Genomic DNA, 57362 nt, shown 5'->3' on the forward strand with positions numbered 1-57362 from the left:
GCTGGAGCCTCTGCTAAATGAGGCGCTCGCGTGCCAATCGTGCAGTGGCCGATGATTTTCGCCAGCGGCTCGTAACCGCCGCGAATCGCTTCTTCCTCAGACATGACGATTAGCGCGGCGGCGCCATCGTTAACGCCAGGAGCATTCCCCGCCGTAATGGTTCCGTTTGGACCTTGAATCGGCTTAAGCTGAGCCAGCTTCTTTAGGTTCGTGTCGCTGCGAGGGCATTCGTCAAGCGCAATCCGGGTGTTCGCACGTGTCGAAAACGGTTCGATTTCTTCAACGAAAATCCCTGATTCTGCAGCGGAACATGCTCGATAGTGGCTTCTTAGCGCCCATTCATCCTGTTCCGATCTGCTAAAGCCGTATTCCGCGGCAGCCTGATTGCCGTGCGCCGCCATCATGACGTTGTGGAACGGACATAGGAGACCGTCATGGATCAATAAATCAGTGAATTCCGCATTTCCCAGCTTGGCTCCCCATCTTGCCGCTTGGGTAGCAAAAGGCGCCTGGCTCATGCTTTCCATCCCGCCGGCTGCAATGATGTCCGCATCGCCAGCACGAATCATTTGCTCTGCCATCGTGATGGCACGCATGCCTGAAGCACACACTTTATTAATCGTTTCCGCGTTCGAGCTCCAATCAAGACCTGCACGAATGGCTGCCTGACGCGCCGGGTTTTGCCCGCTGCCGGCTTGCAGCACCATGCCCATGATGACATTATCTACTTGATCGACAGCAATGCCTGCATGCTTAAGTGCGCCTTGAATTACTGCCGCTCCCAATTCGGCGGCCTCCATTTCCTTGAAGCTGCCTCCAAATTTTCCGAACGACGTTCGCTTTCCTCCGACAATGACAGCTTGGCGCATAATGGACCGCCCCCTATTTGTCCAGCAAGTGAGATAAACAATCAAAATCCATTCCGCCAGTCCCCAGCTCCGATTCCAAGCATTTGGCGTCCCGTAAAAAACGCTCCATTCGGTATTCCTGCATATAGCCGTAACCGCCAAACACCTGAATGGCTTCTATGGCTGCAGCAACTGCGCACTCGGCCGAGAATTTACGGGCGATTGCCGCTTCCCTGCCGCATTCTAAGCCAGCGTCCTTGCGCCATGCAGCCTGGTAGGTGAGCAAGCGTGCGGCTTCAAGCCGTGTCCACAAATCTGCAAGCTTAAAAGATATTCCTTGCTGCTTACCGATTAGAAGTCCGAATTGTTTGCGTTCCTTGGCATAGGCCGCAGCCGCTTCATATGCGCCCTGTGCAATGCCGACAGCTTGCGCTGCAGCGCTAATGTGGGCGATATCCGCAAGAGACAACGCCATCGCATGTCCCTGACGATTTACACCCAGCTGGTTTTTCTTCGGAACGGGGCATTGCTCAAGCCTGATTTTCGCGGATGGGAAAGAACGCAGGCCCATTCTCTGAATTTTCTCCTCCATGTGAAGTCCGGGTGCTCCGCTCTCGATTAGATATGCATTCATATCGTTTCTTCGTCTATTCGGTTCGATTTGCGCAAAAACAAGATAACAATCCGCGATGCCAGCCTGCATCACACAAGAATGCGCACCGTTAAGCAGCCAATTTTCGTTGCCGGATTGGGCAGCTATACGGCTGGATATTTTACTCTCCATGTTATTTGGCATGGGCAGCGCGCTGGTCCCCAGCATGGTCCCCATTGCAAGCTCGCCTAAGTAGGCTGCTTTTATGGAGTCATCGCCATAAACGTAAAGCGGCCATGCCGTAAACACCGTATGCGCGGCCAAAGCCGCAGCGGTTGAAGCGCATACACGCGCGAGCTCTTCCACGACAATAGAAAAGGTCAGCCAGTCACTGCCTGCGCCGCCATACCGTTCACTAATCGGAATACCCGTTATACCAAGCTTCCCCATTTGGTCAAAGAGCTTACGATCAAACTGTTCTCTCTCATCCCGTTCCCCCGCAAGGGGAGCAACCTCGCTTTCCGCGAATTCCCTGACGAAAGACCGGGTCATTTCCAGCTCCTCGTTTAAAGAAAACTGCATCTCTCTCCCCCCCTTCATATGGCAAGCATAACAAGTGGACAAAGTTCGACGGTATCCGCGTATAGCGTATTATATGAAAGCAGTCTGTGGAAAAATGACCTCGAAAGCACCTTTATAAAAGCAAAAAAGCCAGCCCGTTTAGGCTGACTATTCCATGAATTAGTTTTTATGTGGTTCGATAAACATAAGGGTCCTTCGGTGTATCTATCGCATGCCAATCCGTAACCTTTAATACGGGTATTGTCTGTTTAAAGGGCTGGTAAAATTCCCATTTGAGCTTGCCGGAAACATGCACCCAGTCATCGTCTTTCATTTGAGTATTTTTCGGAAATTCAACCATCATGCCAAATACGCCGGAATCCGCCACGCAATGAATGAATCCAAAGCGGAAGATGAAATAATGATTGCCGTCTACCTGCTGCCCCTTATAAGCGAAACCGTCGAAACCAATCGTTTTGCCTATAAAAGCGTCTGGAGAATTGTAGATGACCTCCATTCCTTTCAAATAATCCGCATCCGTTAAGGTAACGGCTGGACGGTTTACGAATTCGGCCAGCTCTTTGTTTTTCACCTTGTCGTAATCATCCTTGCGATAGAAAACACTTGAGTCAGGCTTCAAGAACTGATGCGCGCCAGGGTTTTTCTCGATGTTTTCTTCAAAGCTCGGAAAGGAAAAACCTTTGGCTTTGACAAAGCTGGAATCGAGTGCGTAGGCCGGAAGAAAAAGGCCGGTAACGATAGGGACGAATAAAATGAAGTAACAGAAAAAACGTTTTAGCTTGGTATCGTTGCCGTGGGAATGGGCATGTTCATGCAAATGTTCATGCGAATGATGATCATGAACATCCTGATATGCTTGATGCCGATGCTGCCCCTGACATGCAAAGGCATACCCTTATTAATTAATCGTTTTGTAATCGGTACGATTCCACATTCGCAGGAAGGGAAGAAAATACCGATCCCGCAGCCGAATATCGTGGCGAGATAACGATTTCGAGGCATGATTCGCGCAATCCAATGATCTTTTACGAAGGTTTGGATCAAACCGGATATAAGCACACCGACAAGGACAAAGGGAATGGCTTCCATCACCATACTGATAAAGATTGTGTTTAATTGATAAAGGGTCGTCAAGCCTATTCATCTCCACTGCATATACTAAAAAATCATGTTTCCTCCATAAACCAATTAGCTGCTTGTTTACACGCTTTGCTGACTGATAAATCCGCCCGGTTCGTACGTAAGAAGCTTCGTTGCGATTTTATCAATAAAGAAACGATCATGACTCACCGTAACCACCGCACCAGGAAAATGGATTAGTGCCTGCTCCATGACTTGGATGCTTGTCAGATCGAGATGGTTCGTAGGCTCGTCCAATATGATAATCTCAGCGCCAGACAATAAGCATTTCGCCAATGCGACACGCGCTTGCTGGCCTCCGGATAAGCTGCCGATCACTTTCTGCAGATCAGCTTCAGAAAATTGCAGCATGGACAGAAATTTATTAACTTTTTTCCGCGGTGCGTCAAGGCCAAGACCGTATACATTCACGGCATGGCTTACGGTATCCTTCTGATCCAGCTCATCCCACATCCGATTGAAAAAGGCATAGTTTACGCCTTTACTAAAGCGCACCGTTCCCGTATCCGGCTGCTCCTGACCTGTCAGTACTTTAATCAACGTCGACTTTCCGCTGCCGTTAGGTCCAATAATCGCAATGCGGTCTTCATTCTGAATGTCGAAGCTGACGTCTTGAAAAATCATACGGTCTGCATAGCTCTTTCCGATGGCTTCCACCGTACATAAATTGTCTGGGAACCGCAAATTTTCATAGATATCCGTGATCAGCACGTTCACCGGATGCGGCTCTATTCGTTTCTTCATATCCGCAAGCTTACGCGACAGCCGGTCTTTGGATGCTTTTCTTTTGGATCGGTTATCGAGCTCTACCGCTTCCATGAGAAGCAGCTCTTCTTCCCACTCAAATTGCCGATCGAGCTCTTTTTTACGCAGCTTTTTTTTACGAATATAATCCGTATAATTTCCTTCGTATTCTTGAAAATGATAGTTCTCGATTTCTATGGTGCGCGTTACCACCCTGTCAATAAATTGCCGGTCATGCGATACCAGAACCATCGTGCCGGTAAAACGGTTCAGCCACTGTTCTAGCCAAGCGAGTCCGTCTAAATCCAAAAAGTTTGTGGGCTCATCGAGGAGAACCACATCCGGCAGCTCAATGAGCATTTTCGCAAGGGCAGCACGGTTGCGCCATCCGCCTGACAGCTGGTCCACGGGCTGCTCACGCGAATGCTCGTCAAATCCAAGCTTCGTCAAAACCGTATCAATCTCTACCGCTGCATTCCATCCGTCGTGATGCTCCATTTGCTCAAAAAGCTCAGCTTGCCGATCCAATAATTTCTCCATTTCACGTTCATCCGCTGCGATCCCAAGCTTCTCGCCAATCTCATTAATCTCACGTTCGATATTCCAAATATGCTCGTAGCACTGCTCAAGCTCCTGGCGGACAGAACGATTGCCACTCAGCTCAGAAAATTGGGAAAAATAACTCACCTTAACTTTAGGGTCAACCTCTACCTTTCCGGTCGTTGGCTCTTCTCTGCCAAGAATAAGCTTAAATACGGTAGATTTTCCGGCTCCGTTTCTTCCGATGAGACCAATCCGGTCCCCCTTGCTAATACGAAAATAGATATCACGAAAAATAAGAGTATCCTCATATTTTTTCGTTACATTTTCCAATCGAATCACGCTCATGTCTTTCACCTCTGTATATGGTTGTAAACCACTCACGCCCTCTATGTCAAGCTGGACGGAAAAGAGGACTGCTCAGCTCCGGCTTGGGAGCTTATGGCAGTCCTCTCTTTACTAAATATTTAATCGCAAAGGATGAACAGAAACGGTTGAGGTTTTAAAGCCTGGCATTTTACAGTTGGGATCGAGCTCAGGACTGGTCGCCTTGTTCACGTTTTGTATCCCGCCCCAGTGCATCGGTACAAATAAAGTATCTTCTCTTATTTTATCCGTAATTCGGCTTCGCACGCTGAAGCTGCCTCTGCGTGAGGTAACCTCAACCCATTCCCCATCCACAATTCGATGCTTTCTTGCCGTTTTTGGATGGATCTCTAAATAATTTTCAACGTTTCGCGCTGCCAATGAGGGACTTCTGCGCGTTTGGACGCCGGTTAGATAGTGTGAAAGCACCCTTCCGTTCGTCATGGTAAGCGGAAATTCATCATTTGGTGTCTCCTGCGGGAGACGGCTTGCAACCGGCATAAATATAGCTCTTCCATCCGAATGAGCAAAGGCGCGTTCGAACATCATGCCTTGATTCCCGTCTTCTTCCGTAGAGGTACAAGGCCAATATATCCCGCCGTCACGCCGTAAGCGATCGTAAGTAATGCCGTAATAATCAGCTAATCCGCCTCGGCTGGCTAGTCTAAGCTCTTCAAAGATTTGCTCGGCTGTTTCAAATGGGAAATAGGTCTTCTTGCCAAGCCCTTCAGCGATTTGGCATAAAATCTGCCAATCATGTCTGGTTTCACCGGGAGCCTTCAGCGTCGATTCACGTAATAATACGCGTCCTTCCAGGTTGGTTAAGGTTCCATCATTCTCTAGATAAGACGTCACAGGCAAAACGACATCTGCCATTTGAGCGGTCTCCGATATAAACATATCCGCGACGACCAGGAAGTCTAGACCCTTTAGCCCCTCCTCTACCAAATCAGCATTCGGATTCGATACGACAGGGTTAGAACCCATGACAAACAATGACCGGATGGCTTTCTTGTGAACAAGCTCCATCATCTCATAGGCAGAAACACCCTTGCGAGGAAGCTCATCCGGATCAATACCCCATACCTTTGCTACATAGGAACGGTCCTGTTCGTCTTCTATGTTGCGATAACCGGGCAGTTGATCGCTTTTCTGTCCGTGTTCTCTTCCGCCCTGCCCGTTACCTTGGCCGGTAACTGCACCGTAGCCGCAGCCTGGCTTGCCGATTTTTCCGGTAGCGAGTACCATATTTAAGAAGTTTCGAACCGCAACATGACCGTCCGTCTGCTGCTCAACGCCCCTAGCTGTGAAAATAATTCCGGTTTCCGCCTGTCCGTAGGCTTTGGCGGCATTTCGAATGGCTGCTTCATCTAAGCCTGTCAATGCTGCTACTTCATCCAAAGCAATCGTAGATAGATGTGTGACTAATTCGGCGAAACCATTCGTTCTTTGGGAGATGAAGGCTTCATCTATCAGCTTCTCGTCCAAGAGTACCTTAAGCATGCCATTCGCTAACGCAGCATCGGTGCCCGGCTTGATTTGCAAATGGATATCCGCAATTGCAGCCGTCGCTGTGACACGCGGATCAATCACAATGATAATCGCGCCGTTTTCCTTCGCTTTCGTGAAATAAGGCATTAGCGTTGGCTGGCATTCAGCGATATTCGTTCCAGCCAAAATAATGCAGCGTGCTAGCGGTATGTCAGCCAGCCGACAAGTCAGTCCGCGATCAATCCCAAATGTTTTGTTGCCCGCGGATGCAGCGGCGGACATGCAAAACCTGCCGTTATAATCAACATATTTGGTCTTCAGAGCTACTCTGGCAAACTTGCCAAGTAAGTAAGCGGACTCGTTCGTTAAGGAACCGCCGCCATAGACGCCAATCGAGTCGGGACCATACTCATTGCTGTTGGCCTGAAAATTATTAATAATGGCTGTTAAAGCTTCCTCCCAAGAGGATGGCACTAGCTGTCCGTTTTTCTTGACTAGCGGCTGCAGAAGCCGATCCTTGCTTGTCGCATGCTGATGTGCGTTCATCCCTTTTACGCATAGGCGACCCTCTGATGCGGCATTCGGCATACCTTCAATGGAATATGAATATCGACGGGAGCCCGGTATTGGCAGCTCCTTGGTTACTCGCATCTTGCATTGTACACTGCAAAATGGGCATTGCGTTTCCGTTACGAAGCCAGAAAGATTGTTCTCTTGCGCATCTAGCAATTGCCGCATATCCCTTCACCGAGCCTTTCCGCGTTTTTTAGCCTAGCTACTGAAGCCTCTGTCCGCTCTACAAGCTCAAGGCGATAATCAGCATCGAATACCATTTCTCTAATTTCCACGATTCCCTCTCGTTCTATCCATTTCCACAACGGTTCACCATAATCTGCTCTTTCCCTGTACAGCTGCAAGCATGAGACAGAGAGTGCCAAAGCGAGCATATCGGAATCGGCGATTCCGATGAGCTGACCTTGCTTAACCGGGTGCTCCGCATGGCCGCCGATGTAAATTTCCCAGCCCGCCGGAGCACCGGTAATCCCAAGGTCATGAACAAGCACACCTGCCGGATTATGCATGCCTGAAGTGATTGCTGCTTTCACTGATGAGGGATACTGAAGACCATTACAACGTTGCTCTAAATCAGCTCCAATTGAACGTGAGTCATACTCCGAAGTAATATCGTGAATGAGGCTGGAGCTAACACCAACCGATAGACTATTTTGCATGATAAGAGAAGTACTTTGAAAATCCTCCTGTTCATGGGATGGATGATAAAGTGCCGAATAATAGCGGATTGCAGATGAACAAACCGAGCAGCCCGAAACGCGATTCCAGCCTAAGTCTGTCTTTAAGTTGGCAAGATTCGATATGGAACGTTCGGAAATAGCTGTTTTTAAAGCTGCATGACTAACTTCAGTGCAGCTGCAGATCGGTTCAGCCGCTGCTGCCATACCTTCTTTTCCATGCTTCAGCGCATATTGTACAATAGCCGCTACCATCGGACGGCAGCCGCCGCAGGAGCTGGATGCCTTGGTGCAATCTCTTACCTGTTCTGTCGTTTGCATGCCATCCTCAATCACGGCACACATAATCGCAGCTTTGCTAACGGCGTTACATGCACAGACCGTCTCGCGATCCGGCATGTTAGCGGCAAGCTCCTCATTTAAATCACTGCCGTTTGCATTCGCAGGCGAAGTTAGTTCGCTTATTGACGCTCTCTTTTTCACTAAATTAAGCAGCGTTGTTCCTTCGGAAGAATCACCGAACAAAATGGCGCCTCGTATTGTTCCTTCTTTCATGGTGACCTTCTTGTAGGTGCCACGGATTCCGTCGAAAAGCTGGATGGCCGTTTCGGCGGAATCTGAATTGATATCACCTACGGAAAAAACGTCAACGCCCGAAACCTTAAGCTGAGCATAGGGGACTGAACCCTTATAGGGCTCTGATTCCACCCCGCATAGGAGGCTGGCCAGCACCTTGCCTTGTTCATAAAGCGGTGCAACAAGACCGTAAGCAACCCCGCGATGCTCCGCGCATTCGCCAACAGCGTATACATTAGGCACACTTGTTCTCATATAGTCATCTACCATGATAGCCCGGTTCGTATCAATGCCGCTCTTCTTGGCAAGATCAATGTTCGGTCTAATGCCTACGGAAATTACGATCAAATCAGCTTCTAATGAGCTGCCGTTCGTGAACCGAATGCCTTTGGCGCGATTCAAGCCCGTTATGCTTTCGGTTTCCTTGCTAAGCCAAAAACGCATGCCCTGCTCTTCCAGTTCCTTGCGGAGCATGTCAGCTGACATGCGGTCAAGCTGCCTATTCATGAGATAAGGCGCATTATGGATGACGTCGGTTTCCATACCTAGATTAAGCAGCCCTCTTGCTGCTTCGAGACCCAACAAACCACCGCCAATGACAGCAGCTTTTTTGTATTTTTTTGCATATTCCATCATCGTTTTGCAATCGTTAATATTACGGAAAGAAATAACGCCTTGCTTATGAACGCCGGCTATCGGCGGAATGAATGCTGAAGATCCTGTAGCTATAATAAGGCAATCATAATCGGTACGAATGCCGGATAATGTTTTTATATATTGAGAACCGGTATTTATTTGAGCGACTGTCTCCCCCGTGTACAGCCGTATCCCTCTTTCCTCATACCATGACCAATCGTTAATGACGATGCTTTCAATAGAAGAATCCCCTTGTAGGACCTTCGACAACAAAATGCGATTATAATTGGGGTGAGGCTCATTGCCGAAAACCGTAATTTGATATTTATTGGGCGCTAGCTTGATAATTTCTTCTACACATTTAATTCCTGCCATTCCATTTCCGATAACGACTAATTTTTCTCTACTCATCTATGCTCACATCCACTCGCGTGTTTTTACTAGATCGTTAGCGAAACAAAACGAACCTCTTGCCCGGATTCGGCGCCTGCGCCTCCAGCTTGGATAAGCACAAGAGCGTTGGCTCTTGCAAAGGCAGCAACATTGCCGGATTTATCGTTTCGCAAAGGTTCAACCATCCATTCCTTTTCAGCGCGGTATACAAATGCCCTTGCATATCTTGGATATGGTGATGGTTTTTGAATGGAATCGATTAGTTTTCCTTCCAACCATTCAGAACGGTATTCATTTCTCCCTGCCGCCTTCAAAACAACGGGGCGGAGCAATAGCTCGACTCCGGCAAAGCATGCCGACGGATTTCCTGAAAGGCAAACAAGCAGCTTATGACCAAATTGATAGGCTGAGGTTGGCGTACCAGGCCTCATTACTACTTTCGTAAATAAGGCATCACCACCAAGAGACTCCGCTGCAAGCTTTACATAATCATAATCGCCGACCGAAACGCCCCCTGTTGTTACAACGATGTCAGCTTTATCAAGGGCATCTTTTATTGCGGCTTCTAACGTCTTGGGACAATCTGGAATCGGTGAATGCCGAATGACCTCAGCCCCAAGCTCACGAAGTCTTGCGCTCACCATAAAGCTATTCGCATCATAAATCTGTCCGGACTGCAAAGCCTCGCCTGGCAAAGCTAATTCATCACCAATTGGCAAAATGGCAACGACTGGTTTTCGGTAAACCGATACTTCGGTTTGCCCAAATGAAGCCAGCACCGCAATCTCCTTTGCTTTAATTGAAGCCCCCCGGTACAGCACCTTCATGCCTTGCGGCAAATCCTCGCCCTTCTCGGCAATATGCTGTCCTTTCTGATAGGACCGATCAATCTGCACAGATGGAAAATCATGCAGATCTTTACGCGCAACCGCCGTTTCCTGCATCACGATACAATCATAATCGGATGGAACAGGAGCACCCGTAAATATACGAACGGCGTTCATAATACCCGAATCCATGGAAAAGTTTGTCTCTGCTTGCCCAGCACGTACTTCATCTCTTACATGAAGCAATACAGGTTTCTCTCTAGAGGCTCCTGTTGATGCAGAAGCACATATTGCATAACCATCCATTGCTGCGCGCCGGAATGGCGGCAATGAAAACGGACTTTCAAAATCGCATGCAAGCACTCTGGATAATGAATCTTCTAATGATACCGTTTCAGTGATAGGTTCTTTCCTATCACGTGTCATCTTCATGACGGCTATCGATACGGAAGCTGTCAGCGGGTTTAACGCGCTTATGACCGACATATTTATCAACCCCCAGCCAGATGTATGAATGAAAATGGACAGAAAAGACCCTTTCCCATAATTGAGGAAAAGGCATCGTTGCCGTTTGAGTTCGCACGACACTGTGCGTTACTCCTTCTATACTGTTAGATTAGTTGATGACAGCGTTAATGTCAATATATATAACACGGATAAGTGCTAAAATGGACTACGGAAAATTTTATATGTCATATATAGTTACATGTACATTACGTGAACTTATAATTCGAATTGTGATTACAACTTTGTGATCCGATTCATGACAAAGTCGCAGAATGACGTGTAACCGTCGGCAATGAGACCGCATTTCCTTCCTATATAAAGGACGAACTGCGGCTTTTTAGGTTGATTACAGAGAATAAGGGAGAGATTGGGATGGAGAGAAAAGGATTTTGGCAAAGCGGGCATAAACCTATGTTATTCAGTGCATTTTTGTATTTTGACATGAGTTTTATGATTTGGATGTTTTAAAATCAATAAATCGGCTGAGCGAATGCCCCTGGACTCTGAAGCTTCATTATTCTAGGGGTATTTTGTTGTCCTTTAAAAATTGTTTCATTTCTAGTCGTTTTGGATTTTGCAGCAGCTTCGTCATTGCCTCGGTCCAGCGTTCACTGCGTGCTCCTTGTGTTCTTTCCGAATAATAATTGGAAATTTCTTGATCATAGGTATGTAAATATTCCATCAATTGCTCTTTGTCTTGATTGTATCCATCATCATGATAAACGCTCAATAATGGCAATCTTGGCTTTTGATCAGAAAGATTCGCTGGGTATCCCACGCTTAATCCAAATAACGGAATCACTCTTTTGGGCAGTTGAAGAAGCTCGGTAACGGCCTTCAACTGGTTTCTTAATCCTCCAATGTAACAAATGCCTAGGCCCATGGATTCCGCGGCTATTGCCGCATTTTGGGCGGCGAGCGCGGTATCGATAAGCCCAATCATAAACATTTCTGTTGAATTTAACGTCAACTCAATCGTTTCAGGCTTCGCGCCTTCGATCTCGGCCGCTATCTCAAGCCGATGTAAATCTAAGCAGAACACGAAAAAATGTCCGTTTTTTGCAACATAAGCCTGATTTCCTGCAAGCTCGGCGAGCTTATCCTTTTGAAGCTGGTTTTTTATGCCAATGATTGAATAGGCTTGTACGTAACTGGAGGTGGCCGCCGCTTGCGCGCTTTGCACGATAATTTTTATCTGCTCCTCCGTAAGCGGCTTGTCCAAATACGATCGTATGGAACGATGGTTTAATACCATTTTTATAACATCATTCATCGTTTCACTTCCTTGTTCATTGGTTTAATGAAGCAACATATTTAGTATTAGCGAGACGAACCCAATAATAATATTAAACCATCCGAGGAATTTTGAAACTTTACGTTCTTTGTTCATTCCCGCAATTTGAAAGCCTCTAACATCAATGATTAGGATGAGTATTCCGCAAAACATCCAAAGAAGAACAGCATAATTTTGATAACTGATTGTATAGCCCTCGCCAATCATCCCAGCAATACCCCCCATCACTAATCGATTGGTTATTGGGCTTTCATCCCAATTCGCCGCACTTTCATTAACGCCTTTATTTCAAAATTACACTCCTTATATAAATTACGCCATCCTTCATCTGTTTTCACATGCGTATTCCAAAAGTGAGGCTTTTTGGCCCTTACATACTCACCAAAGCCGAATATATCGGAGCCTTTTGCTTGTGTTTTCTTGATGATATCGGAGTAAAACTTCACGGATATTTCCTCCTGTTTTTTTTCGATTGCTCTCAAAGTAGCAGGGTCATTTATTTTAACCTTCTCGCTAATCTTTCCCTCTATATTAAGCTCAACCGAAATTTTTATCGTAAAAAAAGGGACATTGTCCTTAATCCGGACATCAATTTCTGATTTTCGATGGGTAGCATTTGTCATCACCGTTTCGGATGAATCATCCAGCTTAATGAAAACCCGATAGCCCGCGGGATTTACTCCTTTTATGGCTAAATATCCTGCTATTTCAAGGGGCTTAGTTACGCCGACCATTCGATCGCCGACAAAATAAGCGAGACCTTTTATTTCTATATTTTGTTCTTTCTTCATCTCCACATAAGGCAAAAAACCCTCCTGGCCTTTCTTAGACAAATTACTCCAGAATATACCGATATAATCCTTGGGGAACTTGCCCATTCTCATCCCTTCATCTAACGTGGACATCAAATAAAGGGTGGGTACCCGTTCAAGTTTTGGAGCTGCTTTCATGAATTTAAGCGCATTCCCCTGCGAGATCATCAGCCAAGCCATTCTGCGCACCTCCGGATTACGCCGGAAGTAATCATTTACATTTTCCAATCCCCTTTTTGCCATTGCTTCAGAAACGACGATCACACGCAAATGGCCTAAAAAAAGTCTGCTGGAAACCTGCTGCTGCAAATTCATGAACGCATCATCGATGCTATGGCCGACGACATCAATGAACCAAACCGTTTGCTCTGCTGAGCCGCTCGAGCCGCCGCTCTCGCCTGGACCGAGCGGGATTCTGCCTGGAAGAGCGATCTGAACAGCGACTCGCACCATATTGTTTCTTGGGGCTTGAATCGTTCCCTGCAGATGAGAAATCTCATCTTCCTCTTTTTCACCCTCTTCAGGATCAACCATGTCGATGGACACGCCTAAAACAACAGCCCGTTCTTCGATTTCAAGTTGATCCCAGCATCCGGTTAATATCGGTATGAATAGGCATAAGCAGCATAATCCTTTAACTGTTTTGATCCACTTTCTTGTCCTCAACGCGAGCACCTCTCTTCTTGCGAAGGATAGAAACAAACAATAGCAGTCCGGGATAAACTATCGTAATATACAAACCGAAACGACCAACATTCTCAATAATTTCATACATTTGTACAATGTTTTGAGGAAGCATCGCCATAACGAATACAATAGGCAAAATGAAATATGAGAATAGCTTATGGTCACGCAAACGAAACAGTTTGTTGATGGAGTAGATCGTTAAGAAATAGCTTGAGAATAGTGTCGTAAACACTGCAGTTACCCACACCGCTAAAAACGCGGCATCCAAGCGTTCTAATATATTTGCCGGCAAGGAAGTCGCTTTCGCTAATTCCAACGTAGGCCAAAGAAGCTGTTTGATTTCTTCCGCGCCGAACACACCAACCGCTGCAACAACGATGACGAAATATAGCCCACCAGCGATAAGCAATCCCCATATACTAGCCTTCATTGCTTTTTCAGGCTTCTTCATAGCTGGTATGACAGCTGTTAATACGAATGAGCCTTGGAACAAAGCAGCGATAGTCACAATTCCTTTCAGCATTTTCTTTGGTTCGTTTCCCCAGACCGGCAGTAAATTGATCATCTCTGCGTTTTTTAGAGAAAGAGCTACAATGAGCAAAGCAGGTACAAGGAGTAATGGAAAATAAAAAGTATGGATATAAGCAAAGGTCGTGATGTTGTTTCGCGTAGAAATAGCCGCGAGCAGCAGCATGACGATTACCGTAACCTCAACCGGCGTTGATCGAAGGACAGATGTGACGACTACTTCCCCAAATTCTCGAGCCGTCAAGGAGGTCAGAATGGCAAAGAAAGCGATAATGAAGGCACTTCCTATCCACGCCAATCCTTTCCCAATGATGTTCTCGCTATATTGAATCACGGATTGATTAGGAAATCTCATGCCGAGCACAGTAATTAAGAAAAGGCCAACAAAAGCTAGCAATAACCCAAGCAAAGTTACTAAGGGCGCACCAGAATCAGCAGCTTGAACAGCAAAAAGCGGGAGCGCGAGTACACCTACCCCAATTATCGTGCTAACGAGAATGGCGGCTGCTTGGATTACGGTAATCTGACGAGTCTCCATTCGATGCTATCCCCCCTGCTGATTTTTATCATTTTCCGGATCAAGCACATTGGTGTTGAATGATCCAGCTCATTAAAAGATTGTTCATTCACTCTCTGTGAATCCACGGGCTGAAGAAAGGACGGTCTTTTGCTCATCCACCATAACGGGCCTCTAATTAAAAGATCCTTCATACCTTGGAACTCTGCCGGAACTAGCGGGCTGAGATACGGAACGCCAAATGACTTCAGTGACAGCAAATGATTCGCAATAAGGATGAGCCCGATCATTACGCCATAAAGCCCGAAAATGCCAGCCATAATGATCAGCGGAAACCGAAGCAAACGCAAAGCAAGAGCTGCATTATAAGCAGGCGTTGCAAACGACCCAATTGTCGTTAATGCAATGATAACGATCGTAATCGGGCTCGAGAATCCTGCTGCTACCGCTGCTTGGCCGATTACAAGAACACCAACGATAGAAAGCGCGCCGCCAACCTGCTGCGGCAGACGAATAGTCGCTTCTCGCAATATTTCCATGGATATCTCAATAATTAATACCTCTACAACGGCCGGAAAAGGCACACCTGCCCTGCCCCCTGCTACGGCTACCGCAAATTCGGTCGGGATCAGTTCGGGATTGAAGGAAATGATCGACACATAGATGGAGGGAAAGATTAATGAAAACATCAAGGCAATAAGTCTTGCAAAACGAATAGAGCTCATCAATAGAAATCGTTCGGTATAATCCTCTACCGTCTGATAAAACTGGCTGAAAACGGTAGGTACGAGCAAGGCGAGCGGCGAACCGTCTACCAAGATTGATACTCTTCCCTCCAATAAGTTGGCAACAACCTTATCCGGTCGCTCCGTGTACTGAACCTGAGGAAACGGGGAGTAATGATTATCTTCAATAAACTGCTCTAAATAACCAGAGTCCAGTACGCCATCGATTTCAATTTTGGAGAGCCTGTTATTTACTTCTTTAACAAGCTCAGGACTCGTAATCCCCTCCATATAGCAAACAGCAACCTTTGATTTTGTTCGCTGGCCAATTTCCATCGTCTTTACTCGAAAGTCAGGTGATTGCAGCCGATACCGGATTAATGAAATATTGGTACCGATGGGCTCAATAAAGCCTTCGCGGGGTCCTCTAATGACCTGCTCGGTCGCAGGCTGATCGATGGATCGCTTATCAATATTTCTTGTCCCAATCACAAAAGCCTCATCGAGCCCTTCAACGGCTACGACCGTTTCACCTCTTAGAATACTTTCGACTAAAGTGGCAATTTTGCTTTCAAACTTGCTCTCGCTGTGATAAAGGGCATCATTAAGCAATACATCCTTCAAATGTTCGATTTCGATGGTATGTCCTTGAAGATGCGTAGGAATATACATGAGCGGTTTAACGATATCCAGATTAATGGTATTTTGATTAAGCATGTTAGAATAATACATAATGACAGCGGAGTACTTGCCAAATACATGGAATCTTCGTATCGTCAAATCTTCGTTTACTCCCAAAATCTCTAGAATAAATGCGATGGTGTCTTCGATATTTACACTTATCAAGTCATGCTTGTGTTTATCAAGAGTGCCGCTCGGATCTGTAATAATCGGCTTTGCTTTTTTCTTGTTCATACCCCGTATTGGCATTTTCTCACCGACCATTCAAATATAATGACTTATCGTGAATGCATTTCGGAAAATTTACTCATGGGTTATCTTTTACACATCTTTGCAATAATAACCATTGCTGGCGAACTTGATCATCGTATAAATAAAGAAAAAAGCCTTGAAGGGCCATCACTCTGGTCCTTCAAGGCTATAAAATCAGTTTTATACTTCAAGCATTATTTTTCTAACTGACGAACGGTGCCGTTGGCATACCCAACAATGACAACTGAGGCCATTTCAATAAACAAACCGTTGTCTACGATACCTGGAATTTGATTAAGTGTCAGATGAAGTTCTTCAGGCTGAGCAATGCTGCCGAAATGACAATCCGCAATATAATTCCCGTTATCCGTTACAAAGGCTTGATCACCGGCTTTTCTCAATACAGGTTCTGCACCTAGCTTCTGCAGCTTTCTCATCGTCATTTCAAAACCAAACGGAATGATTTCGACCGGTAATGGGAATTGACCCAACTCCAAGGCCAGCTTGCTCTCATCAACAATAATGATAAGCTGCTTGCTTGCAGCCGCAACGATTTTCTCGCGAAGCAATGCCCCGCCCCCGCCTTTTATTAGATTCCAATGGGTATCAACTTCATCAGCGCCATCAATCGTAACATCAATCTCATCGATTTCCGCAAAAGGAAGCAGCGTGATCCCTAGCTCTTTGGCGAGATCCTCCGATTGCTTGGAAGTAGCGATCGCCTTGATCGAAAGTCCTTCCTTCACTCTCTGTCCGATTTTTTGAATAGCCCAATATGCGGTAGAGCCTGTCCCTAAACCAACAATCATGCCGTCTTTTACATATTCCACTGCTTTTTCAGCAGCTAATTTTTTGGATTCCATTAGAATAACTCCCTTTAGATACTAAATTGTTAAATAATAATGATAATACATTTCATCTCTTTCATAACCGTTCCGTTCATATAAACGTTGTGCTTGCTTATTGTCCATTGCCGTAGAAAGCTCTAAGCCTTTCGCGCCGTTAGCTTTCGCATAGCTCTTAGCATGGTCCAACAGCAGCTGAGCAGCGCCTTGACCTCTATGTTTCTCGAGCACAAACAGATCATTCAATATAAAAGACCTTTTCATCGATACGGAAGAAAATGAAGGATATAGCTGCGTAAAGCCAATTGCTTCGCCCGTTGCTTGATTGACGGCAATAAATAGAATAGACTGCTGATGTTCCAATCGAACGGATAAAAAAGCAGCTGCCCCTTTAAGATCAGACACTTGCTTATAAAATATTCGGTACTGATTAAATAGATCTGCTAATTCAACGATATGGTTATTCGTTGCCCGTATAACTTCGATTTTCAGGGGGAATTCCTCCAATCCTTCATTTCCTAACTTCATGCAGCGTATACATTTATGCTGAACTATTCCGAAATGGTCAAAGACAAATCTTTGCCGTTTGCAGCAATGATCGCTCTCCCGCCTATCGGAAAGGTGAACATGGGTGATGTGTGGCCGAAGTCGAGATCACCGATTACAGGAATATTTGCTAATTCTGCTTTGGAACTGATGATTTTCGCAAGCAGATTTCTGGTCATATTGGATGAGTGCTGGAACCTTCCGATGACTAAGCCTTTGACATCCTCAAATCCTGGCTGATGAATAAGGGATTGCAAATCCCTATCGAATGTAACGGGTTGAGATTCATAGTCATCCTCAATAAATACAATTGCATCCTTAAGGCTCGGCATATAAGAGGTTCCCTGCAGTAAATTCAACGTACACAGATTTCCGCCAATTAGGGTACCTTCTGCTTGTCCTTCATTAATAATATAAGGACCGTTATTGGTTTGGAATGATCTATTTTCTTGATCGAGAAACCATGCATCGTCACTCCAATACTCAGCCGGTTGAATCCTGATAGATTGATTCTCCATTAGCATACGTTTGAAATAATCCACTGTATAATCATTCCCGTATTTTATCGCAAATGTAGAGAAATGTGGTCCCGAATAACTTATTAAGCCTGTTTTCGCGAATACAGCGTTGCTTAAAGCTGTAATGTCGGAATAGCCGCATAGGCGTTTCGGGTTTGAGGCAATGATGGAATAATTAAGGCTTCTGAGCAGCTGGTTGCAGTTATATCCGCCGATTGTCGTGAGAATTCCTTTTACGCTGGAATCCAAAAAAGCTTCATGCAAATCATCGATTCTTGCCTGAATGGATGATGAAAAGAAATCATCTGTTTCCATGCAATTTTTGGCGTATGAAACGGTTAACCCCATAGCTTCCAGCCGTTCTTGCGCTAACCGGATCTGTTCTTCGGCAATTATTGACATGCTTCTTGATGGAGAGATAATACGAATATCATCGCCTGGCTTTAATAAATCGGCTTTCATTTCCTAGCACCTCTTCCTCTAGAATCGAAAATGATAGGGATTCCAAATAGTATAGCAGTCATCCAAAATATTGAATACAAAAAATGTAACCTTCATGTTTTTCCAAGGCCAAAATGAGCGCTATTTATGTCGTTAATTATTTTATTTTAGATGCAATAACCGACAAACATCACATCTATCATCTGCTAAAATTTCTAGTAGGTTGTCCCATCACAGAATAGGAGCGCTGATCATGAACACAATTGCCAATGAACATTTTAAAAACGAAACGATTGCTTTTGATGGTTTTAGTTTTATTAGCTGTACCTTTACGAATTGCGTAATTATCATTACGACACTCGACTTCAATTTTGAATATTGTTCCTTTTATGAGTCCTCCCTGCATGTTAATCCGAAGCTTTCTATTTTTGCAATCTCTCATAAGCTATCGCAATCGACATATGATTCAGAAACAAGTTGTTATCGCAATGATTATAAATATCCGCAAACCGTTGTAGAGCTTCCTGCCGTTATCACACCATAATTGACAGTTCTTCGTGGTACTTCGATTACTTTTGGTAAACAAGCGTAAACGGCTGTCGCCGTCCTCAGTGGCAAAAGCTATCGTTTCGCGGAGATATATAAGCACATTTATAAGTGAAAACTTATAAATTCTTATATATCGAAAAAGAAACACGCTCTGAATGAGCGTGTTTCTTTTTGGGCTACTCGTTTAATATTCTACTGGCCAAACGCTCGATACGGAGCACTAATTCCTGCATATGAAAGGGCTTGACGACATAATCATCGGCGCCGATTTGCAAAGCGCGCACGATATCATCCGTATTATTGCGTGCTGTCAACATGATGATTAGCAGCTGCTGCTCGGGAAAATGCTTGCGAAGCTGATGCAATACCTCTAAACCATCCATTTCAGGCATGGAGCCATCCAGCAAAATAATATACTTTTCATTCTCGGAGTACCAATCCGAAGTCAAAAAGGACCTGCCATCGGCAAACCCTTGAGCCTTAACCTTCGTATGATTCGTCGGCTTCCAATTGAAGAATCGGTTAATCAAGATGTCTCGGATTAAAGGATCATCATCCACGACGATTTGATTTAAAATGACTTCATTTTTTCTTTCGAGCATTTCCGTTGCATACATCTGGTTTCTACCGGCTCGTTTGGCACAATAAAGTGCTTGATCAGCCTCATCCACCAGTTTTTCCGAATGCCCCGTTCCCTCCGAAAATTGCGCGATGCCTGATGAGAAGGTAACTTGGAAATCAGTTTCCTTCACAGGGAATTTAATGGCATTAAACTCTTCTCGGAATTGTTCGATAAGACGGGCTGCTTGCACACTGTCTGTATGCGGAAGAATCAAAGCGAATTCCTCTCCCCCATACCGGCAAAGTATGCCCTTAGACTTCACCACATCTTGAGCGGTAGACACGAAGGCTTGAAGCACCTGATCTCCTTTCAGATGACCGTGTGTATCGTTCACATGCTTGAAGTAGTCCAAATCGAGCATAACAAGCGAGAAGATATGTTCTGAACGTTCAAAATCCTCCATCTGCTGCCGCATCATATGGTTAAAATGCTTTCGATTGTATGCACCGGTCAGCTCGTCAATTATAATTGATCGTTCCCAATCTTTCTTCATTGCAAATCGATTTTCGATTAGTGCAGTTAGCAGTTCGAGTTCAAATGGTTTCGCAAGAAAATCCATCGCAACCGAGCGATAGGCGTTGACTTGATTTTCAAGTGAGAAGTTCCCGCTGACCATAATGATTGGAATATGCTCTAGCTTCGCTTTTTCCACGATATGATGAAGTACATACATGCCGCTTTGATCGGGTAAGACGAAATCTAAGAGGATTAGACTAGGCTTCCATTCGTAAAATATTTTCAAGCCCCGTTCAGCGTTTAAAGCAATCATTACCGGATAGCTGTTTTTCTCCAAAACCTCTTTACATAAGTAACAAATTCCATATCATCATCGATGACAAGAACACGCTTTTGATTATGAAGGTTCTCATCTAAGGATTGGATGTGCATCGGGCCTTTGCTCTCAGCTTCCGACCATTCTGCTTGCAACGAAGCATGTGGGAACATATCCGATAAAGGAAGAAGATGTTCAGACCAATCTTCTCGACGGAATGCCTTAATGCTTTTTTCAGAAAACAATCGCTCTTTAGCTTCAGAAAATTTTTCAATCTCCATTAATCCTATGGTGCCGCTGGTTCCCTTTAGATTATGGAAAACTCGATGAATATCTTGCTCCATCACGGCTTCTTGAGTTGACCATTCGTCTATCGTCTGTATGATTCGTTGGTGAATGAGCTTTTTATATTTTTCTATTTTCATGACAATGTGCTCCCTCAATTATCGCAGCATGCGCGTAATAACTGCACTAAGTCTGCCAGGTAAATAAGGTTTCACTAGAAACTCCTTTATTCCCCACTGTGCGGCCTTTTCCTTCTCTTCGAAGGCACTGGAAATGATGATCGGCTTATTCAATAGAAGATCAGTCTTTTTGATTTTGCTAATGATATCCCAGCCTGTAATTCCCGACTCCAGCATTAGATCAATCACTACAATATCAGGGTTAAGCCGTTCAATCGCAGCAATTGCCAAGCCGCCCTCTTTAAATAAGTGAACCTGATAACCGCTTGAATGCAGTTCGTCGCAAAGCAGAGCGGCTAAATTATGGTCGTTCTCAATGAGCATGACCTGCACGGATGCATCTGAGTTGGCATTATTTTTTCCTTCGTCGCTATCCATTTGATGGGTTTGTTCTGCGATGGGCAAAGTAAGGATAAAGGTACTTCCTTGGCCAAACTCTGAAAAAAATCTCGATTTTACCATCATGCTTAGAGACGATCTCCTTTACGATGGCTAAACCTAAGCCTGTGCCGCCGATTTCTCTCCGATCCGAATTATCGACCCTGTAAAATTTATTGAACAAATTGGTCATCGCGTCTCTCGGAATTCCTAAGCCCTGATCCTCAATGCGTATGAATAACTGTCCATTGTTAATGCCATTAATTATTTGAATATCTCCGCCGTTTGGTGAATACTTAACGGCATTGCTAAGCAGATTAATGATTACCTGATACATCTTGTCACGATCCGCTAACACCATGGCGTTCGGAGCCTGATTTTCCCAATGGAGCTCATGTATGCTGGTCGACAGCTGTTGTTTCTCGATGGCCTCTTTGATTAATGGCATTAATGAAATCATCTTCATATCATAAATTTGTTTGCCGGACTCCATTCTCTGCAAATCAAGGAAGTCATTAATTAACGCCGTTAATCGCCTAGCCTCCTGATGGATGGTCGTTATGTACTTCCGCTGACGTTCAGGTTTTAACTCGCGGTGAAGAAGCAGCTCTGCAAAGCCAAGAACACTCGCAAGCGGCGTCCGCAGCTCATGGCTTACCGTGCTTACGAACTCTGATTTCATTCGGTCAACTTCGTATTCCTTCGTAATATCCCGATGGACAAGCAGTAAGCCGAATTGCTGATCGTTACGGTACAGCGGCTCGCAATAAATCTGAATGAACTTTCTTTCCGGCTCCATGATTTCATAGTTCAAACTACGCTTTCCTTGATGATGCCCGTGCTGGATAAGTCCCTCCATAAATTGGATGAGATTCTCTGACTCAACGACAGCAGTTCGGATTTGCGCTTTAAACGGTTTAAATGGCAGGCTTGTCCATTCTTCATTATGCTTGAAAAAGGGTAACAGCTCTGACATTTTACGGTTGATTTGCAGCGTAGTTCCGTCCAAATCGAGCAATTGAATGCCTTCTTGGATGGTATTTAGCATATCGCTGGTCATTAACCGCTGTTTCTCAGAAAGCTCATACAACTGCAGCTTGTCGAAGGCCAAAGAAACCTGTGTCATCATGCCAACAATTTCTTCTTCCTCCAGCTTGGAGATCTCACGATTTACCTTAGTGATCACTAAACAAGCAACCATGTCTTCACCGGCATTTAAAATCGGCAAAATAAGATCGGTGGCCTGCATAGGCATATCATGATATCCTTGCTCTCCTTGTGAACAATCTCTAATGATACGGTAAGCCTTCTTCGTTTGCGATGCGCGCAAAACAATGCCGTCATTCATGTGCTCGATAAATTGCTGCGCAGATTGTTTGGATATGCCGACTGAAGCATAAGCACGCTCCCTGTCCATCATGACGATCAACCCTTTATCGCTCTCCGTTATTGTGACGATATTGCTAACAATGCTTTCCAACAATTCTTGTTGGTCAAGCGTATTAGCGAGTGGTTGTACCAATATATTGCGCTTCTCTAGATACTTCTCGTTTTTTTCCATCAATGCAACCGCATTTTGAAGCTCTTCCTGCTGAGCCTGCAGTTCTTCCTGCTGGGCTATCAGCTCTCCATTCTGGGCCAGGAGCTCTTCTTCCTTGCTTTGATTCTGCCTCATCATGGTTTGGAAGGTGCAAGCCAGCTCGCCTAGCTCATCTTCTCTATCCTTCAATTCAATCTCGGCATCCTCGCCGTTCGTAAATCGCTTTGCATGATTCGTTAATATCATAAGAGGTACGCCGATCGCAGTGGCAACCTTTCTCGTGATGAATGAGGATACAATTAAGATGGATATGATATAGCCGATAAATATCAAAGCTTGAACAGATAGGTTTTTTATTAAATGGTCGTTTTTTTGGTCGGAAATAACTTGTACTTGGTTCTCAAAATCTTGTGAGTAGCTGATCAGCTTGTTTACGGGATTATCTTCGCCTGCTGATACCAGCGCCCGAAGCGATTCGTAATCCTGTACCTTCGATAACGCAATGGCTTTCGGAAATATGTCATCAAAGTAATTGGTAAAAAATGATTCGATGTTTTGCATAACTTCTTTTTCGGAGGAGTTCAGCCTCATTACCTTAATTTCATCCAAAGAGTGATTTAGCAATTCCTTTTCAGTGAGTACCTGATCATATTCATAATCCGACAAAAATACATAATAACCGCGAGCACGTAAAATAATTTCAGTGGAATGATCGGCAATTTGCGCAACAAGCTTCTGCTTTTCTCTTAACTCGGACGTTTCAGTCTCATAGTTTTTCAAAATCAATACGGTGCTTACGAATACAACAACAGCCCCGACAAGGATTAATGTCAAAGCAAGAATCATCATAGCTACTAATTGTCTAGTAATTCTTTTTTTGAAATAGTGGCGCAGCCTATCCACGAAGCATCTCCTCTACCTTATCAATGAGCACCAATGGACTAAACGGTTTCGACATGAAACCGTCCGCGCCGGCGATAAGAACCTTTTCTTGCTCCGATTGCTGGCTCTTTGCCGACAGCATTAATATCTTCGACTGATGGCGGTTCTCCAACAGCTTTACTTTTTCAATAACCTCGATACCCGTCAATTTAGGCATCATGTAATCTAAAATAATTAAATCAAAATTCGTATCTATTATTTTTTGTAATGCTTCTTCCCCATCAGCAGCTTCTTCAAGTGTATATCCTTCGTCTTCAAGCGTATCCATAATGAGCATTCGTAGTTATAGGTTCATCTTCTGCGATTAATAATGTCTTCAAATCGTAAGCCTCTGTATTTTTACCATGAAATATTTTTCTACAAATTACGCTAAAAATCAACAGTTATACTCATTCGACATTCGACAAAAAAATCCCTTTTCACCTTTGTGTTTTCTTACAGGCTCATCAAACCAACATGATATAAAAGCAAAAAAAGCAGTTGCTTCGCGCAATCTGCTTTCTTAATTTTGTTTCATTATCGTGATTTTACAATAATCTTCCGAATGCTTTCGCCTGATAAATGATATTTACGTTCCAAATCCGCAACAGACCATCCATTCGAATAATAAAGATAAATCTCCTTATTACGTTCAGCCAGCAGCTTCCTTGTCCCGCTTACCTCGCCCCAATGCGCGCGCTGCTCCGCTAGTTTAGGCACATAAATGAGATCGCCTTGAATGTATTTTTGCAGCTCCTGCAATAGGCTAGGGGGAAGCACATCTCTCCCATTTTTGTAGTTCACAATAAACGTCCTCCTCGAACAAGCTCATGTTTTTAAGATCATTCGTTTCCGCAATCATTAACATCTTTATTTCCTCCCTTCGATTTTTGGTATAGCCAACTTTACTTTGAAAACACAAAAAGCCATGGATGCCACTACTCTCCATAGGAGCTTAATTCATGCTGTACTCTGTCATTATATTGTAAGCCTTTTCAGTTGACAAGAAATGTTTAACAATATTTCCATTAATCCGATTTGCGATGAGGTTAAGCAATAAAAGGAGACCTTTCGGTCTCCTTCATCTAGGTGATCTCCGTTTAAACGGAGATCACCTCCAGGTTGTTAATCAATTCGATCAGCTCCTTTCCTCATCATTCGTCGGCCCGACTTCATCAGTATATACCGGTTATTACTGCCCGCGAAAGTGAAAGAACAGCTATAAGGAATCTTTACCAATACGCTGATTGTCAAGGTAGAAATGTTAGTGTTCTATTATCGTTTTTTTAATAAAGAGGATTTTACCCAGTATTGGCAAGGGATTGGTTTCTCATAGGTAATTAATGTCTATTTAAACTATGTTATGGTATTTCTAGCCGCAAGACAACCATCACAAATCAAGGAGGATCATCATGATAAACACACAGAAAAATCGTATGCGCAAGGTCATTGCAGGTATTGGTATCAGCTTATCCATTGCTATTTCCGCAGGTACCGTTGCCATGCCGCAACCAGTTAACGCCGCTACATCTTCCACCGCACTAAAAGCAAGTAAAGTCATTGCCACAGGAAAAAAATATATCGGGGTTCGTTATAAATTTGGAGCTAAAACGGGTATAACCAGCGCTTTCGATTGCTCATCCTTTACGCAATATGTTTTCAAGAAAAATGGAATTTACCTGCCAAGGGGTTCGAGAGATCAAGCAAAAGCAGGCAAATATGTTTCTAGAAAAAACCTTAGAGCCGGGGATCTTATCTTCTCAGATACGAACCGTGACGGTAAAATCAATCACGTTAGTATTTATATCGGCAACGGCAGACTTCTTCACACTTATAAAGTAGGCGTTGGCGTCACGATTTCTAAATTTTCCGGCAGCGCATGGGACAAGACCTATGTAACGGCTAGACGAGTAATTAAATAGTATCGAACTAATAAAATATTTAAGCCTAATAAATAAAGAGGCTGATCTCTCGGTGGAGATCAGCCTCTTCTTCGTTCATGGTACGATGATCAACATCACATCGCTTAACGTGAGGCATGATTTATTCTTTTAACAAACCAAGCATCCTCAGGCCATACATAATTCCGTCTTCGGTTACATCCTTCGTTACATAACGCGCTGCTTGCTTCACTTCATCTGAGGCGTTCCCCATCGCAACGCTATGATAAACATATCGCAGCATTTCCAGATCATTTATCCCGTCACCAAAGGCGTACACATCCTCGCTCATGACTCCGGCTTTTTCAATAAGGGCCTGAATCCCTTTTGCTTTTGAGCCTCCCGGCGGAAGGATATCGCTGCCGAACAAATGCCAACGGATAAAACCGAGCTCTGGAAAGTTTTCTTTATAACAGCTCTCATCTTCTTCCTTGCAATAAAGCAAACATTGGTATATTTCTTTCCCTAAGTGATATTCGGGATCCAAAGGCGGCAGTCTCTTTTTTAAAGGTTCATTCTCCTCTTCCACGTAAGCCGTTTGATGAGTGCTTGAACGCATCCCTTCGGGAGTCATATAGACTAAAGGATGCTTATTCTTTAATGTGATCTCCGATAGTTCAGCTAATCGAGCAGGATCGATTGGATGACTGTAAACGACTTCTCCGTTGTAAACCGCGTAGGATCCGTTAAAGCAGACGTAGGATTCAATGTTTAATGCTTCAGATACGGGCTTTAACATAAACGGTCCTCTGCCTGTCGCGATGACTAGTTCATGACCATCCTCTTGCAGCAGTTCAATCGCCTGCTTCGTAGAAGGCGGGATTTTTTTCTCGTGATCGACTAGCGTGCCGTCTATATCGAAAAATATAAGTTTTTTTGTCATATTCCTGTGCCTCAGTCCTTCATTGCCTTTTGCTTTATTATAGCTCATTTCAGTGAAATCAGAGTCCATCGAACAAAAAAAAAGCTGATACCCAGCGGTGTATCAGCTTGATCATATTTCCGGTCGCCTATGCAGCCATCTGCAAGGTTGACTGACTATTAATTCGCGGTTGCCCTTTTCGGCTGACCGCTCTTAGTTTCGCGTTTTGGGCGATACCAATAACCATGGCTGCTTCCGAAATATCTCTTTGGGCAAGCTCAATTAAAAGCGCGACATCGCCGAGCTCATAGGCCATTGCCAAAGCGCTTAAATAGCTTTTCATATCCTCTTCGTTTGGACAATTCAAGACTTCGGATTCGAGTTCGCGTCTGACCGCGTGCAAAGCTTCCCTAGCTCGATGAAGCGCGGCTTTGATTGCTCCGGTTGATGTTTGGAGCAGCTCAGCCGTCTCTGCAGCAGTGTATTCGAAAACATCGCGGAGCAGGAAAACTGCAAGCTGGAGCGGCGATAAATGCTGAATCAGCCCGTACAAAGACGCCTCATGATCCAAACTGCTCGTATCCGATACAGCTTCCATTTGCATACCTTGCTGAAGGATCAGATGAAATTGATTTTTTCTGCGCAATTGGTCAATCCAAGTATTCTTGGCGATACGCAGCATCAGCGCTTCAGGATTCTTGTGCGTAGTGTATAAGGCCGCCCTCATGCTTTTGAGCCAAGTGTCCTGCACAAGATCCTCGGCATCCCATTTTGATTTCGTGAGAGACATGCAATAGCGGTATAAAACGGCATACAGCCGTTCGATTTGAATTTCTGACGGATGCACTTCGTTACTTGGCAATGCTTTGACTATATGCATCTTTCTGCCTCCTTAACGTTCTCCTGCCTATTCTAAGATTAAGGGTAATCTCCTACTATGTAAACGAATAAGACATCAAAAAGGATACGGTAATTTCTCTGCTGACCTTCGTATCTTTTGCAGACAGTTGTTCGTTTACCGTAGTGAAAGCCAAAAACATCATTCAGGAGGCAGATAAAAATGAGCAGCTATGTACCTTATGTCGTCGAACAATCAAGCCGTGGTGAAAGATCATACGATATTTATTCTAGACTGCTGCGGGATCGCATTGTATTTCTCGGCTCCGCAATTGACGATACCGTAGCAAACAGTATTATTGCACAGCTATTGTTTCTGGCGGCCGAAGACCCAGAAAAAGAAATATCGATGTACATCAATAGCCCAGGAGGTTCCACTTCAGCGGGCTTTGCAATTCTGGACACCATGCAATTCGTGAAGCCGCCTGTGCATACGATCTGTACCGGTTTTGCCGCATCCTTTGCGGCGATCCTGCTGCTTGCGGGAGAAAAAGGCCATCGCACCGCACTCCCAAACAGCGAAATCATGATTCATCAACCGCACGGCGGCGTTCAAGGACAAGCCAGCGATATTGCGATTAGTGCTTCCCGTATCTTGAAAATCCGAGCTAAATTGAACCAGATTAGCGCGGAAAGAACAGGCCAGCCTTTAGAAAAAATTGAAAAGGATATGGACCGGGATTATTATATGTCATCGGAGGAGGCTTTGGAATACGGAATCATTGATAAGATCATCACTTCTATGTAGTGATTAAGCTTTTATGAATCCAAATGGCGGCTTGGCTGCCGTCTCCCATTGCTATCGTTGCCATTTCGGAATGTCCGGTCACATCACCTGCAGCCCATACATGCTTAACGTTGGTTTGTTTTGTACGCGGGTCCACGTGGATATGATTGTTTTCCATGAGCTCTACGCCCAGCTGCCGGGCAAGGCTTGAACGCACTTCATTGCCTCCGAAAGCGACGAAGCAATGGGAGCGATAGATCATCGAACCATCGTCCAATACGATGCCTTTGAATTGCTCTTCTTCAAGCATAACCTCGCGAATGGACTTCACGATACAAGGGATTCCCTTTTCCTCCAATTGAACGCGGAGCGTGTCGTCAATTCTCGTCTGTTCATGATTCACATAAATGAGCTCCGTTGTCCAATGGGTCAGCGTTAGCGCCATTCGTGCGCCTGCATTTCCTGAACCGAGCACAAGGGTCGGCTTACCTGACACCTCATAACCATCGCAATCCGGACATACAAAAACACTAATCCCCATGCATGGAATAAGCATGGGGAAGCCCGGAATTCGATCCTTGACCCCTGTCGCGAGAAGAAGCCTTTTTCCTTGAAAGCACTGTTTATCGGATGTTGTTAATTTCCATACATCCCCGGAGCGTTCAGCTCGGACGACTTTTGCCTTTACAAACGCGGTGCCGAGCTGCTCTGCTAAGGATTTACCTGAAGCGAGCAGCTCGGCACCGCTAATCCCATGAGGGAAGCCGATTATATTATGATAGTTCTTACAGATGCTGGATCTTCCATCACCCGCATCAATAACGGCAACATGATGACGATATCGTCCTAATTGTATGGCGGCCTGCAAGCCTGCAATACCTCCGCCAACAATCACACAGTCATAAATCATCGGATTCCTCCTTGCCAATATGGCCCGCCGAATTCAGAGGGTATGATTTTATATTATCTATGATCGGGATTCCCATTATTCATGATTGGAAACAAATGCTTATGCGGACATGCTTGTTTCATTTCTTAAACCTATTTTCCTCCGTTTAATCAGCTCTGGCAGAGCAATGCCAATCAAAACAATAATGACGCCTATCCATTGCAAGGCACTTACATGCTCATTCAGTACAAAGGAAGAAAGAAGCACAGCGACTGGCAGCTCCGAAGCGCCAAGAATGCCGGCCATTCCTTCTCCGATATGCGGAACCCCTACAGCGAATAATACAGGCGGAATAAACGCGCCAAACATACCAAGCAAGAAGCCATACAGCATTAAATCTCCCCAAATTTGTCCATTAAACAAAAAGGTTGGCGGGAATAAGATAAATACGAGAACCAGGCCGCCCGTGATCATCCAAGCGCTCCGGTATGCAGGATGTACGGATGGGACGGCTTTTCCGCTAAACAAAATAAACAGCGAATAGCTTACGGCGGATAGGAGTCCTAAAACAACGCCCGTCAAATTAAATTTCCCTGTCCCCTGTTCAATGATTCCAGCAGCAAGCATGGTCCCGCCAAAGAGAATCGCAATCGTAAAAAACATGATGCCGTTTGGACGTTTTCGCTGGCTAAACGATTGTATCAATACGCCGATCCAAGTAAATTGGAACAACAGAATGATGGCTAACGATGCAGGGATATAGCGCAAGGATTGATAATACATCAAGCCTGTAATCGCCGTTGGCGCGCCTGCGGCCATCAGCATCAGGCGCTGTTTCCAGGTAAGACTTACCGATCCGGTGTGAGGCTTCTTGTGCCCAGCAGCAGTTGCTCCTTTACTGCGCTTCTCACGCCATTTCATCACAAAAGAAAGCCCCCAAGCCAGAACGAAGCCCGTTAGCAGTTGACTTCCGACAACCTCGCCCAAATCATAGCCGCTGCCATAGGCCAAAACGACAATGGTAGACAAAATGCCGTAGCTCGCTGCACCTAAAAATACCGAAAGTATATATTTCATTTTTATATAATCCCCTTTCTAATTCGCAATAAAAAGCTGCTTAAACACAAAAAAATCCTAACGACGAATATAAGATCATTTCAAAAATGATCGCATACTCGTAGATAGGAAGTTAGGCTTCCCGTAGAAACCCTCACCCTGATTATGCTTAAAAGCCGTGAGGTTATACGAATTATTTTGTTGTAAGCAGCTTCTTCAGCAACTTGAATGTTACATGACAAGTTAGGTACTGTCAATAGACTTTTAGCTGGAAAATGAAATGCGTCCTAATTAAGCATAAACTGCTTTAGTAACCTATGTCGTAGCAAGAATGGATTATGATATGATAGGGAAACAGATTTTGGCTACTGGATGGAGTGAAAATGAGGATGAGCACAACAATCTTAAATGGAACGGTTCGTTCTGTTTGCCCCTTTGATTGCCCGGATACCTGCGGACTCAGCGTCACTATAGCAGATGGTAAAATAACTAAAATTACGGGCGATGCCGCGCATCCGGTCACGCGCGGAGCGATTTGCAATAAGGTGAGGCATTTGAATGAACGCGTATATCACCCGGATAGATTTCTCTATCCCATGCGCCGTAAAGGTCCTAAGGGCACGCTTGATTTTGAGCGCATAACCTGGGAAGAAGCCTACGAGGAAATCACTACGGGTATGAAAAACATCATTTCAGAACAAGGCGCGCAAGCGATTTTACCGTACAGCTTTTATGGAAATATGGGCGTTCTCAATGCTGAAGGCATGGATCGCCGTTTCTTTCACCGACTTGGCGCGAGTCAGCTTGACCGCACAATTTGCAATGCAGCCGGTGCTGCCGGTTATGCCTATACAATGGGCGCATCTATGGGCATTGATCCCGAAGATACCGTTCATACGAAGCTGTTCCTCATATGGGGCTGCAACTTAGTTTCCACCAATATGCACCAAACGATGCTGGCCGCAGAGGCAAGAAAAAACGGAGCCGAAATCATCCATATTGATGTTCACCGCAACCGCACCTCGGCGTGGGCAGATCGGTTCATCCATCTGCGGCCTGGAACGGATGCGGCGCTTGCTCTCGGTATGATGCATGTGATCATTCGCGACGGACTCGCAGATCAGTCATTTTTAGAGCAGCATGCGCTAGGCTTCGATGACCTTACTGCGGAAGCAGTCCGATATACGCCTGAGTATGTAGAAAACATTACAGGTGTGCCTGCTGCTGAGGTCGAGGAACTTGGCCGTTTATACGGGACGACTTCCCCTTCTTTTATCCGTATCGGTAATGGCCTGCAGCATCATGACAATGGCGGGATGACCGTTAGAACTATCGCATGCTTGCCTGCACTTACGGGCCAATGGGGGATTCGCGGAGGAGGCGCAATGAAAGGAAACGGATGGTATTCGAGACTTAATGCTAGAAAAATCGAGCGTCCAGACCTCATGCCTGATCCTAATGTTCGCACGGTTAGCATGAACCAGCTTGGAGACGCCCTTCTCGCTACAGCTAATCCAGTAAAGATGCTGTTTGTTTATAACAGCAATCCGGCAGTCGTAGCGCCTGATCAAAACCGCGTCCGCGAGGGCCTCTTACGAAATGATCTCTTTACAGTCACCCATGATTTGTTTCTAACTGATACATGCAAGTATTCGGATATCGTACTCCCGGCTACCTCGCATTTTGAAAACTTAGATCTCTATACCTCTTATTGGCATCTGTATTTGCAGCTACACGAACCGATCATGGAGACGATGGGTGAATGTAAATCTAACTTTACTTTATTTAGGGAGCTGGCACTGCGGTTAGGTTTTGAAAGTGAGATTTTTGATATATCCGAGGAACAAATGATTCGTGAAGCACTGGATAGCGAAAACAACCCTCTATTGAAAGGAATCACTTTCGAGGCGCTAAAGGAAAAATCGTGGATGAAAGCCGGCGGCAATGAGCTCCCATCGTTCACGACAATGATTCCCACCGCCTCTGGCAAAATCGAGCTCTATTCGGAGAAAATGCTGCAGCACGGCTTCTCCCCCGTTCCGGTCCATACGCCTTTGAAGGAACCGGAAAATTATCCTTTTTTGCTCATGACTGGACCGAATCATAGCTTTATTAATTCGACCTTTGCCAATCAAGAACGCCTGCAAAAGCTGGAGAAAGAGCCGCTGCTTCATATGCAGCTCGACGATGCCGCGCTACTGGGCTTTCAGGACGGAGAGCGCGTAAAGGTTCGCAATGACCGCGGCGAAGTAGAAATAACGCTGCGCGTTAGCCGCGACGTGCTGCCTGGCGTTTTGGTCACGCAAGGCTTATGGTGGGATGATCAGCGCAAGGGACACCAAGCGGTTAATGCGCTAACGCCGCAGCGTCTCGCGGACATGGGCGGCGGCGCTACCTTTTTCTCTAATCGCGTGGAGGTACTGAAATTGGATTAGTGTGGTGTAATAATATGCGAAAACAACCCGGAATCCGCTTTTGCAGTGGATTCCGGGTTGTTTTTTCATTCTCCGCCAATTAATAGGCAATGCCTACCCGCTCCCGGATATGTAAACCATTCAAATATGCTGTCACCGCAAATTCGGCTGTATCGGCAAAAGAAATGGCTGTGCCGCCGGTTGGCAATACATTCTCGCGAACACGGTATTCCCCTTTTTTATCTTCTTGAACAAGCTTCGTCGGACATATGATTGTCCAGTCCAGCTCCGTTTCAAGAAGCTGTTCATACACCCGTTCATGTTCTTGAGCCGCCACGTGGTGAATCCGTTTATTTTCAATGGATTGATATCTTAATAAATGCGGCTCCAGCTCGCTTTGCAGGATACCCGCCGTACCGATCGTAACAAGTCTCCTGATTTGGTACTGCTTCATCGCGGCGATGATGTTGTTCACTCCGCTTTCAAGAGTGCCGTTTCCCTCCGTGTTCAATGCACTTATCACGCCGGTTACCCCAGCCATAGCATCGCTTACATCCTGTTGAATACGTACATCACCCAAATAGCTTCCAGGCCGCATTTGCTCCTCCGAGCGAACAAATCGTTTGAATCCAACCTGTTTTTCTTCCAAGTAACGTTCGATAAATTGACCTGTCTTACCTGTTGGTCCGATCAGCAGCAGTTTGATTTTAATCATTCCCCATTTTCTAGATGATAGCAAGAAGAGCCCTTACGCAAACGAAGGGCCCTTCCGATTAGGCGTCTTATTTGGCCTGTTCAAGCAGGAGGCTTTGATACAGAGAAGGATTTACGATTTTTCGTAAAAGATGCATCGGGCCATCCCCGTTTTCGAAATCGAAGACATGAAGTCTTTCGTAGCCTCTACGTTCATACATAGGCAGCAGCCACGGATGCTTCTCGGCAGTTGCGAGCGTGACGGCCGCAGCGCGCGGCTAATAGAGATATTCTATACCCTCATAAAGAAGTTTAATCGATCCCTTAAAATTACTGCAGCTCAGCCACGATATTGGCCGGGGATTGTCCGGTTAATGCATTCACCAGGTTTTGCGCTGCAAGCATTGCCATATCAAAACGCGTTGCCGTTGTAGCTGATCCGATATGCGGCAGTGTCAGTACATTATCCATTTTTAAAAAAGGATGGTCGGCAGGTATAGGCTCATTATCGAAAACATCTAGACCAGCCGCTGATATCGCTCCCGATTGAAGCACTTCGACTAAGGCTTCCTCGTCTACGGTCTGACCGCGCGATATATTTATGAAAATCGAGGATGGTTTCATGAGTTGAAATTGATCGCGTCCGATAAGCCTGGTCGTTTCCGGCGTTAAAGGCGCGAGCATCACAACAAAATCAGAATCTTTTAGCAGCTCGTTTAGTTCCTGGTAACGCACGCCAAGGAGCGACTCCGCTTCAGGCTTTCGACTTCGATTGAAATAGGAAACTTCCATTTCGAACCCGAACCTTGCTCGGCGTGCAACGGCTTCTCCAATTCTCCCCATGCCAATAATGCCCAGCTTGGCATGATGCACATCTTGTCCGAACAAGCTGCTGCCAACGCCTGATTTCCACTTACCTTCCTTCACATAGCGGTCCAGCTCAGCCACTCGCCTTGCTGTACCTAATATAAGTGCAAAGGCTAGATCGGCTACGGTATTGTTCAAAACATGAGGAGTGTGCGTGCCGATTACACCCCGCTGCTTCATTGCATCCAGGTCAAAATGATTGTAGCCCACACTAATGCTGCTTACCGCTTTTAGGTGAGGAGCATGCGTTAATAGTTCAGCGTCTACTTTAGATCCTGCCGTTAGCAAGCCATTTGCATTTGCAAGCTTCTCCAGCAGAAGCTCACGAGGAATCGGGGATGCCCCTTCCCATTTGTCGACTACGCAATGTTCGGCTATCCGTGTTTCCACCTCACTTGGAACGGTGCGATCAATAAATACAATTGGTTTCATGAACATTCTCCTCTCGGCCTTTGTCAGATCTAAGCATAGCACAATAGGAGAAATGGGGGGACAGATTTTACCAATATTAAAGCAGCAAAATGCTTGTTGGCTTAGATTTTAAGTATGCATTGCGGCTTGACGCTTTATTAAATCCTCCACAACAATACACGCCATCGCTTCCACGACAGGAATGATGCGAGGACATATACATGGATCATGTCTTCCGATGGTCTCGATCATTTTTTCTTGTCCATGAATATCGATCGTATGCTGCGGCAATGAGATGGACGAAGTTGGTTTCACGGCTATACGAAATACAATTTCTTCGCCTGTGCTTATACCGCCAATGATTCCACCTGCATGGTTACTGAGAAAACCATCTGTGCTCATTTCATCGTTATGTTCGCTTCCGAGCATCTCCGCCGCTGCAAAGCCTGCTCCGAATTCGATTCCTTTAACGGCGCCGATCGATAGCATCGCCTTCGCAAGCTCCGCATCGAGCTTGTCAAATACAGGCTCGCCGATTCCGGGATGAACCCCTCTAATGCGGCATTCTACAATTCCTCCGCAGCTGTCTCCAATGGCAGCTAATTGCTCGATTTTCTCAATCATTCGAACAGCTGCTTCCGGGTCGCAAGCCCGAACGGCATTTTGTTCAATCGCATCCTCGACAAACGTTTCGCATTTTATTCCGCCGATTTCCTTCGTATACGCTACAACACTTATCCCTTTGTTCTCAAGCAGCTTGCGCGCAACCGCCCCGCCAGCGACACGGCCTGCCGTTTCCCTGCCGGATGCGCGCCCGCTTCCGCGGTGATCACGTATGCCGTATTTTTGCAAATAAGTGTAATCGGCATGCCCTGGGCGGAAAGAATATTGAATATCGCTATAAGCATCAGGCCTCATATCTTTATTGTGCAGCATAATAAACAGCGGCGTTCCCGTTGTTTTCCCTCCGAACATACCGGAGAGAATGCTGATGACGTCATACTCCTTACGCGGTGAAGTAACCGAGGATTGACCGGGCTTGCGACGGTCCATCTGTGTTTGGATGTAACGTTCATCCAGCTCAACGCCTGGGGTTACGCCATCCACGATAACGCCTACCGCTTCACCGTGAGATTCACCGAAGGTGGTTATTTTGAAGCTTTCGCCGTACGTATTTCCTGCCATGACTCGTTCCTCCCGATTGAATGCTTTGACGCATTCGTTATATGTCCATTATAATTTTGTATGTGAAATAAATGAAATTCAAATATATACACCTTGATATAGAGAGAGGTTATATCATGTTATTGAATATGGATTGGTATCGCATATTTTTACATACTGCCAAGCTCGGCAATTTGACGAAAGCAGCACAAGAACTTCATATCACGCAGCCTTCCGTCAGCTATGCCATAAAGCAATTGGAAGCCCAGCTTGAGGTTAAGCTGTTTGACCGTCTCTCAAAAGGTGTTAAACTGACGCCTGAGGGGGCTGCCGTGCTCGAGTACGTAGAGAAATCGTTTACGATTCTGCAGCTCGGAGAAACCAAATTACAAGCGCTCAAAAATCTGTCAGCGGGCGAGCTTCGAATCGGAGCAAGCGGTCCAATCATTAAGCATCTGCTCCTGCCGCTGCTTGACATTTTCCATGCTGAATATCCCGACGTGCGAATACGGCTATCGCAAGGGAAAACATCTGATATACGCGCGAGGCTGAAGGCTGATCAAATCGATATCGGATTAGTTCATTTACCGTTTATGGATCATGAACTGTCCGTACAGCATCTAACCGAGATACAGGACTGCTTTGTCGTTGGACCCGCCTATCGTCATTTGTCTGAGAATACGATATCCCCCGATCAATTAACCCAGATTCCTCTGCTGCTGCTCTCCGAAGGAAGCAGCACAAGATTGTTTGTCGAGCATTGGTTTTCATCGCAAGGCCTCAAGGCGGATGCGGACATGGAGCTTAGCAGCATGGATATGCTTGTTGAACTTGCTATGCACGGCTATGGAGCGGCATTCGTGACGCAAGCCTTCATCCGGCAGGAGCTGCATGAAAAGAAATTATTCCAATTAATGCTGAATGAACAGATTCCGGCACGTTCCGTGGGCTATGCTACTCGGCGAGATACCACCCAATCCATCATTGCAAAGCGGTTTATTGAACTTCTCCAATCATAAGCGTAAACGGCTGTCGCCGTCCTCAGTGGCAAAAGCTATCGTTTCGCGGAGATATATAAGCACATTTATAAGTGAAAACTTATAAATTCTTATATATTGACAAAGAGCCTTTCTGTAACCAGAAAGGCTCTTTGCATGTCTTTGCATGTCTTTGTATGTTTAGCTAGAAATGGAATTAGTATGCTCGCTCATATTGCTTTGGAGGTGTTGCCTCACCCTTTACGGCTTGTATAGCATGAAGCGCCCAATAGGGATCGCTCAGCATTCCACGGGCCACGGCAACCAAATCGGCGTCTTCGCTTGCGATAGTCGTTTCCGCTAATTGAGGGTTTTCAAGCATCCCGACTGCGTATTATGAGACCAGCGCCGCCAACAGCACGCGATACATAATGAACATAATGCCAGTCGTTTGGCGTTCCTTCTTTAGCCGTTACCGAATATTGGCACATGGGTGCCATGACGATTCTGTTTTTAAATTCAAGGTTTTTGAACGTGTATGGTGTACTTAAATGTTTAACGGTCATTTGGCACTCTCCCAATTTATTTCTATATTTGTTTTCCACAGTTCTATTGTAACCACAGTTAATGTAGAAAATAAAGTAGTGATCTTTTTATCACATAGTTTCCCTAAAGTTACTTTTGTATTACAATGGGATTTATCCGCTATAAAAAGACAGAGGTGATGAAATGAAAGAGCGAGAACCAATGGTTTTGGAACGTGGAATACCTGGTGTACCCTGTGTAATTGGAAAGGCACTCGATATTATTGGTACAAAATGGACCTTTCTCATTGTTCGCGACTTGCTGATTGAGAAAACGCTGCGTTTCAGCGAATTATTAAAGGCAATGGACGGCATTAGCCCGAAGACCCTGTCGATCCGCCTCAAAGAGCTTGAGGATCAAGGGATTGTAAGCCGGACGGTATTTCCTGAGGTCCCTCCAAGAGTTGAATACACCATAACTGAAAAAGGAAAACGGCTTGAACCGATTTTCATTGAGCTTAAGCGGTTTGGTCTTACCTTGTAGACCAATCATCATACGCTGAAATATAAACGGTTACTGCTATACTCTCAGGAACCTATTACCATGTGTAACATCATCCGATAGGTTTCCAGTTGATATTATGAGCAAGTTCAACTATAATTTAGTATGCTTTTATTTGTTTACCGGAAAGGAAAGACTACGATGAGCGATATTAAACCCTATCGAATTTTATTGTATTATAAATTTGTAGCTGTACCCGATGCGGAGCAGTTTGCGGCCGAGCATCTTGCATATTGTAAGGAACTAAATGTGAAGGGGCGCATCCTGATTGCCGATGAGGGCATAAATGGGACACTCTCTGGCACGGTTGAGCAAACCGAGCAATATATGGAGCATTTGCGAGCAAACCCGCTATTTTCCGATATCGTCTTCAAAATCGATGAGGCCGATGAGCATGCCTTCAAAAAAATCTTTGTCCGTTATAAGAAAGAGCTCGTTACACTGCGTTACGATAAGCCCTTAGATCCGAACACGCTAAGCGGGACTCGCCTCTCTCCAAAAGAGTTCCATGATTATCTGCTAAGAGAAGATGTCATTGTTCTTGATGGACGCAGTGATTATGAATACGATTTGGGTCATTTCCGCAACGCAATCCGGCCTGATCTCGAGACGTTCAAGGAATTTCCAGAGTGGCTTCGCGAGAATATGGCTGATTTCAAAGACAAGCCTATTCTTACCTATTGCACAGGAGGCATTCGCTGTGAGAAGCTTACGGGCGTTATGCTCAGCGAGGGCTTCAGCGACGTTTATCAGCTGGAGGGCGGAATTGTTACCTACGGTAAGGACGAAGAAGTACAAGGTAAGCTGTTCGATGGAAAATGTTATGTTTTCGATGAGCGGACATCCGTGATCATTAATCAAACCGATGAAGCCGTTGTCGTTGGCAAATGCCATCACTGCAATGAACCGGCAGATACCTATATCAACTGCGCGGACGATTCCTGCCATCTGCAGCATATCGTTTGCACGGACTGCCAAGAGACCAAGTATGGTTACTGCTCCACCGCTTGCGAAGAGCATGTAGTTAGTGCAAAATAAGCGATACACAAATACAGAGGCCGAGCTTCAGGGATGAAGCTCGATCTCTTTTTTATTTTTCCTTTATATGCGGATCCTATCCAAGCAGCAAAAAAACTAAATTAATTCAGTGGAACATGGATAACCTAAGCATGCCTTAGTGAACTAGGCAATTCAGCTAATGGAGGTTATACGATGGCTAAGCACAAAAACCAGTCGATTCAGAGCAAAAATGAGGCTTTTGTAACTAACTCGAAAGAAGCAGAAAACAATTTAGCTGCTTCAACGAACGAGAACCGCAATCAAAAAGGACATATTCCAAACAGTCCTTCAACGGGCTAGCACGAATCAGGTTGGCATCATAAAAAGAGCTGTCCGTGAATTATCTCACGGACAGCTCTTTTTCAAATAAACTCATAAACAATTATTTTTGAATAATCGATTCCCACCGATGTTTGTATTGAACGAGTCTCGGATGCAATCTAGCCGGCTCCTCGGTAAGCAATAATCTGATTTTCACAATCCATTCTTCAAAGGAGGAAAAGGATGCGAACAGATTAGCCATCTCTCCTGTCAGAAGCAAAAACAACGGTTTAGGATAGGTTTCACTTAAATGCCTTAACGCAGAATCGATCGGCGTATATTTTTTGCGTTTGATTTCAAGCCGTTCAACAATCACATTCTCTTCTCCGCGGTCCCGCTTCCACTCATGAAGGCGATCTTCACGTTTATAGAAGGGACTTACCTCCTCCTTGGACATGCGCTTCATGCTCTGCTCATGCAAAGGATACAGCACCAGCTTGCGAAAGGAACGCTCCTTCGTAATATAAGCGGCTAAATCAAGCTCCCGTTCCGTTGTATGCTCGAAGGAATCATAATAAACGATCGTGCCTTTAAGCTCATCCACAGGCGGCTCATAGCCGAAAGGCATCTTTTGAACGGTTTCACTCATCTATGGCACTCTCCTATACATCGTTATCTTCAGCTGCTTAGGAGTTGAAAATAACATATTTGAAGCGAAAATGCCATGTTAGAGCTTATTATAGTCTCTTTTCATTATATTTTTCACTAAACTGGACCATTTTGAATTGGCGGGGCAATATTTTCGGGCAACCTTTTCTATCGTGGTGAGCCCTTTGCCGACGTAATGTTTGGAAAGAAGCTGCCCGAACTTCCTCACACTGTCTCCTTTCGTTTTGAAGCTGAATGCCTTATTGAACTTATCCCCGTCTATCGCATTCAAACCAAACAAATTATTTTTGCTTTTGGCTAATCGGCTTTTGCCGTTCCCGCTCTCAAGCTTCATGACGGCGATTGTAAAATAAGCATTAATGCCGTAATCCTGCTCGATTTCGAGGATAGCTTGTTCCAAATCATGCCCGGATAACGCTGTGCCTTCGAATATTTTGGCGATGTGCGCTTCTGTCAGACCCGAATCGGATTTCACTATAGATGTCGGAGCGCTAAGCTCTTCCTCTATGATCTCTTCGATCTTCTCCTCTATAACTTCGGATTGCTGCGCGATATCAGCGCGGCGATCATTAATTTCAATTGTTGGTTGTCGGTTGCTTGTATTCGAGAAAGATAATACCGATACCTCATTTTTTACTTTTTTTGCATATCCGCCATGTACGTAACCTCCGCCCTGCACTTCGAGCCAGCCGTTTTCTGTTTTTGAAGCAATTTCTAATCGGGTTCCCTGTTTTACTACTTTTATGATCGCCGCTTTTACGCTTGGTGCTTTACGAACGTTTAAGTAATAGGCGGTAACCTCATATGTATTCAAGGGTATTTCTTTAATGGCTGGTTCTTCTTCTAGGGGGATTTCGGATTCGGGAAGGATGGTTGAAGGCTGTTCGACCTTAGTCGCCGCAGCTTCGGCAAGCGTAGGGATCGGTGAGGGAATCGCCGTTATGGCTGGAGATGAAACAGGCTCTTGTACTTGCGTCGTAAGGATAATCCCGGTAGAAGCTTGTTCTTCCGACTTTTGTGAAGCGGTGTCTTTATGAACTTGCGGGTCGTTATTTAAAGGTTGGACGTTCATGCCTAATGTAATGACTAAAGATAAAACAAGCAGGTAAACAAATAAATGCTGATTCAACTTTTTTCGCATGATTATACCTCTCCCTTAAGTTAATGAAGTATACCTGTTACGATATAAGTTAGATAACGAGAATAAGCAGGTATCGGGTTAAAGTGGACGGTCTGTGATGAGTATATGTCGCTGTTTCCATCAAAAGACGAGTTTTTATCCTTCTTTTCTTCCAAAACGCAATTATGAGAAAAAATTTAAAAACGCTTTAATGCTCAAAAACTCGTTTTAGAGTATAAAAAAAAGCATAAAAAAGCTCTTATTCCCTAGAGAATAAGAGCCTTAATAAGCTATTTTTAGTCGATTTCAGACTTATTTTTTAAAGCCTGTCTCATGGGCCTCGATGATGCGGTCCATTTGTTCATTCCATGCTTCATCTTCGGTACAACGTTCAGGATGAGCTTCAAACCAGGCAACCGTACGCTTGATTCCTTCCGCAAACGATAAAGCAGCGTCAAAGTCAGGCACTAAGCTTTTAATTTTGCTGTTATCGAACACGCTTGTCACGGACTTGTCGCCAAGCAAGCCGCCTTCAAGCTCTGGATCATGGGAGATTAGAAAAGGCGTGGAAATATGTACAAGCTTCGGCTCTGCGCCTGCAGCCGCACCGATCGCTTCATAAATTTGATTCCAGGTTAACACCTCATCAGAGGTAATATGGTACGCCTGTCCAATCGCTTCCTCTTTGCCTAACAAGCCGACGAAGCCTTTGGCAAAATCGGTATTATGCGTCATTGTCCAAAGTGACGAGCCGTCACCATGCACGATGACAGGACAACCGGCACGAATTCTCGCGATAAGCGACCATGGGTGCTGCCAGCTATTCAAAGCTGCAGGAATCATCGTATCACCATATGTAAAGGATGGCCTGACGATGGTGACAGGAAATCCCGTAGCCGCTTGTTCATCAAGCAGCAGCTGCTCGCAAGCAATTTTATCGCGGGAATACTGCCAATATTTATTTTCGAGCGGTGTCGCATCCTCCGTAATGATATAATGCTTGGGCGGCTTCTGATAAGCCGAAGCGGAGCTTATAAAAATATATTGCTTCGTTTTGCCGCGGAATAACTCGATGTCAACGCTGACATGCTCAGGTGTAAAAGCAATCCAATCGACCACCACGTCAAATTGTTCGTTTTCGAGCGCTGCCGCAGCATCCTGAGGATTTCGGATATCCCCTTTAATGACATGTGCGCCCTCAGGTACGAATCCTTCCCGGTTTCCTCTATTAAACAGATACAGCTCAATCCCTCGTGAAATGGCAAGCTTGGACACTGCTTCACTGATTAAACCTGTTCCTCCAATAAACAATACCTTCATCGTTAATCGCTCCCTTTGTCATTCAGAATGGAAGATAGCAATCGCCCATTAATAGTATCATATGCACAAATATTTTTATATTTCAAAATGCTATAATGCCTGAATCAACACTATTGCGATGGGTTGTTGCACCCGTTTCCCTAATAAATACAAACGGTTGTTTATTGCGGACCGCTTGGTGAATCTCGAACGCCATGTTTTGCAAAAAAACAAACAAAATCATAACTTTACGGCATCGCCATATGAGGGGCAAACTCTCTAAGATAAAGCTACAAGACCAATTAATCTTTTTACGTCTGCATTGATGGAGGGGATCTATGCATTTGCAAAAAAAAGTAGTCTTTATTACGGATTCGGACAGCGCCAGCGGCCGTGCGATATTACGCCGATTGGCGGCAAGCGGTGCAAAGTTTATTCTAAATAGTTACTCGGGCGGCACTGACCTCGCTGATGAGTTAATGCTTGTCCAAGAAGCGGGCTCTCAAGCGATCGTCGTCAATATCGACCTTTGCAAAAGTGCCGAGGTTGCAGATATGCTGCAATTCGCTGCTCTGCAATTAGGCACGGTAGACGTACTCATACACAATAATAAGGCGGTTTTTAAATGTACGATTGAAGCTGGCGAGGAAGAATTATTCGTTCAAAGCCTAGCCGTGAATGCTAAATCCGCATTTATTTGCACGCAAGCTGCCGGAAAGCAAATGAAAGAGAAGCAGTCCGGAAAAATCATCTACGTCTCTTCTATTCATGCCGAGAAACCGACGGGCTCCGCCTTCACCTACAGCATTGCGAAAGGCGCGGTAAAAATGCTGTCCAAAGAAGCTTCGCTCGAATTAGGACGGTACGGAATAAGTGTTAACACCATAGAGCTAGGCCCGATCGAGGGTGATGACCAGCTTTTCGAAAGTACGATCTCAACGCTGTATCATGACTACGAATATAATGTTCCCAATGCAGCATTAGGCGTAAATGAAGACCTGGCTGAGCTTGTTCTATTCCTCTCGTCAGACGAGTCGAAATATATCAACGGCTCTGATATAAGACTCGATGGCGGTTTTCTGCTTCACTATATGAACTTTAAAATGAAACGACCATAACCGCCGGTTTGGAGGTGTAGCATGAGTATTGCAGGCAAAATCGCTATAGTTACCGGTGCCGGAACGGGAATCGGCAAAGGGGTGGCCATCGAGCTTGCCAGGCGCGGCGTATCGGTTGCCATTCACTATAACCAAAGCGATGCCGGCGCGCTGCACACGAAGCAATGCATTGATGAGAAAGGTGGAAATGCTTTCCTTGTACAAGCCAATGTCGCACATAAACAGGAAATCGAGCGATTGGTCAAAAGCGTTGCAGAGCACTTCGGCGGCATTGATATTTTAGTCAATAATGCTGCTCTTCAACTGAATTATGGATTTTTTGAACATGATGAAGCTTCGTTCGATCGACTAATGAACATTAACTTAAAGGGCTATTGGCAATGTATTCAGGCAGTCATCCCCTACATGAAGCAGAAGCAGTCCGGCCGAATAATTAATATGTCCTCCGTTCATAGCAAACGTCCTACCGATTTCGACGTCGTATATTCCATGACGAAAGGCGGCATACGCATGCTTGGCCGGGAAAGCGCCATCGAGCTTGCGCAATACGGAATTACCGTCAATACGATTGAGCCCGGCGCAGTGGATGTCGGGAAGCAAAGCGCCAGAGAATCCAAGCCGATTATGTCCGCTGAAGATGTGGAGAAACACAAAAAAACAGCTCGGTCCATCCGAGATAAATTTCCGCTTGGACGTGTCGGAAGACCGCTGGACGTTGCGCAGCTTGTTTGCTTCATCGCTTCGGATGAAAGTGAATTCATGACCGGGGCAGCGATCAGGCTTGATGGCGGCAGCATGCTGCTTTAGAGCCCTTCGATGTCATCGTTCCACCCAATCTATTTAAACTAAGGAGTGACCTTTCGTGTCCAATAACCAGTCCTATGAAGAAACACTTGCCCATGTCAGCACCTTCTCAAGCCCTGCTTCGCTGCGCATTACCGATATACGCTTTACCGATATTGTCGGCGGGCCGTTTCACAGCAGCTTGATTAAAGTGTATACCAATCAAGGCTTAGTGGGCTTCGGCGAGGTGCGTGATGGAGCCGATAAAGTGTACGCGCAAATCCTAAAAGGACGTTTGTTAGGCGAAAATCCTTGCAACATCGATAAAATCTTCCGCCGCATCAAACAATTTGGCGGCCATGCCCGTCAAGGCGGCGGTGTCAGCGGTCTCGAAATCGCAATGTGGGATTTGGCAGGCAAGGCTTACGGAATTCCCGTTTATCAGATGCTCGGCGGGAAATTCCGCGAGAAAATCCGGATGTATTGCGATACGGAGGTTGTGGGTAAGGATACGGGGACGGCAATGGGGTTAGCGCTGAAGAAACGTATGGAGCAAGGCTTCTCCTTCTTGAAAATGGATTTAGGCATCGGTCAAATTATTAATGAGCCTGGCACGTTAAGCGCGCCGGTCGGCTTTATCGATGAAATGCGCAATGCTTCAAAAAAACGCTACAGCAATAATCACGATACGCTGACGGAAGATGAAATTCGCGATATTCGCAACCAGCATTACGATATTCACAACATCCCCCATCCTTTCACTGCGATTCATGTAACAGAAAAAGGACTGGATATGCTTGAGCAGTATGTCGCTGACGTACGTGCGGTTATCGGCTACGAAGTCCCGCTTGCGGTTGACCATTTCGGCCATATTGGACTCGAGGATTGCATTAAGCTGGGGCGCCGCGTCGATAAGTTCAATTTGGCTTGGATGGAGGATATGCTTCCTTGGCAATACACCGATCAATACGCTAAGCTTGCCCGCGCCGTTGCCACTCCGATTTGCACCGGCGAGGATATCTATTTGAAGGAAAATTTCCGTCCGCTTCTGCAAGCCGGAGGCGTATCCGTTATTCATCCTGACGTACTAACGACGGGCGGAATATTGGAAACGAAGAAAATTGGCGATATGGCACAGGAATACGGCGTTGCCATGGCCATCCATATGGCGGAAAGCCCGATTGCATGCCTCGCTGCAGCCCATGTCGCTGCCGCAACCGAGAACTTCCTTGCGCTAGAATATCATTCCTGCGAGGTGCCTTGGTGGGATGATATCATTATCAGTAGCAAGCTTCCGAAGAAGCTCGTTCAGAATGGCTTTATTCATATGAGCGACGCGCCAGGGCTTGGCATCGATGATTTGAACGATGAGGTGCTTGCTCAACATCTGCATCCGAAAATTCCGGGGCTGTGGGAGTCCACCGACAACTGGAACCACTACCACTCCAACGACCGGCTGTGGAGCTAGCTATCTCCCCCTTCAGCATGTGAAATTTATGGATGAGACTAAATGATTAAAAATACGTACGGCAGCCTTGGACGCGATAATGAGTCCTTGACTGCCGTTTTTTTAAAACTAACGTTCTAACGTTTCTCGTTAGCTCCTCTTATTTTTTTTGAGAATGAGGTAAGCTTGCGGGATTCCAAGCCAAAAGCCGGATACCGGCATTAGAATCACACCGATCACACAGATGGCTAGGAAACACCAACCGGCTGAGCTAGGCAGCTCAAGTCCCTTCGTCTTAACCACCCACCCGATAACTAATGCCAAGAAAACCATGAAAAGACCGCTGAATAGAAACCAGATCGCCGCTGCTCTTGGATAATCCTGCCCCACCGCATTAAAAATGCCTGCGTTCACAATCTCTTTTAATGGATTCCAGAATACAATAAACCCCACAATAATATGTAAATAACCAGTCAATCCCAGCAATAATCCGCTTTGTCTTTTTAGCCCTGTGATCATATAGCACTCCTCCATAAATGTATTAGAGCTTGCTTAGTCACTAATCTTTACTTTGCGTATTTCTTGCCCTTGCCCGGATGTAGCCGTTTTTTCCGTTTTTTCCGTTTCTTCAATTACTTCGACTGCACTTTCGATAATGGCCTGAGCGCCGAGTAAAGCCTCTTTGCACGAAGCAAGCAAATGCTGGCGTGCCCCATGTTTTTTCATCTGTTCATCGAACCGCGACATAGTATCACTCATCTTGAACAGCCTTTCGGCAAACTTATTGATATCGCTCAACGCTGCCTCCCCCTTTGCTTTTCTTACTTATTGCTCGCAAAACGAACAGAAAGCTTTCCATCGGAAAATTTAGCGCCTTCAACCGTAGACCCCATCAAAGCTCTCGGTAAAATAACCTTGCGTTTGTAAGAACCGACATGCAGTGTTAATTCTTCTCCCTTCTGCGTCAGGTCAATCGCCTGCTTATCCACAAACGGAATGTCCACATAGAGTTGATAACCGTCGTCGACTTTGCGGATTTCTTCTGATCGGCCTTCATACATGATTTGCATCGGATCGTTTTCTTTAAATAAAAGCTCCCCAACCTGGTCCAGCATCTCTAATCCACAAACTTCAGATGTCATTAGCGGTACACGCAAAATCGGCAGCGGACTAAAATTTTCAGTTATTTCTTCTTCGTAGCGGCGGTGAAGCTGATGCCAATGCGACCAAAACCCTTCTGATGCTTCTTCTGGCAAAATCCGATTTACAATAATCGCATCCGTATTTTTCTCCATCCACCATTCAAGTACATTCGGATAACTAAGCAGACGCAGCGTTTCGCCAGTTGGCGCGCAATCAACAATGATTGCGTCAAATTGATCGCTTTGGGCATGTCGTTTAATTTGCAATAAGCTAAACAGCTCTTCCATACCTGGAAAAACAATCATTTCATCTGTCGTAATATCCTTTAGATTGGCTTTATCCATAAGCTTAGCCAACCAGGCCTGCACCACTCCCCAATTACGTTCACATTCACGCAAGCTGTTTACTTCCTGCCCCCACAAAAACTCCGATATTTGAACAGGATCCGGACCTAGCGCTACCCCAAAGGCATCTGCCAAACTATGCGCAGCATCTGTACTCAATATGAGTATGCGTTTGCCCTGTTTAGCCATCTTCACGGCTGTAGCCGCTGCTATACTCGTCTTACCGACGCCGCCTTTTCCTGTATAAATGATAATTCTCATTTCACACGCCCTCTCTTTTAGTACGATTTCGTATTAATTAAACAAAAAAAAGCTTAGTCATCGATACGTATACGTTTGACGCTGCTTTCTTTAACATCTTTTCCCTGTGTTTCGTTATTTTTAAATGCTTTCATAATCTTAAACACAAGCGATAAAAACTGCTCCATCTCCTCAGGCGTTAAAGCTTGCTCCACCCGGTGAATATTCACGTCCATGAATTTACGCGCTTCCGCGGCTACTTTTTTTCCTTCTTCTGTCATGCGGACTAAAGTAATACGTTGATCCTTCATGGAACTGAAACGCTCGATATAGCCTTTTTTCTCCAAACGCTTGGCGATACTCGTCATCGAACTAAGCGGCGCACCCAGCTCAGCGGACAGCTCCGACATCGCTAGTTCACTGCGAAACGATAAGATAAGCAGCGTAGTCAGTTCAGAGCGATTCAAATTTCGTTCAAGCGTGGCCGTTTCAGTAATAAAAGAAAATGGACGTAATCCTGTTTTGAGAAGAATGTCGTACAGCTGCTGCATAAAAAAGCTCCTTTTAGTACGAAAGTGAAGTATTATGGTTTTATATTATTACGATATCGTATTAAAGTCAATGGCCTCTCGGAGTAAAAAAAAAGCATCTTCTATTCCACTAAAAGAGTGGATAGAAGATGCTATTCACTGCTGAGCTGCTGCTTATACGCTAATACTCTCCACAGCACCTGCTGCTGCTTTTGCGGCGCTTGCCGCTTCCATCAGGCCGCGTATATAACCGATGCCGTATAATCGGCCGAGCAGCTCATAACCAGGATTGGTGTTATCCTCGCCTTCCATGGTTGGCACATGATCCGGTCTAGCCGGACCGTTAAATCCAACCTCGTAATAAGTATGCATGGCCTCCAGCATATTCGTTTTGCCATCATCATGGAAGGTTTCTTCGAACTTTTCCGGCGTTCCTTTTACATCCCGGAAATGAACGAAGAACAATTTGTCCTGCTTGGCAAACTGGCGGATGACGCTCGGTATATCATCCCCTGCCGTAGCTAAAGTGCCTTGGCATAACGTAATTCCATTATAATCGCTAGGAACTAAATCAATCGCCCGCTGGAGTGCAGCGCTGCTGGTTAATATTCGAGATACACCTCGGATCGGTGTGATCGGAGGATCATCGGGGTGAAGCGCAAGCTTCACCTTCGCTTTCTCCGCTACGGGTACGATACGCTCCATAAAATAATGGAGGTTTTCCCACAGCTGCTCCTCGCTCACAAGACCTGCATCCGTCAAAGGCGCATCCTTCATTAAACTATGATCGTAGCTGGAAACTAGAGCTCCGCCGCGAGTACGCGTCGTTGTCGATGTCCGAAACCAATTAAACTGCGCCATAAAGTTGTAACAGAGAACAGGTATGCCTGCTGCTCCCATATTGGCTATAAATTGCTGGAACACTTCAATCTCCGCGTCGCGTCCGGCTGTTCCGAGCTTGATCTCGTTGCTTGGCGGCATCGATTCAATGACGGTAAGCGCAAGGCCGGAATCGGCATACCTCTGTTTCATTCGTATCAAAGGCATGAGATCCCATGGTTTTTCCAGTTTCTCCTCCCAAGGCAAACCTCCGACCGCATGGTCTACGCCAAGCTGCTTTGCCAATTGCCAGAGACGGTTAGGCTGTGATGAGAAAAATTCTGCTAATTGCATGCTTCAAGCACCTCTTTCATTATTATTGGCCGCCTGCTTTGGCTGCCAGTTCTTTGCCCATCTTATCAATCTTATTGAACGCATCCTCAATGGATTGTTGCCCGAACGTAACGGCTTCCATTTCCTTCTTGTACGTATCCACCCATTCCGAGAATCCTGCAGCCGGCGGATAGAAAGGCAATGCCTTGTCAAGCGAGAGATCATAGATTTCCTTGCCAAGCTTATCCTTGGCTTCAAGCGTAGGCTCAAGCTCCTTGTAAACATCCGGATTAATCGGAATACCGCGCGTTAAGCCAAGCGCTTGACCGGCTTCTTTATCCGAAATGAACCACTTGACGAATTTTTTCGCTTCGTCCTTGTTTTTGGAGTTCGCGCTCACGCTTAAGAAAATCGTGGATTGCGCCCAGCCGCCGCCGGATGGACCGACTGGCAGGTTCACCACGCCAACTTTACCAGGCATAAGCTGCTCTAAAGCGCTGACGGAGCCCGTTGTCGCTCCGCGGGTCATAACGACGCCGGATGCCATCGGATCGGCCTGCGGGTCGTTTTCGAGGAATGCGGCTGCTTTCTCCGCTGGCGGAACGATTTTGGCTTTGCGGAATTCCTCGTACGTTTGGTAGAAGGTCATAAATAAATCCTTGTCGAGTGTGAACGTTTTGCCGCCATCGGACATAACCGCCGGTTTGCCCATCGAAGTTTGGTAGTAGTTGAAGCTATCCCATGTCGTCGTATCCCCGATTGGATATTTCCCTTCCGGAAGCTTCGCTCTCGCATCTCTCGCCCACTGGAAAAACTCATCGTAGGTCCAATCCTTATGCGGGAGAGCAATGCCGTATTGCTCAAGCTCGGTTTTATTAAATGCGATCCCTTGCGCATTTTGGCTAAGCGGAATGCCGTAAAGTTTACCGTCGATTTGTAAATTCGAGATTACGTTCGGATCGACAATGCCGCTAAGATCAATATCGGAGAGATCCTCCAGCTGACCGCGCGACACGTATTCTTGGATGTAAGCGGCATCCATTTGCAAGACATCCGTAATGGACTTGGATGCAGCAAGCGTCGGCAGCTTTTGCCAGAAGGCATCCCATGCCATGAATTCCGGTTTAAACGTTACGTTTGCATTTTGTTTCGAATAAATATCCAGTGCTTTTTTCGTTGCCTCATGACGCGCATCGGGCCCCCACCACATAATGCTTAATGTAGTCGCCCCGCCGGCATCCCCTTTATTATCCGGTGCATCCGTTTCCTTCGTACCTTCGTTCGTCTGCTTTCCGTTATTGTTGCCGCCTCCGCCTCCGCCGCTGCAAGCTGATAATACCATGATCAGAACCAGCATCAATAACCCAAAGCTCTTTGACCAACCTTTGACCATTCCCATACATCCCCTTTATCTGGTTAAAATGAGTTGCCGTTAACCTTTTAAGCCGGTCGTCGCGATTCCTTCGACAAAATGCTTCTGGGCAAGGAAAAAGATGATTACCGAAGGAAAGATCGATACCAGGGACATCGCAAGGAGCTGTCCCCATTGGATGTCAAATTGATCGATGAACATCCGCAGCGCCAAGCCGACGGTAAACTTATCGACCGAGCTTAAGTACAGTACTTGAGCGAAGAAATCATCCCAGCTCCAAATGAATGTGAAGATGGCCACGGTAACTAGCGCAGGCTTCAGCAAAGGCAGTATTACGCGCCAAAATATGCCATACACGCTTGCGCCGTCAATCGTTGCGGCTTCATCGAGATCCTTCGGAATGCCGCGGATGAATTGCACGAGCAAGAAGATAAAGAACGCGCCTCCCCCGAAAAAATGCGGGAGCACCAGAGGAACGTAACTATCCACAAACCCAAGCTTATTGAACAAAATGTACTGGGGAACGACCGTTACTTGTCCCGGCAGCATCATGGTAAGCAGAAGAATCGAGAACCAGAAGCCGCGAAGCTTAAAGTTCAATCTTCCGAAGCCATAGGCGACAATCGCTGCCGTAGCAACCCCTCCAAGCACATTTCCAAGCTCCATGAGCAGCGTATTGCCAAAGAAATGAGCAAAAGTATATTCGGCTGAGAAATGCCAGCCATCCCAGTAGTTGCTCCACATCGGAGTCGACGGCCAAAGCGTCGGCAGGCTAAGCTCCTCCGTTTTCTTAAGCGAGGCCCCTGCCCACCAAATAACGGGATACAGCATCAGAAAGGAGAAAAGGGTTAAATATAAATGGCTCGACAGCTTAGAGCGCAGCGAATTCATTTCGTTTTCCCCCCATCCGATTCGTAAAAGACCCAATATTTTGATGCCATGAAGTTAATGATCGTAAGGAGTGCGACAATCGTAAGCAATACCCATGCCAGTGCCGAAGCGTACCCCATCTGGTAATGCTTGAACGCCTTCTCGTAAAGAAACATCGCATACATATAAGTAGAGTTGATCGGTCCGCCCTTTGTGATGATGAAAGCGGATGTGAACGTCTGGAAGGAACCGATGATGCCGAGCACGAGGTTGAAAAACATGACCGGCGACAGCATTGGCAGCGTGATGCTGATGAATTTTCTCACCTTGCCCGCCCCGTCGACGGATGCCGATTCATACAGCTCTTGCGGCACCTGCTTTAAGCCGGCTAGAAAAATAACCATCGTCGATCCAAACTGCCATGTGTTAAGCAAAATCAATGTCCCGAGCGAAGTATCCGGGTTGGAAATCCAACCGACTCCTTCGATTCCGAACCAAGCCAGCACTTGATTGATATAGCCGTCGATACCGAACATATTGCGCCACAGCGCAGCTACCGCTATGCTCCCGCCGATTAAGGACGGAAAATAAATCGCAGTCCGGTAAATATTCATGCCTCTAATATTTTTGTTAAGGGCCAACGCAACCATTAGCGAGAAAAACAACTTAAGCGGAACAGAGAACAGTACGAACATAAAGGTGACGCTGAGCGATTTCGTAAAGGTGGCATCACTCGTGAATATTTTCGAATAGTTGTCCGTTCCCGTCCAGACGGGATCCTCCAGCAAAGAATATTCAGTGAAGGACAAATAAAACGATTGTGCAATTGGCCACAGTGTCAGCAGCAAGAAGCCAATCAGCCATGGGGAGATAAAAACGTATCCTGCTAAATGATGCATCCCCTTTTCTTTGCGCTTTGGCTTTGCAAGTCTGGTTACTCGTTCCGTTTGAATAGCTCTCTCCGTTTTCACTCCGATCATCTCCTCCCCTTTCATGGATAATGTTCTCTAACTTTATACGAAAGCGGTTACATGGTTGAAGGGGAGGAATTTATGAATTCGTTTGTTTTTATATAGTGTGAAAAATTCATAGATTAGCGAAAAATGCCTTAAGAAAGTCGCATCGACAAAAACTTGAATGTCCCTAACAATAGAATTAGGAAGCAAGCCACACCAGCCTTCATCATACTATTGCGAGAGAGGTGCTCATTATGAAATTTGATAATCCGGAAGATATGATTCAGCTTACACCGCTTTGGGAGGGTGAACGTTTTCCTAATGGACGCCCAAAGGTATCCGAGGATGTCCTTCGCCGCATGCGAAAAATTACGTTGGAGGAAGCCTGGGGACCGCTCTGGAACAGAGGTTATGCCTTTCAATTTGAAGGTGATTTCAAAATCGTCCACCCTAATAATGTGATGGTTGGCCGTGCCGTTACAGCTGTGATGGTGCCTAAGCGGCCCGATCTGCATGAAACCTTACTCAAGCATGGACATGAGCAAGAGGATCGCAAGGGCTTCTTCAATCAGTGGGTCATCGATGCATTGGTTGAGGATGACGTAGCCGTTGTGGACATGTTCGACAAAGTTCATCTCGGCACTTATGTAGGCGGAAATTTGTCGACAGCGATCTCGACACGAACCAAACGCGGCGGAGCCGTCATCTGGGGCGGCATTCGCGATAATCAGCAAATCGTTGAAATTGATAATATCAACGTCTTCTATCGCGGCAGCGATCCGACCGCTATCGCAGACGTTACGATGGTTGGCATGAACGTGCCGACACGGATCGGCAAAGCAATATGCATGCCTGGCGATGTTGTGCTTGGCACGCCGTCGGGCGTTATCTTCATTCCGCCACATTTGGCCGAGCTGACGGTAGTGCAAGCAGAGAAATCACAGGTACGCGATGTGTTCGGGTTTGTCCGTCTTCGCGACAGCGTTTATTCGACGGCACAAATTGACGCAACCTGGGATGTGTCGCTCTGGTCTGATTTCTTAAACTGGTTTGAAAATGATGCCGCGGCTGCCGAATATCGTCATCTTACATGGGATTCGGAGCTTGCGGATGCACAAAAAGCGGAGCGGAACGGCCCGCAGAGCGATGTTCGCCTATAAAAGAAAAATCAAAAAGGACTCCGGTTGGCAGCAAGATCGCCGAAAGAGTCCTTTTTCCTCTTTATTTTCCGACTGATTCCCGGTATTCGCTTGGCGAGAGCCCCACTTTTTTCTTGAAAATTTGGCTAAAATACCGCGGATCCTGATAACCTACCTTTTCAGCAACCTCATAGTTTTTGAAATGCGTACTTTTCAGCATATCCTTTGCTTTATCGATGCGAATATCGGTCAAGTGCTCAATAAACGTTTTGCCTGTATTCGTTTTGAATAAAAGGCTTAAGTAGGTTGGCGTCATATATACCTTCTGGGCAACACTTTGAAGAGAAGCGTATTGGCATTCCTGCTCCATGTGATGAATCGTTTTTTTGATAATGCTGCGGTGGCTCTCTTTCTGGCTGTGAGACAGCACATCTTTTAATCCGATCAGGAAATGAATGACATAGTGCTTGATTTCCTCCAACGTTTCCAGCTTTACGATCGACATAACATCGAACCGTTCATAGGCGATGACATTCTCCGTTTCCGCAAGCACTCTTTTCTCGATACCTACCAAGAGTCTAACCGTCAGATCGTAAACGATTTGTGTATCCAGCGGTCCCTTATGCAGCAGCTCTCCATAAAAAAGCTGTACGCATTGTTCAATTTCTTCCGTCGTTTCGGCCGTTTTATAAGCGTTATACAGCGCCTTCTCTTTATCTGAAGGGTACTGCTGCAGCGATTCATAGCGCCCCAGCTCGCTGTAATAAATGATCGTGCCCGTTCCTCGGTAAAATTTATGCCGCAGCGCCCGCGAAGCTTGCCGGTAGGAATGAACGATATCATAGAGATGACTGCAGGGTTTTCCTACCCCGATATTGATCGGCTGCTGGAACTGCTCCCTTAACATCACCTGAATCGTTTGAATCTGCTCCTTTGACACCCAGGAAAAGAGAAGGCCGACCCTCCCCTCTTCATCCACAAATACAACGCTGCCATCCGATATATTCTTCTGCATATAGTCCCGCAACCGCTCCAGGTACAATATCTTCTCATGCTCATCATCAAAATGAGCAGTCGGCTCAAGCAAAGCCATAGCAGGAAAAGTGTAATAGGGATTCAATTGCAGACGGGATAAGCTATCCTTTAAATCTGATTTCATAGCACCGGTATCTGACACCAAATTGCGCAAAAAACGATCTCTCATCCATGTAAGAATAACATCTTCTTTAAATAATAATCCCTCGCTCAGCATACTCCACTACCCCTTTTGTAAGGTTGACTTGCGAGATGCATGACACTAATTGAGATGAATCATTTTATAAGAATGCATGTGCTCGATAAACGTTTGCTCCGCTAAGACCGTGTCGCCGGATCGCAGCACCTCTACGAGCCTTAGATGCCAATCGGCAAGTTCATCGGTTGAATAATGACGATTGGAGATCGCCATAAAACGCATCACCTTGATCCGCATCCGGTTCCAAAGCTCCAGAATCATATGATTATCGCAGCGTCTATAGAAGAATCCATGGAACTCCATATCGAGCTCTAATATGTTTAAGATATCGTTTTGTTCATGTGCAAGGTCCATTTTGTGAATGATGTCTTCTAAGTATAGGAAATCGTCCTCGCTTAAATGCTCCATGGATTTCCGAACAGCAAAACCTTCGATAATTTCACGAAGCTCGAAAATATCCCTAATTTCTTTGGATGTTATATTAGAGACGACTGAGCCTTTGTTAGGAATACCGGTTATAAAACCAGCTGACTTCAATCGTTCCAGCGCCTCTCGAACCGGAGCCTGACTTATGTTGAACTTTTTAGCGATTTCAAGCACGAGCAATCGCGCGCCGGGCTGCAAGTCTCCTGCTAGAATTTCTTTCTTCAACGCGGTATATACATGCTCACTGATAGAGTTTACTGGTGAAATTGGTACGTTTCCATACATCGCACTCACGTCTCCGTTTCATATTATCGATTATCGATAATATAGTTCAAAAAAAAGAAAGCGTTCCCAATACCGAAGAAAAAAAAGGGCTTTACTTATGCCTCCTTCACTTTCAGATTATCGATAATTTGCTTTATAGGCTAATTATAGAACTTCTTTTCTTACAAGACAACCGAATACTTTGTCGAATCCTGATAAGTTTCGTATTATTTTCTTTGTATTCCTTTCAGCCGATCAGGATTTACCCGGCTCTTCCATTAAAAAATATGGAGATTGTCTAGTCATGCTTCGTGCAAGAGCATATAATAGAGATTGGTTTATATCCGATATAATTACTTGGACAAATGGAGATATAATGATGAATGTGAAGCATCCTACGATAAAAAAGCAAGTATTTGATTTAATCATTCGAAATGGATTGGTATCCAAAGCCGCGCTAATGAATCGGCTTACCGTCACAAGCACCAGCCTATCCAGACTGCTTGAGGAATTACTAACAGACGGCCTAATCCTGGCATCCGAACTAGGGCGCTCAACCGGAGGCCGTAAGCCGATTCTATATCGCGTAAATCCCGAACACCGCGCCGTATTTGGTTTGGAAATATCCCGCTTCTCCTCCTCTATCGGCTTGTATGACCTCAACCTAAAGCCGCTAGCCTTCGAGCGATGGAAGATGGATGAACGAATGACGCCGGAGACGCTGCTGGCGAAAATTACGAAGCTGGCCGAGCGAATGCTGAGTGATTGCGGAATCGAACGTGAAAAAGTGATTGGAATGGGAATCGGTGCGGTTGGACCCTTAAGCCGTGAAGACGGGATTATGCTTAAGCCGCGATATTTTCCTGCTGAGGGCTGGAGCAATGTGCCTATTTGCGAATGGCTGGAGGAGCGGCTCGGGCTGCCGGCCCTGCTCGATAACGGAGCAAACACAGCAATTATCGGTGAGCACTGGGCGCTTCGGAATGAAGAAGTCAAGCATATGCTGTATGTCCACGCCGGTGTCGGCCTTCGAACCTCGATGATGTCAGGCGGTCAAATTGTAAGAGGCGCCGTAGACATGGAAGGTTCCTTTGGACAGATGATCATTCAGACGGATGGTCCAAGGCTTGGGGACGAAGGCAATTATGGAGCGCTTGAAGCGCTCGTTTCTATTCCTGCGCTGGAGAAAAAAATACGATCCCAGCTGAAGCTTGGGCGGGCAAGCTCCCTCTCAGGCATTCCGCCGGAGGAAATTCAATTTGACGCTTTGCAAAAGGCGTATCGACTGAAGGATTCCTTCATTACGGAGCAGTTTCTGCAAACCGCTACTTATCTGGGGATAGGCATAGCCAATCTCATTAATATTTTGCACCCGGAGGCTGTTATCCTTGGCGGTCCGCTCGTTAACGTACATAAGAGCATTTACGAAACAGTTATACAGGTCGCACGCAGCAACATTTATTACTCTCCGCAATATGAGCCCAAATTTACGCAAGGCCAGTTGACCGAAGATGCCGTAACTGCCGGCGCAGCGATCATGCTGCTTCAGGAATGGGAGCTAGGCTAGACAAACGAAAAAGACAAAACACCCAAATGGATGTTTTGTCTTCACCGTTACGAATCTTTTGATCGGTTAGCCATATCGATGATCATTACGATAAGCATGAGCAGTTGAATGAGCAACTCGATACTCATTGCATTCCCTCCCAGCTGCAGGTAATGCTCCTTCGCTGCGGCCTCTCCTCCCGTTAAATCTAAACTAACGAACATCTCCCGCTATTATGTCTATGGTCGAAATCTGAATTTTATGACGGATAATCTTACAGCTGCGGCAGCCATTGCGATCGACACCGGACAGAATGAATCCGAATGAAGCTGCAAGCTGCTTGAATTTCAAATAGATTCCGCTGCCTTGAAAGGAAGGTGCAATAAAATCAACATCCTTATCGGCCTTCCCAACGTCGATCGCGAGCCCGGTTTGGTGTTCAGAGAGGCCGGCTTCACGTAGCAGGGATATCCGATTTTCTCTTCAGCGTTTTGCAAAATTAATTCGCGATCATCGCCCCATTGATCATAGCGATATACGAGGTAATCAACTTGATTGATTCCTGCTTGCGCGAGCAGCTGCTTCGAAATGGCCTTGTCCAACGTAAGCGCAGAAGAAAGCACGCCATTCCCTACATAGGGAACATTGAGAAGCTCCATCATGCCTTGAATCGTTCCATCCTCTCCATTCGAGCCATGCAGCAGCGGCAATACGACCTTTCTTCCCGGCAAAGCGAAATGACTGACAAGCACCTTGCCGATCGATTCTGCGGCATCCGCATATCTTGGTGCAGCAATTAAGTCATTAAGCTCAAGCCCAAACC

56 protein-coding genes and 5 pseudogenes (2 of these 61 cut by a window edge) are annotated in these 57362 nt (G+C 45.6%); 13 read left to right on the plus strand and 48 right to left on the minus strand.

Annotated features, from left to right (window positions below; genetic code table 11):
* The 16 genes and pseudogenes from RCO25_RS03665 to RCO25_RS03735 all read right to left on the minus strand — a co-directional run.
* Positions 1–869, minus strand: the 5' portion of a protein-coding gene (locus RCO25_RS03665; protein WP_308994785.1) for an acetyl-CoA C-acetyltransferase. Its footprint begins 304 nt before the window's first position; only the first 869 of its 1173 coding nucleotides appear in the window; the start codon lies at positions 867–869; its stop codon lies beyond the left edge, outside the window.
* Positions 870–882: 13 nt separating this feature from the next.
* Positions 883–2022 (minus strand): acyl-CoA dehydrogenase family protein, encoded by a 1140-nt coding sequence (locus tag RCO25_RS03670; protein WP_308994786.1) that lies wholly within the window; start codon positions 2020–2022, stop codon positions 883–885.
* Positions 2023–2188: 166 nt separating this feature from the next.
* Positions 2189–2839 (minus strand): TIGR03943 family putative permease subunit, encoded by a 651-nt coding sequence (locus tag RCO25_RS03675; protein WP_308994787.1) that lies wholly within the window; start codon positions 2837–2839, stop codon positions 2189–2191.
* Positions 2840–2901: 62 nt separating this feature from the next.
* Positions 2902–3162, minus strand: a pseudogene (locus tag RCO25_RS03680) (permease); the annotation flags it as partial.
* A 60-nt stretch (positions 3163–3222) separates the two neighbouring features.
* Positions 3223–4794, minus strand: a complete 1572-nt coding sequence (locus tag RCO25_RS03685; protein ID WP_308994788.1) for an ABC-F family ATP-binding cassette domain-containing protein — start codon at positions 4792–4794, stop codon at positions 3223–3225.
* Between the two features lie 111 nt (positions 4795–4905).
* Entirely contained in the window at positions 4906–7041 is a 2136-nt protein-coding gene (gene nasC / locus RCO25_RS03690; RefSeq protein WP_308994789.1) for an assimilatory nitrate reductase catalytic subunit NasC, read from the minus strand.
* Positions 7026–9176: a nitrite reductase large subunit NirB gene (nirB, locus tag RCO25_RS03695; RefSeq protein ID WP_308994790.1), complete on the minus strand. Its 2151-nt coding sequence runs from the start codon at positions 9174–9176 to the stop codon at positions 7026–7028. The genes nasC and nirB overlap by 16 nt, the downstream gene beginning before the upstream one ends.
* A 29-nt stretch (positions 9177–9205) precedes the next feature.
* Positions 9206–10471 carry a molybdopterin molybdotransferase MoeA gene (locus RCO25_RS03700; protein ID WP_308994791.1) on the minus strand — a complete coding sequence of 422 codons (1266 nt, stop codon included), beginning with the start codon at positions 10469–10471 and terminating at the stop codon, positions 9206–9208.
* Positions 10472–11006: 535 nt separating this feature from the next.
* Complete coding sequence (gene nfsA / locus RCO25_RS03705) at positions 11007–11765, minus strand: oxygen-insensitive NADPH nitroreductase (protein ID WP_308994792.1); 759 nt, start codon at positions 11763–11765, stop codon at positions 11007–11009.
* A 24-nt stretch (positions 11766–11789) separates the two neighbouring features.
* A complete protein-coding gene (locus RCO25_RS34755) occupies positions 11790–12011 on the minus strand; it encodes a CLC_0170 family protein (RefSeq protein ID WP_374992051.1) in 222 nt (73 codons plus the stop codon).
* A gap of 14 nt (positions 12012–12025) precedes the next feature.
* Complete coding sequence (locus tag RCO25_RS03710) at positions 12026–13264, minus strand: Ger(x)C family spore germination protein (RefSeq protein WP_308994793.1); 1239 nt, start codon at positions 13262–13264, stop codon at positions 12026–12028.
* The gene (locus RCO25_RS03715; RefSeq protein ID WP_308994794.1) at positions 13233–14351 is read right to left on the minus strand and encodes a GerAB/ArcD/ProY family transporter; all 1119 of its coding nucleotides are present in this window, start codon (positions 14349–14351) and stop codon (positions 13233–13235) included. The genes RCO25_RS03710 and RCO25_RS03715 overlap by 32 nt, the downstream gene beginning before the upstream one ends.
* A gap of 6 nt (positions 14352–14357) precedes the next feature.
* Positions 14358–15985 (minus strand): annotated as a pseudogene (locus RCO25_RS03720) (spore germination protein).
* 197 nt (positions 15986–16182) lie between these two features.
* Positions 16183–16851, minus strand: coding sequence for a ribose-5-phosphate isomerase RpiA (gene rpiA, locus RCO25_RS03725; protein WP_308994796.1), 669 nt, complete (start codon positions 16849–16851; stop codon positions 16183–16185).
* A gap of 21 nt (positions 16852–16872) precedes the next feature.
* Complete coding sequence (locus tag RCO25_RS03730; protein ID WP_308994959.1) at positions 16873–17319, minus strand: GNAT family N-acetyltransferase; 447 nt, start codon at positions 17317–17319, stop codon at positions 16873–16875.
* A gap of 65 nt (positions 17320–17384) precedes the next feature.
* The gene (locus RCO25_RS03735; RefSeq protein ID WP_308994797.1) at positions 17385–18359 is read right to left on the minus strand and encodes a S66 family peptidase; all 975 of its coding nucleotides are present in this window, start codon (positions 18357–18359) and stop codon (positions 17385–17387) included.
* A 232-nt stretch (positions 18360–18591) separates the two neighbouring features.
* Between RCO25_RS03735 and RCO25_RS03740 the strand changes: the two genes are divergently transcribed.
* Positions 18592–18882: a hypothetical protein gene (locus RCO25_RS03740; RefSeq protein WP_308994798.1), complete on the plus strand. Its 291-nt coding sequence runs from the start codon at positions 18592–18594 to the stop codon at positions 18880–18882.
* A gap of 181 nt (positions 18883–19063) precedes the next feature.
* Here the strand turns inward: RCO25_RS03740 and RCO25_RS03745 are convergent, their stop codons facing one another.
* From RCO25_RS03745 to RCO25_RS03770, 6 genes and pseudogenes are all read right to left on the minus strand, one after another.
* Complete coding sequence (locus RCO25_RS03745) at positions 19064–20302, minus strand: GGDEF domain-containing response regulator (RefSeq protein WP_308994799.1); 1239 nt, start codon at positions 20300–20302, stop codon at positions 19064–19066.
* Positions 20278–20706, minus strand: coding sequence for an Hpt domain-containing protein (locus tag RCO25_RS03750; RefSeq protein ID WP_308994800.1), 429 nt, complete (start codon positions 20704–20706; stop codon positions 20278–20280). The genes RCO25_RS03745 and RCO25_RS03750 overlap by 25 nt, the downstream gene beginning before the upstream one ends.
* Before the next feature lie 18 nt (positions 20707–20724).
* Positions 20725–21123, minus strand: coding sequence for a response regulator (locus RCO25_RS03755; RefSeq protein WP_308994801.1), 399 nt, complete (start codon positions 21121–21123; stop codon positions 20725–20727).
* Positions 21116–23566 carry an ATP-binding protein gene (locus tag RCO25_RS03760; protein ID WP_308994802.1) on the minus strand — a complete coding sequence of 817 codons (2451 nt, stop codon included), beginning with the start codon at positions 23564–23566 and terminating at the stop codon, positions 21116–21118. The genes RCO25_RS03755 and RCO25_RS03760 overlap by 8 nt, the downstream gene beginning before the upstream one ends.
* A pseudogene (locus tag RCO25_RS03765) lies at positions 23559–23925 on the minus strand (response regulator transcription factor). Before RCO25_RS03765 ends, RCO25_RS03760 begins: the two are co-directional and overlap by 8 nt.
* Positions 23926–24121: 196 nt before the next feature.
* Entirely contained in the window at positions 24122–24388 is a 267-nt protein-coding gene (locus RCO25_RS03770; RefSeq protein ID WP_183560607.1) for a CD3324 family protein, read from the minus strand.
* A gap of 608 nt (positions 24389–24996) precedes the next feature.
* Here RCO25_RS03770 and RCO25_RS03775 point away from each other — a divergent pair.
* A complete protein-coding gene (locus RCO25_RS03775; RefSeq protein ID WP_308994803.1) occupies positions 24997–25506 on the plus strand; it encodes a C40 family peptidase in 510 nt (169 codons plus the stop codon).
* Positions 25507–25627: 121 nt separating this feature from the next.
* On the opposite strand, the gene RCO25_RS03780 is transcribed toward RCO25_RS03775, so the two are convergent.
* Positions 25628–26407 (minus strand): Cof-type HAD-IIB family hydrolase, encoded by a 780-nt coding sequence (locus RCO25_RS03780; RefSeq protein WP_308994804.1) that lies wholly within the window; start codon positions 26405–26407, stop codon positions 25628–25630.
* A gap of 127 nt (positions 26408–26534) precedes the next feature.
* On the minus strand, positions 26535–27266 hold the full coding sequence (locus tag RCO25_RS03785) for an RNA polymerase sigma factor (RefSeq protein WP_308994805.1): 732 nt from the start codon (positions 27264–27266) through the stop codon (positions 26535–26537).
* 180 nt (positions 27267–27446) lie between these two features.
* On the opposite strand from RCO25_RS03785, the gene clpP reads away from it, so the two are divergent.
* Positions 27447–28031 carry an ATP-dependent Clp endopeptidase proteolytic subunit ClpP gene (clpP, locus tag RCO25_RS03790; RefSeq protein WP_308994806.1) on the plus strand — a complete coding sequence of 195 codons (585 nt, stop codon included), beginning with the start codon at positions 27447–27449 and terminating at the stop codon, positions 28029–28031.
* On the opposite strand, the gene RCO25_RS03795 is transcribed toward clpP, so the two are convergent.
* Complete coding sequence (locus tag RCO25_RS03795; protein WP_308994807.1) at positions 28024–28920, minus strand: NAD(P)/FAD-dependent oxidoreductase; 897 nt, start codon at positions 28918–28920, stop codon at positions 28024–28026. The two genes, clpP and RCO25_RS03795, sit on opposite strands and share 8 nt — an antisense overlap.
* Before the next feature lie 99 nt (positions 28921–29019).
* Positions 29020–29976 carry an EamA family transporter gene (locus tag RCO25_RS03800; protein WP_308994808.1) on the minus strand — a complete coding sequence of 319 codons (957 nt, stop codon included), beginning with the start codon at positions 29974–29976 and terminating at the stop codon, positions 29020–29022.
* Positions 29977–30338: 362 nt separating this feature from the next.
* Here RCO25_RS03800 and RCO25_RS03805 point away from each other — a divergent pair, with 362 nt between their 5' ends.
* Positions 30339–32390, plus strand: a complete 2052-nt coding sequence (locus RCO25_RS03805) for a molybdopterin-containing oxidoreductase family protein (protein WP_483874701.1) — start codon at positions 30339–30341, stop codon at positions 32388–32390.
* Positions 32391–32469: 79 nt separating this feature from the next.
* Here RCO25_RS03805 and RCO25_RS03810 read toward each other — a convergent pair whose 3' ends face one another.
* The 4 genes and pseudogenes from RCO25_RS03810 to aroC all read right to left on the minus strand — a co-directional run bounded on the left by RCO25_RS03810 (position 32470) and on the right by aroC (position 35525).
* A complete protein-coding gene (locus RCO25_RS03810; protein ID WP_308994810.1) occupies positions 32470–33084 on the minus strand; it encodes an NAD(P)-dependent oxidoreductase in 615 nt (204 codons plus the stop codon).
* Positions 33085–33151: 67 nt separating this feature from the next.
* Positions 33152–33334: pseudogene (locus RCO25_RS34760) on the minus strand (GNAT family N-acetyltransferase); the annotation flags it as partial.
* A 58-nt stretch (positions 33335–33392) separates the two neighbouring features.
* Positions 33393–34361 (minus strand): 2-hydroxyacid dehydrogenase, encoded by a 969-nt coding sequence (locus RCO25_RS03815; protein WP_308994811.1) that lies wholly within the window; start codon positions 34359–34361, stop codon positions 33393–33395.
* A 108-nt stretch (positions 34362–34469) separates the two neighbouring features.
* Positions 34470–35525, minus strand: coding sequence for a chorismate synthase (gene aroC, locus RCO25_RS03820; RefSeq protein WP_308994812.1), 1056 nt, complete (start codon positions 35523–35525; stop codon positions 34470–34472).
* 116 nt (positions 35526–35641) lie between these two features.
* Here aroC and RCO25_RS03825 point away from each other — a divergent pair, with 116 nt between their 5' ends.
* Positions 35642–36523: a LysR family transcriptional regulator gene (locus RCO25_RS03825; RefSeq protein WP_308994813.1), complete on the plus strand. Its 882-nt coding sequence runs from the start codon at positions 35642–35644 to the stop codon at positions 36521–36523.
* A 175-nt stretch (positions 36524–36698) separates the two neighbouring features.
* Here the strand turns inward: RCO25_RS03825 and RCO25_RS03830 are convergent, their stop codons facing one another.
* Together RCO25_RS03830 and RCO25_RS03835 are read right to left on the minus strand one after the other, a co-directional pair.
* Positions 36699–36863, minus strand: coding sequence for a hypothetical protein (locus RCO25_RS03830; protein WP_308994814.1), 165 nt, complete (start codon positions 36861–36863; stop codon positions 36699–36701).
* A 10-nt stretch (positions 36864–36873) separates the two neighbouring features.
* Positions 36874–37047, minus strand: a pseudogene (locus tag RCO25_RS03835) (oxidoreductase); the annotation flags it as partial.
* Between the two features lie 163 nt (positions 37048–37210).
* On the opposite strand from RCO25_RS03835, the gene RCO25_RS03840 reads away from it, so the two are divergent.
* The 3 genes from RCO25_RS03840 (at position 37211) to RCO25_RS03850 (ending at position 38926) form a co-directional block, all read left to right on the plus strand.
* Positions 37211–37549 (plus strand): winged helix-turn-helix transcriptional regulator, encoded by a 339-nt coding sequence (locus RCO25_RS03840; RefSeq protein ID WP_308994815.1) that lies wholly within the window; start codon positions 37211–37213, stop codon positions 37547–37549.
* A gap of 159 nt (positions 37550–37708) precedes the next feature.
* A complete protein-coding gene (gene trhO / locus RCO25_RS03845) occupies positions 37709–38605 on the plus strand; it encodes an oxygen-dependent tRNA uridine(34) hydroxylase TrhO (RefSeq protein ID WP_308994816.1) in 897 nt (298 codons plus the stop codon).
* Between the two features lie 174 nt (positions 38606–38779).
* Complete coding sequence (locus tag RCO25_RS03850; RefSeq protein ID WP_308994817.1) at positions 38780–38926, plus strand: hypothetical protein; 147 nt, start codon at positions 38780–38782, stop codon at positions 38924–38926.
* Positions 38927–39008: 82 nt separating this feature from the next.
* Here RCO25_RS03850 and RCO25_RS03855 read toward each other — a convergent pair whose 3' ends face one another.
* The 3 genes from RCO25_RS03855 to RCO25_RS03865 form a co-directional block, all read right to left on the minus strand.
* Positions 39009–39536 carry a hypothetical protein gene (locus tag RCO25_RS03855; protein WP_308994818.1) on the minus strand — a complete coding sequence of 176 codons (528 nt, stop codon included), beginning with the start codon at positions 39534–39536 and terminating at the stop codon, positions 39009–39011.
* Between the two features lie 78 nt (positions 39537–39614).
* Complete coding sequence (locus tag RCO25_RS03860; RefSeq protein ID WP_308994819.1) at positions 39615–40697, minus strand: glucosaminidase domain-containing protein; 1083 nt, start codon at positions 40695–40697, stop codon at positions 39615–39617.
* Between the two features lie 291 nt (positions 40698–40988).
* The gene (locus tag RCO25_RS03865) at positions 40989–41996 is read right to left on the minus strand and encodes an SDR family oxidoreductase (protein ID WP_308994820.1); all 1008 of its coding nucleotides are present in this window, start codon (positions 41994–41996) and stop codon (positions 40989–40991) included.
* A gap of 317 nt (positions 41997–42313) precedes the next feature.
* Here RCO25_RS03865 and RCO25_RS03870 point away from each other — a divergent pair, with 317 nt between their 5' ends.
* Genes RCO25_RS03870 through RCO25_RS03880 form a run of 3 tightly spaced genes read left to right on the plus strand, consistent with a single transcriptional unit; the run spans position 42314 to position 45344 of the window.
* Positions 42314–43093, plus strand: a complete 780-nt coding sequence (locus RCO25_RS03870; RefSeq protein WP_308994821.1) for an SDR family NAD(P)-dependent oxidoreductase — start codon at positions 42314–42316, stop codon at positions 43091–43093.
* Between the two features lie 21 nt (positions 43094–43114).
* Positions 43115–43900, plus strand: coding sequence for an SDR family NAD(P)-dependent oxidoreductase (locus tag RCO25_RS03875; RefSeq protein ID WP_308994822.1), 786 nt, complete (start codon positions 43115–43117; stop codon positions 43898–43900).
* A gap of 55 nt (positions 43901–43955) precedes the next feature.
* Positions 43956–45344, plus strand: a complete 1389-nt coding sequence (locus RCO25_RS03880; protein ID WP_308994823.1) for a mandelate racemase/muconate lactonizing enzyme family protein — start codon at positions 43956–43958, stop codon at positions 45342–45344.
* A 129-nt stretch (positions 45345–45473) separates the two neighbouring features.
* On the opposite strand, the gene RCO25_RS03885 is transcribed toward RCO25_RS03880, so the two are convergent.
* The 8 genes from RCO25_RS03885 to RCO25_RS03920 form a co-directional block, all read right to left on the minus strand.
* Positions 45474–45842 carry a DUF6463 family protein gene (locus RCO25_RS03885; RefSeq protein ID WP_308994824.1) on the minus strand — a complete coding sequence of 123 codons (369 nt, stop codon included), beginning with the start codon at positions 45840–45842 and terminating at the stop codon, positions 45474–45476.
* Between the two features lie 33 nt (positions 45843–45875).
* Positions 45876–46121 carry a hypothetical protein gene (locus RCO25_RS03890; protein WP_308994825.1) on the minus strand — a complete coding sequence of 82 codons (246 nt, stop codon included), beginning with the start codon at positions 46119–46121 and terminating at the stop codon, positions 45876–45878.
* A 23-nt stretch (positions 46122–46144) separates the two neighbouring features.
* Complete coding sequence (locus tag RCO25_RS03895) at positions 46145–47071, minus strand: ArsA family ATPase (protein WP_308994826.1); 927 nt, start codon at positions 47069–47071, stop codon at positions 46145–46147.
* A 53-nt stretch (positions 47072–47124) separates the two neighbouring features.
* Positions 47125–47601, minus strand: a complete 477-nt coding sequence (locus RCO25_RS03900) for a MarR family winged helix-turn-helix transcriptional regulator (RefSeq protein WP_308994827.1) — start codon at positions 47599–47601, stop codon at positions 47125–47127.
* Between the two features lie 153 nt (positions 47602–47754).
* On the minus strand, positions 47755–48753 hold the full coding sequence (locus tag RCO25_RS03905; protein ID WP_308994828.1) for a mannonate dehydratase: 999 nt from the start codon (positions 48751–48753) through the stop codon (positions 47755–47757).
* Between the two features lie 22 nt (positions 48754–48775).
* Complete coding sequence (locus RCO25_RS03910) at positions 48776–50125, minus strand: ABC transporter substrate-binding protein (RefSeq protein ID WP_308994829.1); 1350 nt, start codon at positions 50123–50125, stop codon at positions 48776–48778.
* A 39-nt stretch (positions 50126–50164) separates the two neighbouring features.
* On the minus strand, positions 50165–50995 hold the full coding sequence (locus tag RCO25_RS03915; protein ID WP_308994830.1) for a carbohydrate ABC transporter permease: 831 nt from the start codon (positions 50993–50995) through the stop codon (positions 50165–50167).
* A complete protein-coding gene (locus tag RCO25_RS03920) occupies positions 50992–51873 on the minus strand; it encodes a carbohydrate ABC transporter permease (RefSeq protein ID WP_308994960.1) in 882 nt (293 codons plus the stop codon). The genes RCO25_RS03915 and RCO25_RS03920 overlap by 4 nt, the downstream gene beginning before the upstream one ends.
* A 311-nt stretch (positions 51874–52184) precedes the next feature.
* Here RCO25_RS03920 and RCO25_RS03925 point away from each other — a divergent pair, with 311 nt between their 5' ends.
* Entirely contained in the window at positions 52185–53090 is a 906-nt protein-coding gene (locus RCO25_RS03925; protein ID WP_308994831.1) for an RraA family protein, read from the plus strand.
* Between the two features lie 61 nt (positions 53091–53151).
* Here the strand turns inward: RCO25_RS03925 and RCO25_RS03930 are convergent, their stop codons facing one another.
* Together RCO25_RS03930 and RCO25_RS03935 are read right to left on the minus strand one after the other, a co-directional pair.
* The gene (locus RCO25_RS03930; RefSeq protein ID WP_308994832.1) at positions 53152–54321 is read right to left on the minus strand and encodes a helix-turn-helix domain-containing protein; all 1170 of its coding nucleotides are present in this window, start codon (positions 54319–54321) and stop codon (positions 53152–53154) included.
* Between the two features lie 45 nt (positions 54322–54366).
* On the minus strand, positions 54367–55014 hold the full coding sequence (locus RCO25_RS03935) for a GntR family transcriptional regulator (RefSeq protein WP_308994833.1): 648 nt from the start codon (positions 55012–55014) through the stop codon (positions 54367–54369).
* A 355-nt stretch (positions 55015–55369) separates the two neighbouring features.
* Here RCO25_RS03935 and RCO25_RS03940 point away from each other — a divergent pair, with 355 nt between their 5' ends.
* On the plus strand, positions 55370–56560 hold the full coding sequence (locus tag RCO25_RS03940; protein WP_308994834.1) for an ROK family protein: 1191 nt from the start codon (positions 55370–55372) through the stop codon (positions 56558–56560).
* A gap of 47 nt (positions 56561–56607) precedes the next feature.
* On the opposite strand, the gene RCO25_RS03945 is transcribed toward RCO25_RS03940, so the two are convergent.
* The 3 genes in view from RCO25_RS03945 to RCO25_RS03955 are tightly spaced (each overlapping or abutting the next) and all read right to left on the minus strand, a layout consistent with a single transcriptional unit that may run on beyond the window.
* On the minus strand, positions 56608–56763 hold the full coding sequence (locus tag RCO25_RS03945) for a hypothetical protein (protein ID WP_308994835.1): 156 nt from the start codon (positions 56761–56763) through the stop codon (positions 56608–56610).
* Positions 56753–57004, minus strand: coding sequence for a D-alanyl-D-alanine carboxypeptidase family protein (locus RCO25_RS03950; protein WP_308994961.1), 252 nt, complete (start codon positions 57002–57004; stop codon positions 56753–56755). The genes RCO25_RS03945 and RCO25_RS03950 overlap by 11 nt, the downstream gene beginning before the upstream one ends.
* Positions 56887–57362: the 3' portion of a D-alanine--D-alanine ligase gene (locus RCO25_RS03955; protein WP_308994836.1), read on the minus strand. Its footprint extends 166 nt past the window's final position; 476 of the gene's 642 nt are visible here — the last part of the coding sequence; the start codon falls outside the window, past its right edge; the stop codon is at positions 56887–56889. The genes RCO25_RS03950 and RCO25_RS03955 overlap by 118 nt, the downstream gene beginning before the upstream one ends.

Origin of the sequence: Paenibacillus sp. LHD-38, assembly GCF_031157315.1 — a bacterium.
In the GTDB taxonomy this organism is placed as follows: domain Bacteria; phylum Bacillota; class Bacilli; order Paenibacillales; family Paenibacillaceae; genus Pristimantibacillus.

Bases quoted from the DNA above. Each gene is read 5' to 3' on its own strand.
- RCO25_RS03715 (WP_308994794.1), bottom strand. From the start codon at position 14,351: ATGGAGACTCGTCAGATTACCGTAATCCAAGCAGCCGCCATTCTCGTT.
- RCO25_RS03915 (WP_308994830.1), bottom strand. From the start codon at position 50,995: ATGAATTCGCTGCGCTCTAAGCTGTCGAGCCATTTATATTTAACCCTT.
- RCO25_RS03875 (WP_308994822.1), top strand. From the start codon at position 43,115: ATGAGTATTGCAGGCAAAATCGCTATAGTTACCGGTGCCGGAACGGGA.
- trhO (WP_308994816.1), top strand. From the start codon at position 37,709: ATGAGCGATATTAAACCCTATCGAATTTTATTGTATTATAAATTTGTA.
- RCO25_RS03815 (WP_308994811.1), bottom strand. From the start codon at position 34,361: ATGAAACCAATTGTATTTATTGATCGCACCGTTCCAAGTGAGGTGGAA.
- RCO25_RS03885 (WP_308994824.1), bottom strand. From the start codon at position 45,842: ATGATCACAGGGCTAAAAAGACAAAGCGGATTATTGCTGGGATTGACT.
- RCO25_RS03870 (WP_308994821.1), top strand. From the start codon at position 42,314: ATGCATTTGCAAAAAAAAGTAGTCTTTATTACGGATTCGGACAGCGCC.
- RCO25_RS03855 (WP_308994818.1), bottom strand. From the start codon at position 39,536: ATGAGTGAAACCGTTCAAAAGATGCCTTTCGGCTATGAGCCGCCTGTG.
- RCO25_RS03750 (WP_308994800.1), bottom strand. From the start codon at position 20,706: ATGAAAATAGAAAAATATAAAAAGCTCATTCACCAACGAATCATACAG.
- RCO25_RS03780 (WP_308994804.1), bottom strand. From the start codon at position 26,407: ATGACAAAAAAACTTATATTTTTCGATATAGACGGCACGCTAGTCGAT.
- RCO25_RS03935 (WP_308994833.1), bottom strand. From the start codon at position 55,014: ATGTATGGAAACGTACCAATTTCACCAGTAAACTCTATCAGTGAGCAT.
- RCO25_RS03825 (WP_308994813.1), top strand. From the start codon at position 35,642: ATGTTATTGAATATGGATTGGTATCGCATATTTTTACATACTGCCAAG.
- RCO25_RS03830 (WP_308994814.1), bottom strand. From the start codon at position 36,863: ATGCTTGAAAACCCTCAATTAGCGGAAACGACTATCGCAAGCGAAGAC.
- RCO25_RS03810 (WP_308994810.1), bottom strand. From the start codon at position 33,084: ATGATTAAAATCAAACTGCTGCTGATCGGACCAACAGGTAAGACAGGT.
- RCO25_RS03900 (WP_308994827.1), bottom strand. From the start codon at position 47,601: ATGCAGCAGCTGTACGACATTCTTCTCAAAACAGGATTACGTCCATTT.
- RCO25_RS03735 (WP_308994797.1), bottom strand. From the start codon at position 18,359: ATGAAAGCCGATTTATTAAAGCCAGGCGATGATATTCGTATTATCTCT.
- RCO25_RS03850 (WP_308994817.1), top strand. From the start codon at position 38,780: ATGGCTAAGCACAAAAACCAGTCGATTCAGAGCAAAAATGAGGCTTTT.
- RCO25_RS03840 (WP_308994815.1), top strand. From the start codon at position 37,211: ATGAAAGAGCGAGAACCAATGGTTTTGGAACGTGGAATACCTGGTGTA.
- RCO25_RS03920 (WP_308994960.1), bottom strand. From the start codon at position 51,873: ATGCATCATTTAGCAGGATACGTTTTTATCTCCCCATGGCTGATTGGC.
- nirB (WP_308994790.1), bottom strand. From the start codon at position 9,176: ATGAGTAGAGAAAAATTAGTCGTTATCGGAAATGGAATGGCAGGAATT.
- RCO25_RS03805 (WP_483874701.1), top strand. From the start codon at position 30,339: ATGAGGATGAGCACAACAATCTTAAATGGAACGGTTCGTTCTGTTTGC.
- RCO25_RS03775 (WP_308994803.1), top strand. From the start codon at position 24,997: ATGATAAACACACAGAAAAATCGTATGCGCAAGGTCATTGCAGGTATT.
- RCO25_RS03755 (WP_308994801.1), bottom strand. From the start codon at position 21,123: ATGGATAGCGACGAAGGAAAAAATAATGCCAACTCAGATGCATCCGTG.
- aroC (WP_308994812.1), bottom strand. From the start codon at position 35,525: ATGGCAGGAAATACGTACGGCGAAAGCTTCAAAATAACCACCTTCGGT.
- nfsA (WP_308994792.1), bottom strand. From the start codon at position 11,765: ATGAATGATGTTATAAAAATGGTATTAAACCATCGTTCCATACGATCG.
- RCO25_RS03905 (WP_308994828.1), bottom strand. From the start codon at position 48,753: ATGCAATTAGCAGAATTTTTCTCATCACAGCCTAACCGTCTCTGGCAA.
- RCO25_RS03940 (WP_308994834.1), top strand. From the start codon at position 55,370: ATGATGAATGTGAAGCATCCTACGATAAAAAAGCAAGTATTTGATTTA.
- RCO25_RS03930 (WP_308994832.1), bottom strand. From the start codon at position 54,321: ATGCTGAGCGAGGGATTATTATTTAAAGAAGATGTTATTCTTACATGG.
- RCO25_RS03895 (WP_308994826.1), bottom strand. From the start codon at position 47,071: ATGAGAATTATCATTTATACAGGAAAAGGCGGCGTCGGTAAGACGAGT.
- clpP (WP_308994806.1), top strand. From the start codon at position 27,447: ATGAGCAGCTATGTACCTTATGTCGTCGAACAATCAAGCCGTGGTGAA.
- RCO25_RS34755 (WP_374992051.1), bottom strand. From the start codon at position 12,011: ATGGGGGGTATTGCTGGGATGATTGGCGAGGGCTATACAATCAGTTAT.
- RCO25_RS03945 (WP_308994835.1), bottom strand. From the start codon at position 56,763: ATGTTCGTTAGTTTAGATTTAACGGGAGGAGAGGCCGCAGCGAAGGAG.
- rpiA (WP_308994796.1), bottom strand. From the start codon at position 16,851: ATGGAATCCAAAAAATTAGCTGCTGAAAAAGCAGTGGAATATGTAAAA.
- RCO25_RS03860 (WP_308994819.1), bottom strand. From the start codon at position 40,697: ATGCGAAAAAAGTTGAATCAGCATTTATTTGTTTACCTGCTTGTTTTA.
- RCO25_RS03800 (WP_308994808.1), bottom strand. From the start codon at position 29,976: ATGAAATATATACTTTCGGTATTTTTAGGTGCAGCGAGCTACGGCATT.
- RCO25_RS03740 (WP_308994798.1), top strand. From the start codon at position 18,592: ATGAACACAATTGCCAATGAACATTTTAAAAACGAAACGATTGCTTTT.
- nasC (WP_308994789.1), bottom strand. From the start codon at position 7,041: ATGCGGCAATTGCTAGATGCGCAAGAGAACAATCTTTCTGGCTTCGTA.
- RCO25_RS03670 (WP_308994786.1), bottom strand. From the start codon at position 2,022: ATGCAGTTTTCTTTAAACGAGGAGCTGGAAATGACCCGGTCTTTCGTC.
- RCO25_RS03685 (WP_308994788.1), bottom strand. From the start codon at position 4,794: ATGAGCGTGATTCGATTGGAAAATGTAACGAAAAAATATGAGGATACT.
- RCO25_RS03910 (WP_308994829.1), bottom strand. From the start codon at position 50,125: ATGGTCAAAGGTTGGTCAAAGAGCTTTGGGTTATTGATGCTGGTTCTG.
- RCO25_RS03795 (WP_308994807.1), bottom strand. From the start codon at position 28,920: ATGATTTATGACTGTGTGATTGTTGGCGGAGGTATTGCAGGCTTGCAG.
- RCO25_RS03865 (WP_308994820.1), bottom strand. From the start codon at position 41,996: ATGAAGGTATTGTTTATTGGAGGAACAGGTTTAATCAGTGAAGCAGTG.
- RCO25_RS03700 (WP_308994791.1), bottom strand. From the start codon at position 10,471: ATGTCGGTCATAAGCGCGTTAAACCCGCTGACAGCTTCCGTATCGATA.
- RCO25_RS03925 (WP_308994831.1), top strand. From the start codon at position 52,185: ATGAAATTTGATAATCCGGAAGATATGATTCAGCTTACACCGCTTTGG.
- RCO25_RS03785 (WP_308994805.1), bottom strand. From the start codon at position 27,266: ATGCATATAGTCAAAGCATTGCCAAGTAACGAAGTGCATCCGTCAGAA.